This window comes from Mesorhizobium sp. M0898 (genome assembly GCF_040319695.1).
Taxonomy (GTDB): Bacteria; Pseudomonadota; Alphaproteobacteria; order Rhizobiales; family Rhizobiaceae; genus Mesorhizobium.
In genome coordinates this window covers 1-55,759 of sequence record NZ_JAMYOE010000008.1, presented here as the reverse complement: position 1 = coordinate 55,759, position 55,759 = coordinate 1, and the positions used below count along the sequence as shown (strand labels likewise).

General features: G+C 63.1%; 56 protein-coding genes (1 of these 56 cut by a window edge). 38 read left to right on the top strand and 18 right to left on the bottom strand.

The window, feature by feature from the left end:
- Window positions 1-1,164 carry the 3' portion of an NAD(P)/FAD-dependent oxidoreductase gene (locus NKH90_RS12190; RefSeq protein WP_352819629.1) on the top strand. Its footprint begins 66 nt before the window's first position, so only the last 1,164 of its 1,230 coding nucleotides appear in the window; its start codon lies beyond the left edge, outside the window; the stop codon is at window positions 1,162-1,164.
- 34 nt (window positions 1,165-1,198) lie between these two features.
- Here the strand turns inward: NKH90_RS12190 and NKH90_RS12185 are convergent, their stop codons facing one another.
- The 5 genes from NKH90_RS12185 to hslV all read right to left on the bottom strand — a co-directional run bounded on the left by NKH90_RS12185 (window position 1,199) and on the right by hslV (window position 5,343).
- Window positions 1,199-2,158 carry a DUF1402 family protein gene (locus tag NKH90_RS12185; protein ID WP_023677526.1) on the bottom strand — a complete coding sequence of 320 codons (960 nt, stop codon included), beginning with the start codon at window positions 2,156-2,158 and terminating at the stop codon, window positions 1,199-1,201.
- A gap of 182 nt (window positions 2,159-2,340) precedes the next feature.
- Entirely contained in the window at window positions 2,341-3,654 is a 1,314-nt protein-coding gene (gene hslU, locus NKH90_RS12180; RefSeq protein ID WP_254815924.1) for an ATP-dependent protease ATPase subunit HslU, read from the bottom strand.
- A 4-nt stretch (window positions 3,655-3,658) separates the two neighbouring features.
- On the bottom strand, window positions 3,659-4,255 hold the full coding sequence (locus NKH90_RS12175) for a DUF2585 domain-containing protein (protein ID WP_254815925.1): 597 nt from the start codon (window positions 4,253-4,255) through the stop codon (window positions 3,659-3,661).
- A gap of 4 nt (window positions 4,256-4,259) precedes the next feature.
- The gene (locus tag NKH90_RS12170; RefSeq protein ID WP_352472585.1) at window positions 4,260-4,802 is read right to left on the bottom strand and encodes a GNAT family N-acetyltransferase; all 543 of its coding nucleotides are present in this window, start codon (window positions 4,800-4,802) and stop codon (window positions 4,260-4,262) included.
- Window positions 4,792-5,343 carry an ATP-dependent protease subunit HslV gene (gene hslV / locus NKH90_RS12165; protein WP_352472584.1) on the bottom strand — a complete coding sequence of 184 codons (552 nt, stop codon included), beginning with the start codon at window positions 5,341-5,343 and terminating at the stop codon, window positions 4,792-4,794. The genes NKH90_RS12170 and hslV overlap by 11 nt, the downstream gene beginning before the upstream one ends.
- Window positions 5,344-5,569: 226 nt before the next feature.
- On the opposite strand from hslV, the gene hisB reads away from it, so the two are divergent.
- The 14 genes from hisB to NKH90_RS12095 all read left to right on the top strand — a co-directional run bounded on the left by hisB (window position 5,570) and on the right by NKH90_RS12095 (window position 16,837).
- On the top strand, window positions 5,570-6,169 hold the full coding sequence (hisB, locus tag NKH90_RS12160) for an imidazoleglycerol-phosphate dehydratase HisB (RefSeq protein WP_352769582.1): 600 nt from the start codon (window positions 5,570-5,572) through the stop codon (window positions 6,167-6,169).
- 4 nt (window positions 6,170-6,173) lie between these two features.
- The gene (locus tag NKH90_RS12155; protein ID WP_352451667.1) at window positions 6,174-6,647 is read left to right on the top strand and encodes a DUF2628 domain-containing protein; all 474 of its coding nucleotides are present in this window, start codon (window positions 6,174-6,176) and stop codon (window positions 6,645-6,647) included.
- A gap of 1 nt (window position 6,648) precedes the next feature.
- Entirely contained in the window at window positions 6,649-7,299 is a 651-nt protein-coding gene (hisH, locus tag NKH90_RS12150; protein ID WP_023677533.1) for an imidazole glycerol phosphate synthase subunit HisH, read from the top strand.
- A gap of 3 nt (window positions 7,300-7,302) precedes the next feature.
- A complete protein-coding gene (locus tag NKH90_RS12145; RefSeq protein WP_352819547.1) occupies window positions 7,303-7,593 on the top strand; it encodes a DUF1330 domain-containing protein in 291 nt (96 codons plus the stop codon).
- Between the two features lie 2 nt (window positions 7,594-7,595).
- Window positions 7,596-8,345, top strand: coding sequence for a 1-(5-phosphoribosyl)-5-[(5-phosphoribosylamino)methylideneamino]imidazole-4-carboxamide isomerase (gene hisA / locus NKH90_RS12140; protein WP_352451665.1), 750 nt, complete (start codon window positions 7,596-7,598; stop codon window positions 8,343-8,345).
- Window positions 8,342-9,178 (top strand): arginase family protein, encoded by an 837-nt coding sequence (locus tag NKH90_RS12135; protein WP_352819544.1) that lies wholly within the window; start codon window positions 8,342-8,344, stop codon window positions 9,176-9,178. The genes hisA and NKH90_RS12135 overlap by 4 nt, the downstream gene beginning before the upstream one ends.
- The gene (hisF, locus tag NKH90_RS12130; protein ID WP_023677537.1) at window positions 9,175-9,969 is read left to right on the top strand and encodes an imidazole glycerol phosphate synthase subunit HisF; all 795 of its coding nucleotides are present in this window, start codon (window positions 9,175-9,177) and stop codon (window positions 9,967-9,969) included. The genes NKH90_RS12135 and hisF overlap by 4 nt, the downstream gene beginning before the upstream one ends.
- A gap of 36 nt (window positions 9,970-10,005) precedes the next feature.
- Window positions 10,006-10,332, top strand: coding sequence for a phosphoribosyl-ATP diphosphatase (locus tag NKH90_RS12125; protein WP_352451663.1), 327 nt, complete (start codon window positions 10,006-10,008; stop codon window positions 10,330-10,332).
- Between the two features lie 18 nt (window positions 10,333-10,350).
- On the top strand, window positions 10,351-11,310 hold the full coding sequence (gene coaA / locus NKH90_RS12120; protein WP_352819542.1) for a type I pantothenate kinase: 960 nt from the start codon (window positions 10,351-10,353) through the stop codon (window positions 11,308-11,310).
- Between the two features lie 77 nt (window positions 11,311-11,387).
- Window positions 11,388-12,395 (top strand): glycosyltransferase family 2 protein, encoded by a 1,008-nt coding sequence (locus NKH90_RS12115; RefSeq protein WP_352454814.1) that lies wholly within the window; start codon window positions 11,388-11,390, stop codon window positions 12,393-12,395.
- Window positions 12,395-13,165: a class I SAM-dependent methyltransferase gene (locus NKH90_RS12110; protein ID WP_352819540.1), complete on the top strand. Its 771-nt coding sequence runs from the start codon at window positions 12,395-12,397 to the stop codon at window positions 13,163-13,165. Before NKH90_RS12115 ends, NKH90_RS12110 begins: the two co-directional genes overlap by 1 nt.
- Before the next feature lie 7 nt (window positions 13,166-13,172).
- On the top strand, window positions 13,173-13,568 hold the full coding sequence (locus NKH90_RS12105) for a GtrA family protein (protein ID WP_352451659.1): 396 nt from the start codon (window positions 13,173-13,175) through the stop codon (window positions 13,566-13,568).
- Entirely contained in the window at window positions 13,558-15,132 is a 1,575-nt protein-coding gene (locus NKH90_RS12100) for a hypothetical protein (protein WP_352819538.1), read from the top strand. The genes NKH90_RS12105 and NKH90_RS12100 overlap by 11 nt, the downstream gene beginning before the upstream one ends.
- 91 nt (window positions 15,133-15,223) lie before the next feature.
- Entirely contained in the window at window positions 15,224-16,837 is a 1,614-nt protein-coding gene (locus NKH90_RS12095) for a hypothetical protein (RefSeq protein ID WP_352819536.1), read from the top strand.
- Here the strand turns inward: NKH90_RS12095 and NKH90_RS12090 are convergent.
- The 3 genes from NKH90_RS12090 to NKH90_RS12080 all read right to left on the bottom strand — a co-directional run bounded on the left by NKH90_RS12090 (window position 16,800) and on the right by NKH90_RS12080 (window position 19,676).
- A complete protein-coding gene (locus NKH90_RS12090; RefSeq protein WP_352472574.1) occupies window positions 16,800-17,417 on the bottom strand; it encodes an alpha-ketoglutarate-dependent dioxygenase AlkB family protein in 618 nt (205 codons plus the stop codon). The two genes, NKH90_RS12095 and NKH90_RS12090, sit on opposite strands and share 38 nt — an antisense overlap.
- 131 nt (window positions 17,418-17,548) lie before the next feature.
- Entirely contained in the window at window positions 17,549-17,986 is a 438-nt protein-coding gene (gene arfB / locus NKH90_RS12085) for an alternative ribosome rescue aminoacyl-tRNA hydrolase ArfB (protein WP_023677545.1), read from the bottom strand.
- A gap of 79 nt (window positions 17,987-18,065) precedes the next feature.
- On the bottom strand, window positions 18,066-19,676 hold the full coding sequence (locus NKH90_RS12080; protein WP_352539988.1) for a phosphoenolpyruvate carboxykinase: 1,611 nt from the start codon (window positions 19,674-19,676) through the stop codon (window positions 18,066-18,068).
- 342 nt (window positions 19,677-20,018) lie between these two features.
- Between NKH90_RS12080 and NKH90_RS12075 the strand changes: the two genes are divergently transcribed.
- The 13 genes from NKH90_RS12075 (at window position 20,019) to NKH90_RS12015 (ending at window position 38,200) form a co-directional block, all read left to right on the top strand.
- A complete protein-coding gene (locus tag NKH90_RS12075; RefSeq protein WP_023677547.1) occupies window positions 20,019-20,720 on the top strand; it encodes a response regulator transcription factor in 702 nt (233 codons plus the stop codon).
- A gap of 22 nt (window positions 20,721-20,742) precedes the next feature.
- Window positions 20,743-22,527 carry a sensor histidine kinase gene (locus NKH90_RS12070; RefSeq protein WP_023677548.1) on the top strand — a complete coding sequence of 595 codons (1,785 nt, stop codon included), beginning with the start codon at window positions 20,743-20,745 and terminating at the stop codon, window positions 22,525-22,527.
- A gap of 31 nt (window positions 22,528-22,558) precedes the next feature.
- Complete coding sequence (locus tag NKH90_RS12065) at window positions 22,559-23,005, top strand: HPr kinase/phosphorylase (protein WP_352819533.1); 447 nt, start codon at window positions 22,559-22,561, stop codon at window positions 23,003-23,005.
- A 164-nt stretch (window positions 23,006-23,169) separates the two neighbouring features.
- Window positions 23,170-23,571, top strand: coding sequence for a PTS sugar transporter subunit IIA (locus tag NKH90_RS12060; RefSeq protein ID WP_023677550.1), 402 nt, complete (start codon window positions 23,170-23,172; stop codon window positions 23,569-23,571).
- A complete protein-coding gene (locus tag NKH90_RS12055) occupies window positions 23,568-23,864 on the top strand; it encodes an HPr family phosphocarrier protein (protein WP_023677551.1) in 297 nt (98 codons plus the stop codon). The genes NKH90_RS12060 and NKH90_RS12055 overlap by 4 nt, the downstream gene beginning before the upstream one ends.
- 411 nt (window positions 23,865-24,275) lie before the next feature.
- Window positions 24,276-25,676, top strand: a complete 1,401-nt coding sequence (ahcY, locus tag NKH90_RS12050) for an adenosylhomocysteinase (protein ID WP_023677552.1) — start codon at window positions 24,276-24,278, stop codon at window positions 25,674-25,676.
- A 188-nt stretch (window positions 25,677-25,864) separates the two neighbouring features.
- Window positions 25,865-28,426, top strand: a complete 2,562-nt coding sequence (locus NKH90_RS12045) for a sensor histidine kinase (RefSeq protein WP_352472571.1) — start codon at window positions 25,865-25,867, stop codon at window positions 28,424-28,426.
- A gap of 8 nt (window positions 28,427-28,434) precedes the next feature.
- A complete protein-coding gene (gene tsaE / locus NKH90_RS12040) occupies window positions 28,435-29,946 on the top strand; it encodes a tRNA (adenosine(37)-N6)-threonylcarbamoyltransferase complex ATPase subunit type 1 TsaE (RefSeq protein WP_352819531.1) in 1,512 nt (503 codons plus the stop codon).
- Window positions 29,947-30,002: 56 nt separating this feature from the next.
- Window positions 30,003-30,746 carry a nucleotidyltransferase family protein gene (locus tag NKH90_RS12035; RefSeq protein WP_352540039.1) on the top strand — a complete coding sequence of 248 codons (744 nt, stop codon included), beginning with the start codon at window positions 30,003-30,005 and terminating at the stop codon, window positions 30,744-30,746.
- Window positions 30,743-33,880, top strand: a complete 3,138-nt coding sequence (gene addB, locus NKH90_RS12030; RefSeq protein ID WP_352819529.1) for a double-strand break repair protein AddB — start codon at window positions 30,743-30,745, stop codon at window positions 33,878-33,880. Before NKH90_RS12035 ends, addB begins: the two co-directional genes overlap by 4 nt.
- A complete protein-coding gene (gene addA / locus NKH90_RS12025; protein WP_352819528.1) occupies window positions 33,877-37,389 on the top strand; it encodes a double-strand break repair helicase AddA in 3,513 nt (1,170 codons plus the stop codon). The genes addB and addA overlap by 4 nt, the downstream gene beginning before the upstream one ends.
- Before the next feature lie 73 nt (window positions 37,390-37,462).
- Window positions 37,463-37,786 carry a thioredoxin gene (gene trxA, locus NKH90_RS12020; RefSeq protein ID WP_023677558.1) on the top strand — a complete coding sequence of 108 codons (324 nt, stop codon included), beginning with the start codon at window positions 37,463-37,465 and terminating at the stop codon, window positions 37,784-37,786.
- Between the two features lie 132 nt (window positions 37,787-37,918).
- The gene (locus NKH90_RS12015) at window positions 37,919-38,200 is read left to right on the top strand and encodes a cupin domain-containing protein (protein ID WP_023718287.1); all 282 of its coding nucleotides are present in this window, start codon (window positions 37,919-37,921) and stop codon (window positions 38,198-38,200) included.
- Between the two features lie 48 nt (window positions 38,201-38,248).
- Here NKH90_RS12015 and NKH90_RS12010 read toward each other — a convergent pair whose 3' ends face one another.
- The 6 genes from NKH90_RS12010 to NKH90_RS11985 form a co-directional block, all read right to left on the bottom strand.
- Entirely contained in the window at window positions 38,249-38,668 is a 420-nt protein-coding gene (locus NKH90_RS12010) for a VOC family protein (protein ID WP_352819526.1), read from the bottom strand.
- Between the two features lie 61 nt (window positions 38,669-38,729).
- Window positions 38,730-40,055 (bottom strand): bifunctional folylpolyglutamate synthase/dihydrofolate synthase, encoded by a 1,326-nt coding sequence (locus NKH90_RS12005; protein WP_352472565.1) that lies wholly within the window; start codon window positions 40,053-40,055, stop codon window positions 38,730-38,732.
- A gap of 55 nt (window positions 40,056-40,110) precedes the next feature.
- Window positions 40,111-41,037 (bottom strand): acetyl-CoA carboxylase, carboxyltransferase subunit beta, encoded by a 927-nt coding sequence (gene accD, locus NKH90_RS12000; protein WP_352819525.1) that lies wholly within the window; start codon window positions 41,035-41,037, stop codon window positions 40,111-40,113.
- Between the two features lie 95 nt (window positions 41,038-41,132).
- Complete coding sequence (trpA, locus tag NKH90_RS11995; protein WP_352819524.1) at window positions 41,133-41,972, bottom strand: tryptophan synthase subunit alpha; 840 nt, start codon at window positions 41,970-41,972, stop codon at window positions 41,133-41,135.
- 2 nt (window positions 41,973-41,974) lie between these two features.
- Entirely contained in the window at window positions 41,975-43,225 is a 1,251-nt protein-coding gene (gene trpB / locus NKH90_RS11990; protein ID WP_352505958.1) for a tryptophan synthase subunit beta, read from the bottom strand.
- A 33-nt stretch (window positions 43,226-43,258) separates the two neighbouring features.
- The gene (locus NKH90_RS11985; RefSeq protein ID WP_352616834.1) at window positions 43,259-43,918 is read right to left on the bottom strand and encodes a phosphoribosylanthranilate isomerase; all 660 of its coding nucleotides are present in this window, start codon (window positions 43,916-43,918) and stop codon (window positions 43,259-43,261) included.
- A gap of 162 nt (window positions 43,919-44,080) precedes the next feature.
- Between NKH90_RS11985 and NKH90_RS11980 the strand changes: the two genes are divergently transcribed.
- Window positions 44,081-44,299 carry a hypothetical protein gene (locus tag NKH90_RS11980; protein WP_352819523.1) on the top strand — a complete coding sequence of 73 codons (219 nt, stop codon included), beginning with the start codon at window positions 44,081-44,083 and terminating at the stop codon, window positions 44,297-44,299.
- A gap of 73 nt (window positions 44,300-44,372) precedes the next feature.
- On the opposite strand, the gene NKH90_RS11975 is transcribed toward NKH90_RS11980, so the two are convergent.
- From NKH90_RS11975 to NKH90_RS11960, 4 genes are all read right to left on the bottom strand, one after another.
- A complete protein-coding gene (locus NKH90_RS11975) occupies window positions 44,373-45,131 on the bottom strand; it encodes a M48 family metallopeptidase (protein ID WP_352451640.1) in 759 nt (252 codons plus the stop codon).
- Between the two features lie 97 nt (window positions 45,132-45,228).
- On the bottom strand, window positions 45,229-45,717 hold the full coding sequence (locus NKH90_RS11970) for a DUF2852 domain-containing protein (RefSeq protein ID WP_352616779.1): 489 nt from the start codon (window positions 45,715-45,717) through the stop codon (window positions 45,229-45,231).
- A 116-nt stretch (window positions 45,718-45,833) separates the two neighbouring features.
- Window positions 45,834-46,976: a benzoate/H(+) symporter BenE family transporter gene (locus NKH90_RS11965; protein WP_352819521.1), complete on the bottom strand. Its 1,143-nt coding sequence runs from the start codon at window positions 46,974-46,976 to the stop codon at window positions 45,834-45,836.
- A gap of 4 nt (window positions 46,977-46,980) precedes the next feature.
- Window positions 46,981-47,748, bottom strand: a complete 768-nt coding sequence (locus tag NKH90_RS11960) for an alpha/beta hydrolase (RefSeq protein ID WP_352819519.1) — start codon at window positions 47,746-47,748, stop codon at window positions 46,981-46,983.
- A 215-nt stretch (window positions 47,749-47,963) separates the two neighbouring features.
- Between NKH90_RS11960 and infC the strand changes: the two genes are divergently transcribed.
- The 9 genes from infC to NKH90_RS11915 all read left to right on the top strand — a co-directional run bounded on the left by infC (window position 47,964) and on the right by NKH90_RS11915 (window position 55,580).
- Window positions 47,964-48,500 (top strand): translation initiation factor IF-3, encoded by a 537-nt coding sequence (gene infC, locus NKH90_RS11955; RefSeq protein ID WP_023677573.1) that lies wholly within the window; start codon window positions 47,964-47,966, stop codon window positions 48,498-48,500.
- Between the two features lie 202 nt (window positions 48,501-48,702).
- Window positions 48,703-49,344, top strand: coding sequence for a methyltransferase family protein (locus tag NKH90_RS11950; protein WP_352451636.1), 642 nt, complete (start codon window positions 48,703-48,705; stop codon window positions 49,342-49,344).
- A gap of 191 nt (window positions 49,345-49,535) precedes the next feature.
- The gene (gene rpmI, locus NKH90_RS11945) at window positions 49,536-49,739 is read left to right on the top strand and encodes a 50S ribosomal protein L35 (protein WP_006201248.1); all 204 of its coding nucleotides are present in this window, start codon (window positions 49,536-49,538) and stop codon (window positions 49,737-49,739) included.
- Window positions 49,740-49,774: 35 nt separating this feature from the next.
- Window positions 49,775-50,176, top strand: a complete 402-nt coding sequence (gene rplT, locus NKH90_RS11940) for a 50S ribosomal protein L20 (protein ID WP_006201247.1) — start codon at window positions 49,775-49,777, stop codon at window positions 50,174-50,176.
- A 96-nt stretch (window positions 50,177-50,272) separates the two neighbouring features.
- Window positions 50,273-51,358: a phenylalanine--tRNA ligase subunit alpha gene (pheS, locus tag NKH90_RS11935; protein ID WP_352451635.1), complete on the top strand. Its 1,086-nt coding sequence runs from the start codon at window positions 50,273-50,275 to the stop codon at window positions 51,356-51,358.
- A gap of 106 nt (window positions 51,359-51,464) precedes the next feature.
- Window positions 51,465-53,873, top strand: a complete 2,409-nt coding sequence (gene pheT, locus NKH90_RS11930) for a phenylalanine--tRNA ligase subunit beta (RefSeq protein WP_352819518.1) — start codon at window positions 51,465-51,467, stop codon at window positions 53,871-53,873.
- A gap of 12 nt (window positions 53,874-53,885) precedes the next feature.
- Window positions 53,886-54,470: a prolyl hydroxylase family protein gene (locus tag NKH90_RS11925; RefSeq protein WP_352819516.1), complete on the top strand. Its 585-nt coding sequence runs from the start codon at window positions 53,886-53,888 to the stop codon at window positions 54,468-54,470.
- Between the two features lie 28 nt (window positions 54,471-54,498).
- The gene (locus NKH90_RS11920; protein ID WP_352819514.1) at window positions 54,499-54,762 is read left to right on the top strand and encodes a hypothetical protein; all 264 of its coding nucleotides are present in this window, start codon (window positions 54,499-54,501) and stop codon (window positions 54,760-54,762) included.
- 215 nt (window positions 54,763-54,977) lie between these two features.
- The gene (locus tag NKH90_RS11915) at window positions 54,978-55,580 is read left to right on the top strand and encodes a nucleotidyltransferase family protein (protein ID WP_352819512.1); all 603 of its coding nucleotides are present in this window, start codon (window positions 54,978-54,980) and stop codon (window positions 55,578-55,580) included.
- Window positions 55,581-55,759: the final 179 nt, after the last annotated feature.

The following is a 55,759-nucleotide window of genomic DNA, read 5'->3' as shown; positions in this document are numbered from 1 at the left end:
GAGCTCGGGTATGATGGCCCGGTGACGCTGGTCGGCGACGAGCCGCATCTTCCCTATGAGCGCCCGCCGCTGTCGAAAGACGCGATGGTTGCCGACGCGCCCCTGATCAAGGCGATCGCCAGCGACGCGATCCTGGCCGAGCGCTCTATCCGGCATATCCATTCGGTTTTGGCTGTGGCGATCGACCGCACGGCGCATGTCGTGCGCCTGTCCGACGGTTCCGCCCTGGCCTACGACAAGCTCCTGCTGGCGACCGGTTCGGTGCCGCGCAAGCTGCCGATGCCGGGCCTTGGCGGGCGCTGCGTCTACCTCCGGACCTTCAACGACGCGCTGGCCATTCGCGCCCATCTCAGCGCCGGAAATCGCATCGCCATAGTCGGCGGCGGCTTCATCGGGCTTGAGCTTGCCGCGGCGGCGCGCAGGCTGGGTGCGGCGGTCACCATCATTGAGGCGCAGCCGCGCATCTTGATGCGCGGCGTGCCAGCCGAGATCGCGGAGGTCATCCATCAGGCGCATGAAGCGGAAGGCGTGAAAATCCTGTGCGGCGAGGGCATCGCCGCCATTGCCGATGATGGCGCCGAAGTGCGCATCGCGCTCGCCGGTGGACACGACATTGTCGCCGATCTTGCCGTGATCGGCATCGGCGCCGTGCCGGTGACCGGACTTGCCGCGGAGGCGGGGCTGACCGTCGACAATGGTGTCGCCGTCGACGCCGAGCTTCGCACCAGCGACCCGGATATCTTTGCCGCCGGCGACTGCTGTTCGTTTCCGCTCGCCCTCTATGGCGGCCGGCGCGTGCGGCTCGAAGCCTGGCGCAACGCACAGGAGCAGGGCGCGCTCGCCGCAAGGAATATGCTTGGCGCCGGCGAGGCCCACGCCGCAGTGCCGTGGTTCTGGTCGGATCAGTACGGCCTGACCTTGCAGATCGCCGGCCTGTCGGACGAAGGCCGCAGCATCGTGCGCCGCGACCTCGGCGACGGCGCCTTCATCCTGTTCCACCTCGCCGAGGACGGCAGGCTGGTTGCGGCAAGCGGCATCGGCGCCGGCAACGCGGTCGCCCGCGACATAAGGCTGGCCGAGATGCTGATTGCGAAGCAGGCAAGGCCGGCGCCGGAAGCGCTAGGCTCGCAGACCATCAAGTTAAAGTCGCTGCTGGCGGCTTGATCCGCCGCGTGGATAATTGGCCGAGCGCGTTCGGCTAAAACAGCGCCTTCAGCTCCGGCAGCTTGTCGTTGACCAGCCAGCCATAGTAATTTTCCTCGGGCAGTTTTTCCGGCTCGCCCGCAGCGCGGCGCTTGTCGTTCTCGGCCTTCAGCGCATAGGCGCGCTGTTCGGGGTTGCCGACATTGTAGAGCGTCGACGTGATGCCGGGATTGCCTGAGATGTCAAAGCCGGCAATGCTTCTATAGGCGTCGATCGATTTCCGGATTGTTGCTGCGACATAAGGCAGTGTCAGGTCAGGATCCATGATGGTCTTGTAGACCGCGTTGGGATCGCCGACGTCGAGTTCCGGCAGGCCGGAAACCTTGTGCACGAGGTCGCTCATTTGCAGTGCCGTCAGCGGATTGAGTTGGCCAAGGCCAAAAGTCTGGCCGGCATAATAAGGCTGGAAGAAAGTGGCGCCTAAGCGGTCGTTGGGAAAGCTCTCGCCGTCGACGGTCTTGCCGCGGAACGACCGGTTCCACACCTGTTCGCGGCACTCCCACAGATCGTAGCTGTCGGACTTCCCTGCGCATTTCGCAAATTGCGGCCGCTGCACGAAATCGGAGATATCCTCGCCATCATAGGCAAAGGAGAGCTTGCTCGACAGATACGAAATCGCCTTGACGTAGTAGGTCTGCAGCCGGTCGTAGGCATCGACATTGTAGGTGTGCTCGCCGACGATGGCGCCGACGATATGCATTGGGTCGATGCCATAGGCCGCGGCTGCCTGCTTGATCTTGCCGCGCAACTCGGCATCGTTCTGGAGCAGCGCAAAGACTTTGCGGTATTTCGCCTGGAAGGTGGTGTTGGTCGCCTGGGTGCGCCGGCTCGAAGCGCCCGGTATGTCGGGCTGCTCGGTGTTGCGGTTGCCCGGCGGCACCATCGTTGCCGCTTGCGCGGCGAACATGGCTGCCGCCAGCGTCAGCCCCAAAATGACGAGGATCAGTTTTTTCATGCGCCGCCGCCCAAATAGTCGCCGGCAAACTAGGTAATGCTCCACCGGGAGTCGAGAGACGCCTGCACCCGACGGGACGAAAGCTTGCCGGATGCTTCCATTTGGCCACACATCGGGAATGCTGGGCCAAATTGGGGAGGCCGGGAGCAATTCCCCGACCCTCTTCGAGAATGAAGCGTCTCCTACAAGATGAAACGCGACAAGTCCGTGTTTCTGGAGAGGTCGCCGACATGCTTCTCGACATAGGCGGCATCGATGGTCACCGAGGTGCCGTTGCGGTCCGGCGCGTCATAGGAGATATCGTCCAGCACCCGTTCCATCACCGTCTGCAGCCGCCTGGCGCCGATATTCTCGACGCTGGCGTTAAGGTCCACGGCGATGCCGGCCAACGAATCGATCGCGTCATCGGTGAAGACCAGGTCGACGCCTTCGGTCTTCATCAGCGCGATATACTGCTTGATCAGGCTGGCTTCGGTCTCGGTGAGGATGCGGACGAAATCGTCCTTCTCCAGCGCCCGCAGCTCGACGCGGATCGGCAGGCGGCCCTGCAATTCCGGCAGCAGGTCGGAGGGCTTGGCGACGTGGAACGCACCCGAGGCGATGAACAGGATGTGGTCGGTCTTCACCGGTCCATATTTGGTCGCAACCGTGGTGCCTTCGACCAGCGGCAGCAGGTCGCGCTGCACACCTTCACGCGAAACACCGGCACCGATGCCGCCTTCGCGCGAGGCGATCTTGTCAATCTCGTCAAGGAAGACGATGCCGTCATTCTCGGTCGATTCGAGTGCCCTGCGCACCACTTCGTCCTGATCGAGCAGCTTGTCGGACTCGTCGCTGATCAACAGCCCGTAGGATTCCTTGACGGTCGTCTTGCGCAACTTGGTCTTCTTGCCGCCCATCGCCTTCGACAGCATGTCGTTGATGTTGAGCACGCCGATATTGGCGCCCGGCATGCCGGGAATCTCGAAGCCAGGCATGCCGCCATTGCCGGTATCGGCCACTTCGATCTCGATCTCCTTGTCGTCGAGTTCGCCGTCGCGCAGCTTCTTGCGGAAACTGTCGCGGGTGGCCGGGCTCGCCGTCTTGCCGACGAGCGCTTCGAGCACCCGTTCCTCGGCGTTGATGTGGGCACGCGCCTTGACGTCCTCGCGCATCTTCTCGCGCACCAGCCCGATGGCGATCTCGACCAGATCGCGGATGATCTGCTCGACATCGCGGCCGACATAACCGACCTCGGTGAACTTGGTGGCTTCGACCTTGACGAAAGGCGCACCGGCAAGGCGTGCCAGGCGGCGTGAAATCTCGGTCTTGCCGACACCGGTCGGGCCGATCATCAGGATATTCTTCGGCATCACCTCTTCGCGCATCTGGCCCTCGAGCTGCTGGCGGCGCCAACGGTTGCGCAAGGCAATCGCCACGGCACGCTTGGCGTCTTTCTGGCCGATGATGAAGCGGTCGAGTTCCGAAACGATTTCGCGGGGAGAGAAGGTGCTCATGTCACTAAATTCCACTTTGCCACTGCCGAATGGACTCGAACGGATGCAGCAGCATGATCACGTTGAGTGTCAGATTGTCCCGGATGAGATAGCCGACACCGAATTCGAAGATGAGGGCGAGGGTCACGATCACCCATATAGGAAGCCTTCGCGCCATGACAAACCCCAGCACCATGGCCAGCGTGTCGGACACCGAATTGATGATGCTGTCGCCATAATAGTCGAGCGAGATTGTGCCGGCGCGGTAGCGGTCGATGATGAAAGGGCTGTTCTCGAGCAACTCCCAGCCGCCCTCTATAACCACCGCAAAGGCCAGCCTGAGCCCGATCGGCGAGCGCGGGAAAAGGAACCACGCCAGCGCATAGAACAGGAAGCCGTGAATGATGTGCGAGAAGCTGTACCAGTCGGAAATATGCTGGGAATTCTCGGAGCTCTGCACAATGCCGTGCCACAGCTTGACATAGCCGCAGGTACAGATCGGCGTCCGCCCCATGCCGTAGAGGACCCCGGCCTGGAAGATGACCAGGCCGAGAACCAGCAGAAGCCCCATTCGCCAGCTGTCTTCGTAGGCCGAGACGGTTTTGTCGCTGGATACGCTCATGCTGCTATTGCCCCTCTTTTGCCTCACCCTGTCCGGCGTCGCCCTCTGGGGCATCAATCGCCATCAGCACGGCATCGCCATATTCCGACTTCCTGCGATCGATAGCCCTGAAACCGGCCTTTTCATAGGCACGGATAGCCCGTGCATTGGCGGGGTCCGGGTCGATGATGACGCGCGGCGTACCTTCCTCGAAAAGCTGCTCGACGAACTGCCGGACGATCGCCGAGCCGTGGCCGACCCCGACAAGCCCCGGCACGCCGATCGACAGATCGATGCCGAGCGTGCCGAACGGCTGGTCGCTATAGGGATGGCCGTCCTCCAGATGCGGATCGTAGCTCTGCAAATAGCCGATGGGCTTTCCGTCGAGCTCGATAATCAGCGGCTCGACCGAAATGCTGTCGATATGCTCGCGGATCTCCGCAATCTCGGTCTCTGGGTCGTTCCACCATTCGGCGACATGCGGCTCGGCAAGCCAGCCGGCGATCATCGGCAGGTCCCTCTGGATCACCGGCCGAAAACCATAGCGGAGGCTCCGCTCAGGCGGCATCGAGGGTTTCGACGACGAAGTTGTTGTTGGTGTAGACGCAAATGTCTGACGCGATCTGCATCGCCTTGCGGGCGATCTCCTCTGCGCCCTTGTCGCTGTCCATCAGGGCGCGGGCCGCCGCCAGCGCGTAATTGCCGCCGGAGCCGATGGCCATGACGCCAAATTCGGGCTCCAGCACGTCGCCGGTGCCGGTCAGCGCCAGCGACACCGACTTGTCGGCCACCAGCATCATTGCTTCCAGCCGGCGCAAATAACGGTCGGTGCGCCAGTCCTTGGCGAGCTCGACGCAGGCACGTGTCAGCTGGTCGGGATATTGTTCGAGCTTGGCTTCGAGCCGCTCAAGCAGCGTGAAAGCATCGGCGGTGGCGCCGGCAAAACCGGCGATGACGTTGCCGCTTTTGCCGATGCGGCGCACCTTCTTGGCGTTGCCCTTCATGATGGTCTGGCCGAGGCTGACCTGGCCGTCGCCGGCGATCACCACCTTGCCGCCCTTGCGCACGGTCAGGATGGTCGTGGCATGCATGGTCAGTTCATTCGACATTTTCTGCTCCGTTCAGCACCGATCCCATTAAGGCGATCGGCGCGTTACGAGTGATTTGATCGGCCATATGTATGTATAGGCCGGATGATTGCAAACCGGCCATCCACCGGGTCGGATCGGGCTCCGCAGCGGTAACTGGCAATCGCCGGATCATGCTGCTAGAAGGCTTTCGTTTTCAGGCATGTGAAAGCCTGAATCGTGCAAAATCTGAGACAAGGATGAGGTCATGGCGCCCCGATCGGCCGAGATAAGCCGCAAGACCAGGGAAACCGACATCGCCGTGTCGGTTCAGGTCGACGGCTCGGGCAAATCCGACATTTCGACGGGCGTCGGCTTCTTCGACCATATGCTGGACCAGTTGTCGCGCCATTCGCTGATCGACATGACCGTGAAGGCCAAGGGCGACCTGCACATAGACGACCACCATACGGTCGAGGATACGGGCATCGCGCTCGGCCAGGCGCTGGCCAAGGCGTTGGGCGAGCGGCGCGGCATCATGCGCTACGCCTCGATCGATCTCGCCATGGACGAGACACTGACGCGGGCGGCAATCGATGTCTCCGGCCGGCCTTTTCTGGTCTGGAATGTTTCGTTCTCGTCGCCGAAGATCGGTACGTTCGATACCGAGCTGGTGCGCGAATTCTTCCACGCGCTGGCGCAGAATGCCGGCATCACGCTTCATGTCACCAATCATTACGGCGCCAACAACCACCACATCGCCGAGACCTGCTTCAAGGCCGTGGCGCGTGTGTTGCGTTCGGCGCTTGAGCGCGACCCGCGCCAGCCGGACGCGGTTCCCTCCACCAAGGGATCCCTGAAAGGATAGCGTCATGGCCATCTATGTCGTGATGAAGCCGCCAGGCCGCAGCGAAAGCGTGGACACTACCTTTATCCGTGACGGCTTTGCCTGGCTCGGCTTCCTGGTGCCGCCGCTGTGGCTGGCCTGGCACCGGCTGTGGGTCGAGGCGGCATTGGCGTTTGTCGCCATGGGCCTGCTCTCGATGCTAGGCGAAAGGCTGGACCTGGAAACAACCGGCTCGCTTTTATCCCTGCTTGTCATGCTCTTTGTCGGACTGGAAGGGCAGGGCTTGCGGATCGCAGCCCTGCGCCGTCGCGGCTGGCATGAATGGGGCGTGGTCGAGGCCGACAGGCTCGACGACGCAGACCTCCGCTATGCATTGGAAGCCGATGCTCAGTCGGATGAACAACCGACGGTGCAACGCATCGTCCCAGACGCAGCACATGCCCGGTCGGCGCAGATGGGCCTGGCGCTGGGGCTGAACCATATTCCGGGAAAGCCCTGAGATGAGGGTAGCGATCATCGATTACGGGTCGGGCAATCTGCGCTCGGCCACCAAGGCCTTCGAGCGTGCCGCGCATGAAGCCGGTATTGCCGCCGCGATCGAACTCACCGCCGATGCCGAGCGGGTCAGGACCGCCGACCGCATCGTCCTGCCCGGCGTCGGTGCCTATGCCGATTGCGCCGCTGGACTGCGTGCGGTCGCCGGCATGTGGGAAGCGGTCGAGGAGGTGGCGATCGCCAAGGCTCGGCCGTTCCTCGGCATCTGCGTCGGCATGCAGCTGATGTCGGAACGAGGCCTGGAAAAGACCGTCACAAAGGGCTTTGGCTGGGTCGCCGGCGACGTCAAGGAGATCACGCCGGCCGATCCGACACTGAAGATCCCGCAGATCGGCTGGAACACGATTGACCTGAAGCGCAAGCATCCGCTGTTTTCCGGCATTGCGACGGGTGGCAAGGGACTGCACGCCTATTTCGTCCACTCCTACCATCTCGATGCACGGAAGGAGGATGAGGTGCTGGCGGTTGCCGACTATGGCGGCCCGGTAACGGCCGCTGTCGCCCGCGACAACCTCGCCGGAACGCAATTCCACCCCGAGAAGAGCCAGGCGCTGGGCCTGGCGCTGATCACCAATTTCCTAGGCTGGAGGCCCTGAACCATGAGCAAGAAGGGCTATTGGATGGCAATGGTCGATGTCCGCGATCCCGAGATCTACAAGCAGTACATCGAGGCCAATGCCGCGGCTTTCGCGAAATACGGCGCGAAGTTCCCGGTGCGCGCCGGGCGGTACACCAGCCCGGAAAGACCGGCAGGCAATCGCCACGTGCTGGTGGAATTCGAATCCTATGAAAAGGCGCTGGAATGCTACGGCTCGCCTGAATACCAGGAAGCCTTGAAGTACAGGCTCGCCGGCTCGACCGGCCACTTTGTCATCGTCGAAGGCGCCTGAAGGTGGTTCTGTTTCCGGCGATAGACCTCAAGGACGGCAAATGCGTGCGCCTCCGGCACGGCGACATGGCGACCGCCACCATCTACAATGAAGATCCCGCCGCTCAGGCGCGCGCCTTCGAAGAGCAGGGCTTCGAATGGCTGCACGTCGTCGACCTCAACGGCGCCTTCAAGGGCCAGAGCGTCAACAGTGCCGCGGTCGGCGCCATCCTGAAGGCGACGAGCAATCCGGTGCAGCTCGGCGGCGGCATCCGCACCCTGGCGCAGATCGAGGACTGGCTCGACCGTGGGCTGGCCCGCGTCATTCTTGGCACCGTGGCGGTCCGCGATCCGGATCTGGTCAGGCAGGCCTGCAAGGCATTCCCGGGCAAGATCGCTGTCGGCATCGACGCCAAGGGCGGTAAGGTCGCGGTCGAAGGCTGGGCTGAGGCCTCGAGCCTCGGCGTCATTGAACTGGCGAGGAAATTCGAAGGTGCCGGCGTCGCCGCCATCATCTACACCGATATCGACCGCGACGGTGTGCTGACTGGCATCAACTGGGACGCCACCATCGATCTCGCCGACGCGGTGTCGATCCCGGTTATCGCCTCGGGCGGGCTCGCCTCGATCGCCGACATCGTGCGCATGACCATGCCCGATGCCCGCAAGCTCGAAGGCGCGATCTCCGGCCGCGCCCTCTACGACGGCCGCATCGACCCGGCCGAGGCATTGGCGATCCTGCGTGGCAAACCGATGGCAGGGTGTGAAACGTGAAGGTCTCGATTATCGTTGCTCCCTACGACAGCGGGCACTATCACGAAGGGTGCGGCCAGGGGCCGGACGCCATCGTCGGCGGTGGGCTGGTCGAAGCCCTGACCGTGGCTGGCCATGACGTCGCCGTCGAAGATATCGGCAAGGTCGGAGACGAGCAGGGGCGCGAAATTGCAACCGGCTTCGCCGTCTGCAACGCCGTCGCGACCAAGGTTAACCTCGCCCGCGATGGAGGACGCTTCCCCATTATCCTTGCTGGAAATTGCCTGACCGCCGCCGGTGCGGTTGCCGGCGAAGCGGCGGATTCGATCATCTGGATCGACCAGCATGGCGATCTCAACACGCCGGAGACGTCGGCCTACGGCTTTCTCGACGGCATGGCGCTGGCGGCGACGCTCGGGCTCTGCTGGCATCCGATGGCGGCAGCAATTCCGGGGTTCCGGCCGATAGACCCGGCGCGCTGCATGCTGGTCGATGCCCGCGACCTCGATCCCGACGAAAAGCGACTGCTGGAAACTTTGCCGATCGTGCGCACCGAATGTGCCGGTGCACTCGATATGATCGGAAAGCTCACGGCGACAGGGACTGTGCGGGCGCATCTGCATCTCGACCTGGATGTCCTCGATCCGGATGTGTTGCAGGTGAACCGCTACGCGCACCCGGGCGGCCCGAGTCCGGAACAGCTACGGCAGCTTGCCTGCGGACTGGCCAGGTCAATCCCGATCGTCGGCGTGACGCTCTCGGCCTACGACCCGGCCTTTGATTCCCAGTCCGAAGTTCCGGCCGTCGTCGGCCAGCTGCTTGTCGACGTTCTTGCGGCGATCGAGAGGATCTGATGCTGAAAGCCCGCGTCATCCCCTGTCTCGACGTCAAGAACGGCCGTGTCGTCAAGGGCGTCAATTTCGTCGACCTGGTCGATGCCGGCGATCCCGTCGAAGCGGCAAAAGCCTATGACGCGGCCGGCGCCGACGAGCTCTGCTTTCTCGACATCACCGCCTCGTCGGAAAACCGCGAGACCATTTTCGATGTCATCGCCCGCACCGCCGAACAATGTTTCATGCCGCTGACCGTTGGCGGTGGCGTCCGTCAGGTCGCCGACATCAGGAAGCTGCTACTGGCCGGCGCCGACAAGGTGTCGATCAACACGGCGGCGGTGAAGACCCCAAATTTTGTCGCCGAGGCTGCCGACAAATTCGGCAACCAGTGCATCGTCGTCGCCATCGATGCCAAGAAAGTGTCCGCTGCGAGCGAGGCTGATCGCTGGGAGATATTCACCCATGGCGGCCGCGAGAAGACCGGCATCGACGCCGTCGAGTTCGCTCGGCGAGTGGTCGATCTCGGCGCCGGCGAGATCCTGCTGACATCGATGGACCGCGACGGCACCAAGGCCGGCTACGACATAGCCCTTACCCGCGCGGTCGCCGATGCCGTACGCGTGCCGGTCATCGCTTCCGGTGGCGTCGGCACGCTCGACCACCTTGTCGAAGGCATTCGCGACGGCCATGCCGGCGCGGTGCTGGCGGCGTCGATCTTCCATTTCGGCACCTACAGCATCGCCGAAGCCAAGCTGCACATGGCTCAGGCCGGACTGCCGATGCGGCTGGACTCGCCGGGTAATCGGTCCTAGAGCCTTTCCGGCTAAGAAGAGGCTGTAAACGCCGTCATGACCGAGTTCTCACTCTCCGATCTGGAGAAGATTATTGGCGAACGCGCACGTTCCGGCGATCCGGATTCGTGGACGGCCAAGCTCTTTCAGCGTGGCATGAGCAAGGCAGCGCAGAAACTCGGCGAAGAGGCAGTCGAAACGGTGATCGCAGCCGTCAGCGCCGACCGGGACGCGCTTGTTTCGGAAAGCGCCGATCTCATCTATCATTGGCTTGTCGTTCTTGGCGTAGCGGGCATTCCGCTGAGCGATGTGCTCAACGAGCTTGAACGCCGCACCGGTCGTTCGGGCATCGCCGAAAAGGCGTCTCGGCTGGACCGGGGCTGATCGCTGCGGAGGAACTCGATGGACCAGCTCGCTCCTACCGAGAAGTATTCACCCTATCGTTTCTTCTCGGCCGAGCAATGGTCGCGGTTCCGCGCCGATACGCCGATGACGCTGACCGCAGACGAGATCCGTCGTCTGCGGTCGCTGAACGATCCGGTCGATCTCCACGAGGTCGAGCGCATCTATCTTTCGATGTCGCGGCTGTTGTCGGCTCATGTCGAAGCCAGTCAACTCCTGTTCAGGCAGCGCCAGGCCTTCTTCAACGCGCTGGACGCGGCCAAGACACCGTTCATCATCGGCATTGCCGGTTCCGTCGCGGTCGGCAAATCGACCACGGCGCGCGTGCTGAAGGAGCTGCTGGCGCGCTGGCCGTCGAGTCCCAAGGTCGACCTGGTCACCACCGATGGTTTCCTGCTGCCGAACGAAGTCCTGCGCCGCAACAACCTGATGGAGCGCAAGGGCTTTCCCGACAGCTACGACGTCGGCGCGCTGCTGCGCTTCCTGTCCGGCATCAAATCGGCGCAGCGCAACGTCCGCGCGCCGGTCTATTCGCACCTGACCTATGACGTCGTTCCGGGCGAGTTCCAGACCATCGACCGGCCCGACATCCTGATCTTCGAAGGCATTAATGTCCTGCAGCCGGGCAAGCTGCCGAAGGACGGCAAGATCGTGCCTTTCCTGTCGGATTTCTTCGACTTTGCCATCTACATCGATGCCGAGGAGGCGCTGATCCATCACTGGTATATCGCCCGCTTCATGCGGTTGCGCGAAACCGCCTTCCGCGACCCGGCCTCCTTCTTTCACCGCTATTCGCAACTTTCCGAGGATGCGGCCCGCGCCATCGCCGAGGGCCTGTGGACCAACATCAACCTGAAGAATCTGCGCGAGAATATATTGCCGACCCGCGCCCGAGCCGATCTCATCCTGCGCAAGGGCGCCAACCATCTGGTCGAGGAAGTGGCGCTCAGGAAACTGTGAAATCCCGGGACATTCCTTAAAGTCATCTTAACCCAGTCTTTCTATTGTCGGGCCTGATCTGCGGGCTCGGCAAACAAATGAATGCGCCATTCCTAAACATCGATCGGCCGGCAGCTGACCGCATCGCACGTCCGGGCAGCGGCGGCGCAACGATTGCCCTGATCGTGCCTGTCCACAATGAGGAAGGCGCAATTGCTCCATTCCTGAAGGCGGTATGCGAAAGCACCGCGCCGCTGAAGGACAAAGGCGTTGCCCTCGAGTTCATCTTCGTCAACGACGGCAGCAGCGATACGACGCTCGAAAAGCTGATCGAAGCCCAACAAACCGATCCACGCATCCACGTAATCGACCTTTCACGCAATTTCGGCAAGGAAGCCGCGATGACCGCGGGGCTCGACAGCTGCGATGCCGATGCAGCGATCCCGATGGATGTCGATATGCAGGATCCGCCGCATGTCATTCCGCTGCTTGTGGAAAAGTGGCGCGAGGGTTTTGAGGTTGTTCTGGCCAAGCGAGCCAATCGGTCGAGCGACAGCTTTCTCAAGCAGCGCTCCGCCTCGATGTTCTACCGCGTTCACAACTGGATCGCGCAGCAGAAGATCCCGCACGATGTCGGCGACTTCCGTTTGATCGACCGCCAGGTCATCCAGGCGCTGCGGTCTTTGCCCGAACGCCGTCGTTTCATGAAGGGCCTGTTCGCCTGGGTCGGGTTCCGCACCGCAAGCGTCGAATATGTCCGCGATCAGCGCATCGCCGGCCAGTCGAAATTCTCCGGCTGGAAGCTGTGGAACTTCGCGCTCGAAGGCATCACCAGCTTCTCCACCGCTCCGCTTGAAATCTGGACCTATGTCGGCGCGACGATTTCCGCGCTGTCGTTCCTCTACGGCCTGCTGATCGTCGCCAAGACAATGATCTTTGGCGTTGATGTGCCCGGCTACGCCTCCCTGCTGGTCAGTGTTCTTTTCCTTGGCGGCATCCAGTTACTCGGCATCGGCATCATCGGACAATACCTCGGCAGGGTCTACGCCGAGATCAAGCAGCGTCCGATCTACATCGTGCGCCGCAAATATGAGGGAATGAGCTGATGGAGATCGACGCCTACCGACAGATGGCCGCCACCGAAGACGAGCATTGGTGGTTCTGCGGGCGTCGCGCCATCGCCGAGGCGGTCATTCGCAGCATCGGCCTGCCTGAAAACGCGCGCATCGTCGAGATCGGCGCCGGCACCGGCGGCAACATCCGGATGCTGGAGCAGTTCGGCGCAGTGACGGCAGTCGAGATGAGCGATCTCGCGCGCAGGATTGCCTGGGAAAAGACCGGCCGCGACTTCCTCGCCGGACATCTGCCGGACAACATTCCTGTCGCGCCGCAAAGCTGCGACCTCGTCTGCCTGTTCGACGTGCTGGAACATGTCGCCGAAGACGAGGCGTCGCTTGCCGCGATCCGCCAGATGCTGAAGCCGGGCGGCGGCGTCGTCCTCACGGTGCCAGCACACCAATGGTTGTGGAGCAAGCATGATGTTGGGCTGCATCACATGCGGCGCTATTCACGCAATCTGCTGCGTGAACGAATTGAAAAGGCTGGTTTCGCGATCGACCGGCTGAGCTACACAAATGCCGCGCTCTTCCCGGTAGCGGCGCTGGCACGACTGGTGGACAGGTTGCGCAGGCCGGCCTTGCCAGCCGGTCATGCCACGCCGCCGAAACCACTGAATGCGGCGATGAAGGCAGTGTTTTCGGCGGAAGGCCGCATCATACCAAATGCAAACCTGCCCTTCGGCGTTTCGCTGCTGGCGGTGTTCCGCAGGGACAGCGCCGTCGAAACCGCTCGCCTCGACGAGAAATTGGCAGCTTGACCGCGTTATGGGCACCGGCTCGTATCGTCGACTATCGCGCTTTGCGCTGATTGGCATTGCGTCGACGCTGATCTACGCCGTTTGCGCTTTCCTGCTGTCGCGTGGACAGGCGACGGCGGCCCTGCCGGCGGCGCTCACATCGTTTGCGGCCTACGCCGTCGCCGCGCTGTTCTCCTACACCGGCCATAAATATTTCACCTTCACCTCGGGCGGCAGCCACGCGATGGAACTGCCCCGCTTCCTCCTGCTCACCGCTTCCGGCCTCGCCGTCGCGATCGCCCTGCCGGCGCTTTTGACCCAGATGCTCGGCATCCCCGCCGCAGTCCCGATCCTGCTTACCTGCATTGCCGTGCCGGTCATCAACTATGTCGTCCTCGGGCGGTGGGTGTTTCGTGGTCTCTAGCGCGCGACCCCTCAATGAACTGCTGCCCGGCGCCAACCGCTTCTCGCCCTTTGCGGGCGTAGCGGGTGCTCCGTTGCTGCTGGCCTGCCTGGTCGTCACATACGCCGTCTGGCTATCCACCGTTGCAATCCCGACCAATGTCGACGTGTCATGGCTTCTGGTCGTCTGCGACCGCCTGCTTGGCGGAGAGCGGCTCAACACGGACATCGTGGAGACGAACCCACCTTTCTCGATCTGGCTCTACATGCCATTCATGCTCCTGGAAAAGCTCACCGGCATACGTGCGGAATTCTGGCTGACGCTTGGCGTCGTTTGCCTGAGCCTGGCCAGTCTTTTCGGTTCCGTCCGTATTCTCGCGCGCGATGAACCGGTCTACCGGCAGCCCCATGCGCTGTGGGCGGCAGCGGCGGCCCTGTTTTTGATCCTGTGTTTCATGCCGGATCAATTCGGCCAACGCGAGCACTTCGCATTGATTGCCATTCTGCCTTGGGTGGCGTTGCAATGCACACGTCAGCGGAACCTGGATTTCAGCGCGGGCTCGCGCCTGGAGCACATGGTCGCGGGTTTCGGCGCGGCGGTCGTGGTCATGGTCAAGCCGCCCTATTTTGTGCTGGCCTTCATGTTGCCGTCGCTCTGTCTTGCGCTTGAAAGGCGGTCGCTGAGACCGCTCTTCGTCGCAGAGAACCTGGTGGGCGCTGCGATCGTGGCCGCCTATATAGCGTCCATCGCGCTCTTCGACCGCGCTTACGTCAGCGACGTCCTGCCCTTGGTCAGGGAGGTCTATCTTCCGTTGAGGGCCTCTGCCGCCGATATGCTGGCAAACTGGCCGAAAGTGGTGCTGCTTCTGGCCGCCGCCACCGTGCTTGCGGCCGGCGGCCTGAGAAAGACGAACTGGGACGTCAGGATTCCGCTCCTGACCGCCCTGGGGTTCATTCCGGCCTTCATTGTCATGGGCAAGGGTTGGCCCAATCACGCGCTGCCGATGGTCGTTGTTGCGACACTTGCATTTGGCATGCAGCTTGTGCGGTTCGGCACATTCGGCAGTGCAGGCTTCGTTCGCAAGGCCGCCCTGATCTTCGGCTGCGTGCTGGTGCTGCAAATAGCGGTCAGGGCACAGTACGCGGCGCTGACGACGGATAACGGCCCGATCGCCCGGTCTGTCGCCGCGATCCGCGCAACGGTCGAAACCCCGGCCATCATGTCGATTGCCGACCAGATGCAGGTTGCCCATCCCCTCGCCAGGCTGGTCGGCGGCAGGTTCATATCACGCCATCCGAGCGCCTGGGCGGTCTCCAACGCGGACACGCTCGCCCGCGTCACCGGCGATCTCGAACGGAGACCGGAACTTGAAAGCATCCGCGATCGGGTGATCGGCGAAAACGCCGCCGAGATATCAGCGAAGAAGCCCGATATCGTGCTGTCAGGCTCGCCGGCGTGGACTGCCCTGATGCTGCAGGACAAGCGGATCCAGGTCGCCTTGGCCGGCTATCGTCTGCTGCACGCCGAGCCGGAAATCACTGTCTATCTGCGTTACACGGCGCCTGCGCCGCTCCAAACCGATTGAGCAGGAGCCCCCGGAAACCCATGACACGGCTGGATCCAATCGCTCCACTGGACGACATATGGCTCGATCTCGAGAGCCTCGGTGCAACAGCATGAGCGTCTCGAACGACATTGGCGGCTTGAGCCGCTGGCGTGACCGGGATATTGCGGCGTCGCTGCTTCCTAGCCGCAATGTCCTGGCCATTGCCGCAGTCACCGTCTTCTCGATCTTCTGGCAGCGACGTTGGGGGACTGTTCCCGACACTAGCTGGCTGATCACGGTCTGCGAGCGTATGCTGTCCGGTGAGCGGCTCTACTCGCAAATCTACGAGACCAATCCCCCATTCAGCGTCTGGCTCTATCTGCCGCCAGTGGCTGCGGCCAGATTGCTGGGCACCGCCCCGGAAATCCTGGTTGAGGCCTGGACATACCTTGCCGTGCTTATCGGACTTTCGCTCTCGGGCGTGATCGTCAAGCGTGCGGGTTTCACCGAAACTGCATCATTGTTTGCACTGGGGCCAGCGTTTTGCGCAATGTTGGTGGTCTTCCCCGGAAATGCCTTCAGCGAGCGGGAGCATATCGGCATGGCACTTTTCATGCCGCTGCTTGCGCTTCATGCCTGGCGCGCGCGCAGAGATGCAGCTGCCCAACCAGACCCCGGGCTCGCCGTACTCGCCGGCCTGTCGGGCAGCATTCTGCTGCTGGTCAAGCCCTACTATGCGATCATGGTGTTGGCGCCGGCGCTGGTCGTTGCAGTGCGCCGGCGCAGTCTGAAATCGATCTTCGCCCTGGAACACTGGGTCATTGGCGGCATCTGCGTTGTCTATCTCGGCACGGTCACGCTGATCCATCCGGAATTCGTGCGCGACATCTATCCCCTCTTGGCGGACGTTTATGCAAAGATCGGCATCTTTTGGCCGATTGTGATCGGCTACGGTTTCTCGTGGTGTTTCCTTGTCTTCCTGATCTGGTGGCTGTGGCCTGCCAGACAGTTTCCAGAGCTGGCGGCGGTAGCGTTGGCGGCATCGATCGCTGGCATGTTTCCCCTGTTCTACCAAGCCAAAGGCTGGTCTTATCATGCCTATCCCGCGATCCTTTGCGCTGTGGCAGCCATTTTCTGCCTGTTGGCACTGCCCAGGATCGTGCAGCGGCCGTCGAAGCTGTTGACGTTCGTGACGGCTCCTTCGCGAGCTTGGGCATTGGCGGCGGTGGCAATCGCTTTCTTGCCGTACTGGAGTACCCAGAAACCAGGGCCGGCGCTGGTTGCCGCAATTCGCGCCGCCACCGATCGGCCGACCGTAGCGTTGGTCAGTTCGGATATTTCCTCGGGACATCCGTTGAACCGTATGATCGATGGGCAGTTCGTTTCGACCCACGTCAGCGATTGGCTTGGAGCGTTCGCACTTTCCCTGTCCCGGCAGGCAGCTCTCTCGGGTGACACCGCCGAAGCCATGCGTTACCAAGCCATCATGGCGCGCTACGTCGAAAGCAAACGCGAAGAGTTCGTGCGTCTGCGCCCGGATATCGTCGTCTTCAAGAAAAACAACACGATGTGGACAAGCCAACTGATGGGGCATTTTGGCTTTGACGCCATCCTGGCGCACTACCGCATTCTTATCGAGGACGAGACCGAGCGCATCTATCTGCGCGACGATTATGTCCGCCCGGGCCGCCGGCCACCCGAACAGCCTATTTCGGCATCGTCACCCGTCGCAGCGTCAGATTGATGCGGCCGCCACTCCTGAGCAATGCCGAGGTCGACGGGTAGATACGGTCGACGCCGTGAAAGCAGAGCCGCCCTTCGCCGCCAAGCACGACGACGTCGCCGCTCCTCAGCCTGAACGATTTGGTAGCGCCGTCGCGCGTCGTCTGGCCGACCCGGAACAGGCAATCGTCGCCGAGCGACACCGAGACGACAGGCGCGGAGAAATCGCTCTCGTCGCGATCCTGGTGAAGACCCATCTTGGCATCCTGCGAATAGAAATTGACCAGGCAGGCTTCCGGCAGGTGCGCATAGGCAGATACATCCCGCCACAGTTCGAGCAGCATCTCCGGGATCGGCGGCCAAGGCCTTCCGGTCACCGGGTGGGTCGGCTGGTAGCGATAGCCGTGCTCCTTGTCGGTAACCCAGCCCAGCGGACCGCAATTGGTCATGCGCACGCTCATCTCCTTGCCGGTACGCGGCATCGCCGGCACGAACAGCGGCGCCTTCTGCACGACCTGCCTGATATCTTCCACCAGCACTTCCTGCATGGCGCGCGACAGGTAGCCGGGCATATGGCGGACGCCTTTGGGCAGTACGAGCATCGCGTCGGTTAATCCGTTGGTCTGGAGAAATCAGAATGCCACCGTCAAATGAAAACGGCGACCCGAAAGCCGCCTCCGACGGTGGCGGCGCGCTTTAACCGGCGATCTGAGATCCGAAGCCGCTTCGGCTGTCACTCATCCCCGACCCGGCCGCGCAGTTTCTTGATCGAGCCGCGCCCGGCCTTGCTCTTGAGCCGTCTTTCGACCGCGCCTTTGGACGGCCTGGTCTTCTTGCGCGGCGGTGGTGGTGGTTCGGCGGCCTTGGCGACCAGTGCCGTCAGCCGCGCCCGGGCGTCCGCCCGGTTCTGCTCCTGGGTGCGGAAGCGTCCGGCTTCAATGACGATGACGCCGTCCTTGGTGGCGCGCTGGCCGGCAAGCTTGATGGTCCGTTCGCGCACCCGCTCCGACAGGCCAGCCGCATTGGCGGCATCGAAGCGCAATTGCACTGCCGTCGCCACCTTGTTGACGTTCTGGCCGCCCGGGCCGGACGAACGGATGAAGTCCTCGTGCAGGTCGCCCGGATTAATCACCGCATCGTCGGTAATGATGATCTTGTCGTCGGCGTTCATGCCGCACTCATGGCGCGGCAGGCGAAAAAAGAAAAGGCCCGATTGAAGCCGGGCCTTGAAGCATCACCAGGGGCGACGGCTATTCAGCCGCTACCTGCATGCGTGGTGCGGCGCCGAGCACGGTGGCGTCGACATGGGCTTCGAATTTTTCGAAATTGTCGACGAACATGCCGACCAGCCTTGCCGCCTGCCGGTCGTAGGCGGGCTTGTCGATCCAGGTCGATCTAGGGTCGAGAATGGCGCGGTCGACGCCGGCAACCGTCACCGGTACGTCGAAACCGAAATTGGCGTCGGTGCGGAAGTCGGCCGCTTTCAGCGAGCCGTCGAGCGCCGCCGCAAGCAGCGCCCGCGTTGCTTTGATCGGCATTCGCTTGCCGGTGCCGTAGGCGCCGCCGGTCCAGCCGGTGTTGACCAGCCAGCAATCGACGCCGTGGCGGGCGATGAGCTCGCGCAGCAGATTGCCGTATTCCGACGGATGCCGCGGCATGAACGGTGCGCCGAAGCATGTCGAAAATGTCGCTTCGGGTTCCGTAACGCCCTTCTCGGTCCCCGCCACCTTGGCGGTATAGCCGGAGAGGAAATGGTACATGGCCTGCGCCGGGGTCAGCCGCGCGATCGGCGGCATCACACCGAATGCGTCGGCGGTCAGCATGATGATGTTCTTCGGGTGGCTGGCGCGCCCCGTCTTGCTGGCGTTGGGGATGAAGTGGAGCGGGTAGGCGCAGCGTGTGTTTTCGGTCAGCCCGCCATCGTCGAAATCCGGCACGCGGCCTGCGTCGAGCGCCACATTCTCCAGCACCGTGCCGAAGCGCTGGGTGGTGGCGAAGATCTCCGGCTCGGCTTCGGCCGAAAGCTTGATCGTCTTGGCATAGCAGCCGCCCTCGAAATTGAAGATGCCGTGCGGTCCCCAGCCATGCTCGTCGTCGCCGACCAGCGTGCGCGACGGGTCGGCCGACAACGTCGTCTTGCCGGTCCCGGAAAGGCCGAAGAAAACGGCCGCGTCGCCGACGGGCCCTTCATTGGCCGAGCAGTGCATCGGCATCACACCCTTTGCCGGGAGCAGATAGTTGAGCACGGTGAACACCGACTTCTTCATCTCACCGGCATACGAGGTACCGCCGATCAACACGATCATGTGCGAAAGATCGACGGCAATCACCGTTTCGCCGCGCGTGCCGTGGCGGGCGGGATCGGCGCGAAACGACGGCAGGTCGATGATCGTCAAATCGGGCATGAAATGCTCGAGTTCGGCGGCGGCCGGTCGGATGAGCAGATTGCGGATGAACAAGGAGTGCCAGGCAAGCTCCGTGATCACCCTGGTCGGCAGCTTCAGTTCCTCGTCGGCGCCGCCGACCAGGTCCTGCACATAAAGGTCCTTTCCGGCCGCGTGGGCGCGAAAATCGGCAAGCAGCGTATCGAACTGGATCGGCGAAATCGCTTTGTTGTTGTCCCACCATATATGCGGCGCGGTGCTTTCGTCGCGCACCACGAATTTGTCCCTGGGCGAGCGGCCGGTGTGCTGCCCGGTCTCGGCGGCAAGCGCGCCATGCGCGGTGAGTCGGGCCTCGCCACGGCGGATTGCCTCCTCGTAGAGCGCGGCCGCGCCGAAATTATAGCGCACCACGCCCGTGGTTCTCAGGTCGATGCGATCGATTGCACATGCAGGATTGCGTTTGCCGGCTTCCGACATGGGGGTCCCTTCTTCGATTTACCGCGTCTTTACCGGCGAATTCCGGAACCCCCATTGCAGGAGCTAAAAACGTCAAAACCAGAAAAGGCGAATGATATCAAATCATTAATCGATTTAAATATTTTGAAAGTTGTTTAAATCGTTTATATGTGCAAAAACACTGATGGTTGCCCAAAGGATTGGCGATGTTCATTCGTCCAATCCATATCGAGGTACAATTGTAGCCGTCGACATGCCGCGCGTGACAGCGGATACAGCCTGTGCCACATTTTGTACCTAATTTGTCCTGCAAAAGCCCCTTCTCGACGAAAGAAGGGACAGCTCATGAGGGAGCCGCTTGAAATGGCAACAATCGCGCTTGTCGACGACGATCGCAACATTCTGACTTCGGTTTCGATCGCCCTCGAATCCGAGGGTTATCGGGTCGAAACCTACACGGATGGGGCATCGGCGCTGGAGGGACTGGCGGCGCGCCCGCCGAACCTCGCCATCCTTGACATCAAGATGCCGCGCATGGACGGCATGGAGTTGCTGCGCCGGATGCGTCAGAAATCCGACCTGCCAGTAATCTTCCTGACCTCCAAGGACGATGAGATCGATGAACTGTTCGGCCTCAAGATGGGCGCCGACGACTTCATCCGCAAACCCTTCTCGCAGCGTCTTCTGGTGGAGCGCGTCCGCGCCGTGCTGCGCCGCGCCAGCACCCGCGAGGCGGCGGCCAAGGCGCCCAACCAGCAGGCCCGGTCGCTTGAGCGCGGCCAGCTTGTCATGGACCAGGAGCGCCACACCTGCACCTGGAAGGGCGAGCCGGTGACGCTTACCGTCACCGAGTTCCTCATCCTGCATTCGCTGGCACAGCGTCCGGGGGTCGTAAAAAGCCGTGATGCGCTGATGGATTCGGCTTATGATGAGCAGGTCTATGTCGATGACCGCACCATCGACAGTCACATCAAGCGGCTGCGCAAAAAGTTCAAGGCCGTTGATGATGACTTCGAAATGATCGAAACCCTTTACGGAGTCGGATATCGGTTCCGCGAAGCTTGAGTCGAGCGGGAGCTGCTATTCGATGGCAGTGCAAGTAGAGCGAGTGAGACGGTCGGGCGCCGCCAGGCGCCCGCCGCGGATTCTGCCCGCCTTCGTGTCGAAAATTACGGTGCCGATGCGCCGGTTTCTCGGCCATCACATCTTTTCCAGCCTGACGCGGCGTATCCTCTTTCTCAACCTTGCCGGCCTTGCCGTCCTGGTCACCGGCATTCTCTATCTCAATACCTTTCGCGACGGGCTGATCGACGCCCGTGTCGAGAGCCTGATGACTCAAGGCGAGATCATCGCCGGCGCGATCGCCGCCTCGGCGACGGTCGAGACCGATTCGATCAGCATCGATCCGGAGAAGCTGCTCGAGTTGCAGGCCGGCGAAAGCCTCGGCCCGGGCTCCGATCAGCTCGACAACCTCGATTTCCCGATCAATCCGGAGCGCGTGGCGCCGGTGCTCAGGCGGTTGATCTCGCCGACGCGCACACGCGCCCGCATTTACGACCGCGACGCCAACCTGCTGCTCGATTCCCGCCATCTCTATTCGCGCGGCCAGATCCTTCGCTACGACCTGCCGCCGGTCGAAGAGGAGCAGCCGGACCTTCTGGAGCGCATCCAGAAATTCGTCTTTGATTTCTTTCGCAACAAGCAGCTGCCTGTCTATCGCGAGCAGCCAGGTGGCAACGGCGCCGCGTTTCCGGAAGTGGTCAAGGCGCTTACCGGCAGTCCGTCGACGATCGTACGGATCTCGGAGCAGGGCGAGCAGATCGTTTCAGTGGCGGTACCGATCCAGCGCTTCCGTGCCGTTCTCGGCGTGTTGATGCTGTCGACCGAAGGCGGCGACATCGACAAGATCGTCGCGGCCGAGCGCAAGGCGATCCTGCGCGTATTCGGCATTGCCGCCCTGGTTACCGCCATCCTGTCGATGCTGCTGGCCTCCACCATCGCCAACCCGCTGCGCCGGCTTTCCGCGGCGGCGGTCAGGGTTCGCCGCGGCGTCAAGAACCGCGAGGAAATCCCCGACTTCTCCGACCGCCAGGACGAGATCGGCAATCTGTCGATCGCCGTGCGCGACATGACCAATGCGCTCTACGCCCGCATCGAGGCGATCGAAAGTTTTGCCGCGGATGTCTCGCACGAGTTGAAGAACCCGCTTACCTCGCTGCGCAGCGCGGTGGAGACATTGCCGCTGGCCAGGAACGACAATTCGCGCAGCCGGCTGATGGATATCATCCAGCACGATGTGAGGCGGCTTGACCGTCTCATCACCGATATTTCCGATGCCTCCCGTCTCGATGCCGAGCTGGCGCGGGAAGATGCAGGAACCGTCGACCTCAAGAAGTTCATCACCGATCTGGTCGCCGTCTCGCGCGAGGCCACGCGCAACAAGAAGGCGGTCGAGATCGAATTCAAGGTCGCCAAACTGCCGCAGGGCGTGAAAGGCTACTTCGTCGTCGGTCATGATCTGAGGATCGGCCAGGTGATCACCAACCTGATCGAGAATGCCCGCTCGTTCGTTCCCGAGGAACGTGGCCACATCACCATATCGCTGGCGCGCGCCGGCAAGTTCAACATCGTCACCATCGACGACAATGGACCCGGTATCCGTGCCGATAACATCGACCGCATTTTCGAGCGGTTCTATACCGATCGGCCGGCCGGCGAGGCGTTCGGTCAGAACTCGGGCCTTGGCCTGTCGATATCCAGGCAGATCGTTGAAGCCCATGGCGGCACGCTGAGCGCCGAGAACATCCCGGGCACCAAGCCTGGCGAGATCAAGGGCGCGCGCTTCGTGGTGACGCTGCCGGCGGAAGGCTGACGGATGAATTCCAATCACGCCTGGTCCTATTGTGCAGCCTGAAAACATTCACGGCACCGCGATCCTGATAGGTGATCGCGGCATTCTCATCACCGGACCGTCCGGTTTGGGCAAGACGACGCTGGCGCTCGCCCTGATCGATCATTGCAGCCAGCGTGGGCTGTTTTCCCGGCTGATCGGCGATGACCAGCTCTATGCTGCAGATTGCGACGGGCGGCTGGTCTGCCGCGCACCAGCCAGCATAGCCGGCCTCGTCGAGGTCCCGGGATTCGGCCCCAAACCGATACGGTTCGAGCCAAGCTGCGTGATCGACCTCATTATCCGGCTGGTGCGAGCCGGCAAAATGGCCCGCTTCCAGGAAGACTGCTGCGAACTCGTTGTCGGCGTACCAGTGCCGCGCATCGATCTTGCCGGGCGCAATGTAGCGGCGGCCTTGCCGGCAGTGATGTCGCGCCTGTCGATTGCGCCTTTCCTGTGATCCGATTTCGATTTTTTGCTGCAATGCGTCAAATTGGCTTGGGCCGGCGCAATTTTGGGCTTGTCAACGGGCCTTGCGTCGACAAGATAGCGCTCCCGCCACCTGGAACGGTCGGCGAGCATAAAATGCGCCTGTGAAGCGGCGATGACGGGAGCCACCAAAGAATGATCGGACTCGTGCTTGTAACGCACGGTCAACTGGCCGCCGAGTTCCGCAATGCCGTGGAACATGTCGTTGGGCCACAAGACAATTTCGAGACCGTGGCGATCGGTGCCGACGACGATATGGAACAGCGCCGCCGCGACATTATCGAGGCAGTCGGCCGCGTCGATACGGGATCAGGCGTCATCGTTTTGACCGACATGTTCGGCGGCACGCCCTCTAACCTCGCCATTTCCGTGATGGAATCCGGGCGTATCGAGGTCATTGCCGGCATGAACCTGCCGATGCTGATCAAGCTGTCCAGCGTTCGCAAGGGCGACAACATGACGGCCGCGCTGGATGAGGCGCAGGCTGCCGGCCGCAAATACATCAATGTCGCCAGTCAACTCCTGAGCAGCAAATGAGCGCGCTGTTGCCGGAAAAGGACAAGATCGTTCGCGACTTTCCAATCGTCAACCAGCGCGGCCTGCACGCACGCGCCTCGGCCAAGTTCGTTCAAATCGCCAGCGGCTTCAACGCCACGGTCCAGGTCGAGAAGGACGGCGTCAAGGTCGGCGGCACCTCGATCATGGGCCTGATGATGCTGGCGGCGAGCCCCGGTTATTCGATACGCGTCACCGCCACCGGCCCGGAGGCCGAAGAGGTCATCGATGCGCTGGAGCAACTGGTTGCTTCCCGTTTCGGCGAGGAGTGCTGACGGCTTCGCCGACGGCACCTGCTACGGCATGTTCGGGCGCAACCTTGCGGCGGTGAAGGAAATCGCATTTTTGCGCGACCGTCGCGTATTTTGTTCTTGCTTTGTGCCGGCAGCTATGCTACTAATTTCACTATAGTGCCAATTGGCCCCGAAGACCCGCCCGCCGAGGCGGGTTTTTGTTTCCGGCTTTGAAAGTGTTGCCGATCTGAGGTCTGAGGGACGGCCACCTTGGACAGCACCCCTTCTGCGCGCTCTCATGGCCGCCGCCGCTGAAGACATGCACGGATAAAGATTTCTTTATATCCCATTGTCGTCCCACTCCCGATCTGCTAGTCAGGCCGGCAACTCGCGCCCTCCGAAATGCCTTCGGGGCGGGCGCGTCCCGCAATCAATTCGCATCGGAGCACTGCCATGACGGGTAGCAAGGACTATGTGGTCGCTGACATCGCGCTTGCCGGCTGGGGCCGCAAGGAGATCGAGATCGCCGAAACCGAAATGCCCGGCCTGATGGCCTGCCGCGAGGAATTCGGCGACAAGAAGCCGCTCAAGGGCGCGCGCATCACCGGTTCGCTGCACATGACCATCCAGACGGCGGTGCTGATCGAAACGCTGAAAGCACTCGGCGCCGACATCCGCTGGGCTTCCTGCAATATCTTCTCGACCCAGGACCACGCTGCCGCGGCCATTGCCGAGGCCGGAATTCCGGTGTTTGCCGTCAAGGGCGAGACGCTGGAGGATTATTGGGTCTACACCGACAAGATCTTCCAGTGGGCCGATGGCGGCACCTCCAACATGATCCTCGATGACGGTGGCGATGCCACCATGTACATCCTGATCGGCGCCCGCGCCGAGGCCGGCGAGGATGTGCTGTCCAATCCGGGCAGCGAAGAGGAAGAGATCCTGTTTGCCCAGATCAAGAAGCGCATGCAGGCATCGCCCGGCTTCTTCACCAAGCAGAAGGAAGCGATCCGCGGCGTCACCGAAGAGACGACGACCGGCGTCAACCGGCTCTATCAGTTGCAGAAAAAAGGCCTGCTGCCGTTCCCGGCGATCAACGTCAATGATTCCGTCACCAAGTCGAAATTCGACAACAAATATGGCTGCAAGGAATCGCTTGTCGACGGCATTCGCCGCGGCACCGACACGATGATGGCCGGCAAGGTCGCGGTTGTCTGCGGCTATGGCGACGTCGGCAAGGGCTCTTCGGCTTCGCTCAAGGGCGCCGGCGCCCGCGTCAAGGTCACCGAGGTCGATCCGATCTGCGCGCTGCAGGCGGCGATGGACGGTTTCGAGGTGGTCACGCTCGAAGACGCGGCGCCGACGGCCGACATCGTCATCACCACCACCGGCAACAAGGACGTCGTTACCCTCGACCACATGCGCCTGATGAAGGACATGGTGATCGTCGGCAACATCGGTCACTTCGACAACGAGATCCAGGTGGCCTCGCTGCGCAACCTGAAATGGACCAACATCAAGCCTCAGGTGGATATGATCACCTTCCCGGACGGCAAGCGGATGATCCTTTTGTCGGAAGGCCGCCTGCTCAACCTCGGCAACGCTACCGGCCACCCGAGCTTCGTCATGTCGGCGTCCTTCACCAACCAGGTGTTGGCCCAGATCGAGCTGTACACCAAGCCCGGCCAGTACGAGAACCAGGTCTATGTCCTGCCGAAGCATCTCGACGAAAAGGTCGCGCGCCTGCATCTCGACAAGCTCGGTGCCCGCCTGACCGAACTGTCCGGCGAACAGGCCGCCTATATCGGCGTCACTCCGCAGGGACCGTTCAAGCCGGAACACTACCGCTATTAACCACGGCGAAACTTGCCACTAGATATTGAAGCCGGGCGATTGACTTTTCGCCCGGCTTTATTTTTGCGCTGATTGATTCTTCACGCCGATTCGCGCAAGCGCTATGGTGCTGATTCGCGGTCCGGGGACGAGGCCCGGGCGCACGCATCAGGGCGGTCTTGCATTCAGGCGGCGAAGAGGACCAAGACATGCCGGGGGATAACCCGCCTTGCGCGGGACAGGCCGTTTCCGGCGGCCATAACGATTCGATCACGGGCTCCGCTGCCAGAGGCGGCAGCCTTCTATGGCGCGCCGGCAGCCGTGTCGGGGTGCTGCTTGCTTCTTCCGCGCTGGTTGGTCCGCTGCTTGGCTTTACTGCACATGCCCAAACCCGCGTGGCGCAAAAGGCCGGGCTGTCGGTCAGCACGGTCGAGGTCATGCAACTCGCCATGTTCGTCGGCGTCATGGGGGCGGCATTGCTGTCGGCCATCTTTCTGATCCGCGAACGGGCGCGCACCGCGGCGGAAAATGCCGAGCTCAGGACCCGTATCGCCGACGTCAATGCCGCGCTGCAGCGCTCGGAGGCGCTGCTCCATTCCCGCGATCAGCGCGTGGTGGTATGGGCGGCCGAGAACAAGAAGCCCGAGCTTGTCGGGACATTGCCGATCGAGAGCGGCGCGCCGGAGGACCGGGCGGCCTTCCTGGCTTTCGGCCGCTGGCTGATGCCGCGTTCGGCGGCCGCACTCGAACATGCCGTCGCGGCACTGCGGGACAAGGCAAAGCCGTTCGATCTGGTCATCGAATCGCAGGCCGGCCAGCCGCTCGAGGTTCACGGCCGCAAGAGTGCGGCGCATGTGCTGGTTCGCTTCGTCTCGCTTTCGGAGACACAGCGAAGCCAGGCCAGGCTGAAGATCGAGAACCAGCGCTTAGCCGCCGACCATGAGACGCTGATCGGTCTTCTGGATGCGCTCAAGATGCCGTCATGGCTGCGTACTGTCGACGGGCGGCTGAAATGGGTCAACCGCGCCTATGCCGAAGCGGTTGAGGCCGAGAATGCCGAAGCGGCGGTCCGCGATGGCAAGGAATTCCTCGGTGGCCAGGCGCGCGACACGATCGCTGCGCAGCACAAGTCGCGCGCGGTCTTTGAACAGACGCTCTCCACGGTCATCGAAGGCGACCGCCGTATGTTTGCCGTGACCGATTTTGCCGGGGCGGATGGTTCGGCTGGTCTTGCCTGCGACATCAGCGCTATCGAGGCCATTCGCGCCGAATATGAGCGGACCATGCAGAGCCACGCCGACACGCTCGATCAGCTCAACACCGCCGTGGCGATTTTCGACACCGACGAGAAATTGCGGTTTTTCAATCAGGCGTTCCAGAAACTATGGGGCCTCGACAGCGGCTTCCTGCACAGCGCGCCGGACAACGCCTTGCTGCTCGACCGCCTGCGCAGCGAAGGCAAGATCGCCGAGCAGCCCGAATGGCGGCGCTGGAAAGAGAGCCTGCTCGGCGCTTACCGCGCGGTTGAATCGCAGGAGCATTGGTGGCATCTGCCGGACGGCAAGACCATTCGCGTCGTCGCCAATCCGCAGCCCAAGGGCGGCGTCACCTGGGTGTTCGAGAACCTGACCGAGAAGATGGACCTTGAAAGCCGCTACCAGACCGCCGTCCGGGTCCAGGGCGAGACGCTCGACAACCTCGCCGAAGGCGTCGCTGTGTTCGGCCCCGACGGCAGGCTGAGACTGTCGAACCCGGCGTTCGCGGCATTGTGGGGGCTGGATGCCGATGCCTCAAAACCCAACGTCCATGTCTCGACGATCCGCGACCTTTGCGACCGCCGTGCCGTCGACAGTCCGTGGGGCGGGTTCGTTGCCGCCATCACCGGCTTCGACGACGAGCGCCGCGACCGCCACGGCCAAACCGAATTGAACAACGGCACCGTTTTGCGCTACGCCGTCATCCCTTTGCCCAACGGCCAGGTGATGATGACCTTCGTCGACGTTACCGACAGCGTCAATGTCGAGCGGGCGCTGAAGGACAAGAATGAGGCGCTGCAAAAGTCCGACCAGATCAAGAACGAATTCGTGCAGCACGTCTCCTATGAGCTGCGCTCGCCACTCACCAACATCATCGGCTTTACCGAGCTTCTTTCACTGCCGTCGACTGGTCCGCTGAACCAGAAGCAACGCGAATATATCGGGCATGTCGGCTCGTCCTCCTCGGTCCTGCTCACCATCGTCAACGACATCCTCGACCTGGCGACGGTGGATGCCGGCATCATGGAACTCGACATTTCCGAAGTTCACATCGATCGAACCATTACGGCTGCCGCCGAACTGGTCGCCGACCGGCTGGAGGAACATGCGATCAAGCTCAGGATCGACGCGGCGGCCGCGCCGAAAACCTTCCACGGCGACGAGATCCGCGTCCGCCAGATCCTCTTCAATCTGCTCAGCAATGCCGCCAATTACGCGCCGGAGGCGAGCACCATAACGCTCGCCTGCCGCCAACTTGCCGACGGCGTGGAATTTTCCGTTCACGATGACGGCCCCGGCATGCCGCCGGACCTGCTTGACTCAGTGTTCCGGCGCTTCGAGCCGCGCACCAATGGCGGCCGCCGCCGTGGCGCCGGGCTCGGCCTGTCGATCGTCAAGAGCTTTGTCGAACTGCATGGCGGCAGCGTCCGCATCGAGACCGGCAGGGATAAGGGCACCACGGTTGTTTGCGCCTTTCCCGACACGCCGTCCGGCATCCGCGCGGCGGCCGAGTAGCGCGTTCGATGGCGGTATTGGTGCTGGAGCGTTTTCTCGCCGACGAGGCTGCGACGGCAAGGTTCGGCGAGGATCTCGCCATGTCGCTGCGCGTTGGCGACGTGCTCGCCCTCAAGGGCGATCTCGGCGCCGGCAAATCGACCTTGGCACGGGCGCTGATCAGGGCACTGGCCGACGATGCCGGGCTCGACGTGCCGAGCCCGACCTTCACGCTGGTCCAGAGCTACGACGCGCGTGTGCCGGTTCATCATTTCGATCTCTACCGCTTGGGCACCGCATCCGAGCTGGACGAGCTGGGCTTCGAAGAGGCGCTGACGCAAGGCGCCGCGCTGGTCGAATGGCCGGAGCGGGCAGAGGCATATCTGCCGAAAACCTCGGTGCTGGTCGAACTTCTCCAGCAGGGCGACGGCCGACTGGCGAGACTATCGGGAGAGGGCGCCGCCTTCGAGCGCGCGGCGCGATCGCTGGCAATGCGCGATTTTCTCGGGCAGGCCGGTTGGGGCGAAGCGCAACGACGATATTTCATCGGTGATGCCTCGGCTCGCTCCTACGAGATCGTCACGCTCGCCGGATTTCCGCCGCGCGTGCTGATGAACTCGCCAAGGCTGGTGCTCGGACCGCCAGTCCGCGACGGCAAACCCTATGCCGAGATCGCTCACACCGCGCAATCCGTTTCGGCGTTCGTCGCCATCGACCGGGCCTTGCGGGCCGGCGGCGTCAGCGTCCCGGAAATCCATGCCCAGGATCTCGAGCAGGGTTTTCTTCTGCTGGAGCATCTCGGTTCCCAAGGCTTCCTCGACAAGCGCGGCCAGCCGGTGGCCGCGCGTTATGCGGCGGCGGCCGAACTGCTTGCCATGATGCACGGCAAAACATGGCCGGCCCGCATGCAGGCCGGCCCCGGCGTCTTCCACGACGTGCCGCCTTTCGACCGCGACGCCATAATGATCGAGGCCGAATTGCTGGTCGATTGGTATGTCCCGGCGATATCAGGCGCTCCGCCTAGAGAGGCGCTGCGCGCCGGTTACCGCAGCGAATGGAGTGCGGTGCTCGATCGGCTGGAGGGGCGCGAGTACACGCTGATGCTGCGCGACTTTCATTCGCCCAACCTGATCTGGCGCGCTGACCGTTCCGGTCACGACCGCCTCGGCGTCGTCGATGTCCAGGATGCGCTGATCGGTCCGTCAGCCTACGACGTCGCCTCGCTCGCCATGGACGCGCGCGTCACCATCTCACCTGAAATCGAAAAGCACACGCTCGCCGCCTACATCGCCGCGCGACGTGCTGCCGGTGCCTTCGATGAGAACGAATTCCGCGAAAGCTATGCAATCATGGCCGCACAGCGCAATTCCAAGATCCTCGGCATCTTCGTGCGGCTCGAAAAACGCGACGGCAAGCCTTATTATCTGAAGCATCTGCCGCGCATCCGCGACTATCTTCGCCGGGCACTGGCGCATCCGGCGCTGGCCGGGCTGCAGGATTTCTACATCGCCCACGGCTTGCTGGAGGAACGCTCGATTTGACGGCTAAGGATTTGGGCCTGAAGGCGGCGGATGAGCAGCCGATGCCGACGACCGCCATGGTGCTCGCCGCCGGGCTCGGCAAGCGCATGCGGCCGATCACCGACACCATGCCGAAGCCGCTGGTCAAGGTCGCCGGCAAGACATTGCTCGACTGGGGGCTGGACTGCCTAGCCGGAGCCGGCGTCGCCAAGGCCGTCGTCAACGTCCATTACCTCCCGCAACAGATCGTGGACCATGTAGCCCGCCGCAGTGCGCCGAGAATCGTCATCTCGGATGAGAGTAGGGGCTTGCTTGACTCCGCCGGTGGTATCGTCAAGGCATTGCCCAGATTAGGCGCGCCCTTCTATGTGCTCAACGCCGACACCTTCTGGATCGACAGCGGCGTTTCCAATCTCAGGCGACTTGCCCTTGCATGGGAGGGCGCGACAATGGACATTCTGCTGATGCTTGCGGATCTCCAGTCGGCAACCGGACATAGCGGCGGCACCGATTTCCTGATGGCGCCGGACGGCGCCTTGCGGCGTGCGAACAACGATCCGGCCGGCCTGATCTATGCCGGCGCCGCAATCGTCCATCCGCGCATCTTCAAGGATGCGCCAGCCGGCCCGCTGTCGCTCAACGCCTATTTCGATGCGGCAATCGCCGCCGGCCGCCTGTTCGGCATGAAAATGCAGGGTCACTGGATTACTGTCGGCACACCTGACGCGATCCCGCGGGCGGAAGCAGCGGTCGCCGCCGCGCTTGCCGGCACGCCCAATGCTGTCGGTGAGGCACCCGGCGCTCTTACCGAGTCGAAATGAGCGGCTCCCGCCGCGTTTTCTCGATCCCGCCCGGAGCGCCGTTCCTGCCGACGCTGGCCGAGGCGCTGCTTGCGGGGCGCTTGGTTCCCGGCTTCGCCTATGACGGCGATCCGCTGGCGCTGGCCGATCTCACCATCTATGTGCCGACGCGCCGTGCGGCGCGGGCGCTTCGCGGCGTCTTCGTCGATGCTCTCTCGCGCTCGGGAAGCCGCTCGGCGATCCTGCCGGTCATCCGCCCGCTTGGTGAGTTCGATGAGGATGAAGCCGCCTTCGAGGCAGGAGGTTCGGCCGCCATCGACCTTGCGCCGCCGATCGCCGCGGTCGAGCGTCTTCTGCTGCTTGCGCCGCTGGTGCGGGCGTGGAAACGCCGCCTGCCGGCACATGTCGCGGCATTGTTCGACGAGGAGATCGTCATACCGGCCTCCGCCGCCGACGCCGTCTGGCTGGCGCGCGACCTTGCACGCCTGATGGATGAGATCGACACCGAAGGCACGGATTGGGCAAGGCTCGCCGACCTTGTAACCGGCAATCTTGCAGGCTGGTGGCAGGTGACACTCGACTTCCTGACCATCGTGACGGAGAACTGGCCGAACCTGCTCGAGGAACACCATCGTTCCAATCCGGCCGCGCATCGTAATGCCCTGATAAGGCTGGAGGCGGCGCGGCTGAAGCGTAATCCGCCAGCCGGACCGGTGATCGCCGCCGGTTCCACCGGCTCCATTCCCGCCACGGCCGAGCTGCTTGCCGTGATCGCCGGCCTGCCCAATGGCGCCGTTGTGCTGCCCGGGCTCGACCTGGCGTTGGATGAGCCGTCCTTTGCCGCGATCACCGCACCGGGCGCGCGCCCAGCCGTGCTTGGCCACCCGCAATATGGCCTGGCAAAGTTGATCGGCAAGATCGGCGTGCCGCGCGCCGATGTCGAGGAGATTGCTGTTGCGCCGCGACCGCTTGCGCTGCGCGCCGCACTTGTCGGCGAAGCGCTGCGCCCGGCGGAGACCACCGAGCTCTGGGCCGAGACGCGCGCCCGCTTTAGGGCCGGCGATATTGCCGAGGCCTTCGCCGAGGTGACGCTTCTCGAAGCCGCCAGCGAACGCGACGAAGCCGTGGCGATCGCCGTCGCGCTCAAACAGGCTGTCGAACGGCCCGGCCAGCGCGCCGCACTCGTCACCGGCGACCGCGCTCTGGCGCGGCGCGTCTCAGTCGAGCTGCTGCGCTTCGGCGTTGCCGCCGACGATTCCGGCGGCACGCCGCTGATCAACACACCAGCCGCCAGCCTGCTCAGGTTGGCGCTTCAGGCAGCCTTCCGCCCGGGCGACCCCGTCGCCCTGCTGTCGCTGCTCAAGCATCCCCTGCTTGGCCTCGGCCTGGAGCGGGCAAGCGTGCGCCATGCGGCCGAAATCGTCGAACTTGTGGCGCTGCGCGGTGGCACAGGGCGTCCGGACGTGGCGTCGCTGCCGCAGCTCTTCGACACCCGGCTCCTCGAATTCGACGGCAGCGGCAATCGCCGCCCACCCTTCTGGTGGCCGCGGCTTTCGGTCAGGCGCATCGAACAGGCGCGCGACCTGCTGATCCGGCTAACGGCCGCGCTGGCGCCGCTGGTTGCTCTTCGCGGCGACGAGAATGCCGATCTTGCCACTCTTGTGCGCGCCAGCGTCGTTGCGCTCGAAAGCCTCGGCCGCGCCGCTGACGGCAGCCCGAGCGAACTCTATGCGGGCGATGCCGGCGAAAAGCTCGCCGAGCTCTTGCGCGGGCTGGTCGCGGCCTCGGTGTCGTTCTCCTTCGCCGCTGACGAATGGCCTGACGTGATGGAGGCGCTGATCGCGCCCGAGACGGTCAAGCCGGCGCAGGGCACCGACAGGAACATCGCCATCTGGGGTGTGCTGGAAGCGCGGCTTCAGGATGTCGACACGCTGGTCGTCGGCGGCCTCAACGAAGGCGTGTGGCCGCGCAAGCCGGAGAGCGACCGCTTCATGTCGCGGCTGATGAAGACCGGCATCGATCTTGAACCGCCCGAGCGGCGCATCGGCCTTGCCGCCCATGATTTCCAGATGGCCATGGGCGTCAAAAAAGTGGTGCTGGCTCGCTCCGGCCGCTCCGGCGATGCACCGTCGGTACCTTCGCGCTGGCTGCAGCGCATCCTTACATTCGTCGGCGAGGACCACGCTGCTGCACTTCGCCGACGCGGCGACGAACTGCTTGCCTGGGCGCGTGTGCTCGATGCCGGCGAAAAGCAGGACTTTGCGCCGCGGCCGCAGCCGAAACCGCCGCTCGCCGCGCGGCCGCACCACTTCTCGGTCACCGAGATCGAAACGCTGCGCCGCGATCCCTATGCGGTCTATGCCAGAAGGATACTCGGCCTGATGCCGCTCGATCCGGTCATTCGCGATCCGGGCGCTGCCGAGCGTGGCACGCTGTTTCACGCCATTCTGCACCTTTTCGCAACGACGGTGGCCGACCCGCGCGCGCCGGAGGCGCTGGACGGGCTCATCGCCGCAGGCCGCTCCTGCTTTGCCGAGGCGGCGCTGCCGGCCGATGTCGAGGCGGTGTGGTGGCCACGCTTCGAAAAGCTTGCCGCCGGCATCATCGAATGGGAGCGCGGCCGGGCCGCAGCCGTGGCACGGCGGCACGCCGAGGAACGCGCCGAAAAGACCGGTGTGGGCCGATCCGGTGTGACCCTGTCCGGCTATGCCGATCGCATCGATCTGCTGGCCGGCGGCATGGCCGACATCCTCGATTACAAGACCGGCTCCTCGCCATCCAAAGCACAGGCGCACACGCTGCTCGCGCCGCAACTGGCACTCGAGGGCGCGCTGCTCAGGCGCGGCGCTTTCAAGGAGCTTGGCGCATGCGAGCCGTCGCAACTGGCCTTCGTGCGGCTGAGGCCGAATGGCGAAGTGTTCGAGGAATCCATCCTCGAATACAACCGCAAGCCGCGAACCGCCGCCGATCTCGCCGAAGAAGCGTGGGCGCGGCTGGAAAAACTGCTGATCCACTACGCCGACCCGGCGACCGGCTATCTGTCGCGGGCGCTGCCGTTCCGCGAGGGCGAGACCGACGGCGACTACGACCATCTCGCCCGCGTGCTCGAATGGTCCGCCGGCGGCGACGCCGATGACGAGGGAGGGGAGGCATGAAAAAGGCCTACCCCATTCCAAGCGACACTGCCGCGAGCCAGGCAAGCGCGTCCGACCCGCGCAATTCCGCCTGGGTGTCGGCCAATGCCGGATCGGGCAAGACCCATGTACTCGCCCAGCGCGTTATCCGGCTGTTGCTGCGCGGCACCGATCCGTCCAAGATCCTGTGCCTGACCTATACGCGTGCCGCCGCCGCCAACATGTCGAACCGGGTGTTTTCGACGCTGTCGCAATGGACGGCCCTGGGCGATGCCGAGCTCTCGACACGGATAGAGGCGCTGGACGGCCGCCAGCCCGACCGCGAAACCATGCGCCGGGCGCGGCGGTTGTTTGCCGGGGCGCTGGAAACACCGGGCGGGCTGAAGATCCAGACCATCCACGCCTTCTGCGAATCGGTGCTGCATCAGTTCCCGCTGGAAGCCAATATCCCTGCGCATTTCGAAATGCTCGATCCGCAAATGGAGGCTTCGCTGTTTGCCGCCGCCCGCCGCGACATGATTTCGGGCGGCGTTGCAGGCGATGCGGCATTGTCCGAGGCCTTCGCCACCGTGCTGGAGCGCGGCGGCGAGCATGGGCTCGACGCACTGCTGGCCGAGATCGTGCGCAAGCGCGATAGTTTGCGTGCGTTCATCGCCGCGGCCGGCGGCGATGGTTTTCAGGCGCTGTTCGACGAGTTCCATTTCCGCGCCGGCCAGACGGCCGAAGGTATAGCCGCCTCGGTCTGGCCGCTGCCCGGCTTCCTGCCGGATTATCTCGTCACCTTTTCACGGGCAGCCGAGGCCGCCGATGCGCGCATCGTGCTGAACAATCTGCTGCCATACGCCCGCCTTGCCTTTGCCGAGGAGGATCCGGTACGTCGCCTGAATTTGCTCTCCAAGGCTTTCCTGAGGGCCGACGGCGAGCCTTACGATCCGGCAAAGACGTTTAAGAGGGCATTGCTGGACCGGTTGCCCGATCTTGCCGAACGATATCTGGCGGCGGTCGACGCCATTCTCGAAATCTCCGACCGGCTGGCCTTGTTCAGGATGCTGGAAGGCACGCGTGCGGCGCTGACCATCGCCGACTGGCTGATCGCCCGCTACGAGCAATTGAAGCGCGCCCGGGGCTTCCTCGACTTCAACGACCTGATCACCCGCACGGTCCATCTACTGGCGCGGCCCGACGCCGGTCCATGGGTGCAGTACAAGCTCGACCAGGGCATCGACCACATCCTCCTCGACGAGGCGCAGGACACCAGTCCCGACCAGTGGGAGGTAGTCAAGCGGCTGGCGGAGGAGTTCTTTGCCGGGCTCGGCGCACGCGACGCCGTCCGCCGCACCATCTTTGCGGTCGGCGACGAAAAGCAGTCGATCTATTCCTTCCAGGGAGCCGCCCCGGACTCCTTTGCCGACAGCCGGCTTTTGTTTGCCGGCAAAGTCAGATCCGCCGCCGCCGCCTTCGCCGATCTCAAGCTAACCTGGTCGTTTCGCTCGACCGACGACGTGCTTGCGGCGGTGGATCGTGTCTTTGCTGACCCGAACGTGCGGCGCGGCATCAGCCACGATCCCGATCCGCTCGACCACAAGGCGATCCGCAACGATGCGCCGGGCTATGTCGACGTCTGGCCCTCGCTCGGCGCCGACATCGTCGACGAACCGGACGACTGGACGCAAGCGGTGGATCACGCCCACGCACCGGCGGTGCGCGTTGCCGAAAACGTTGCAGCGACCATTGCCGGCTGGATCGGCGGCGGCGAGGTCATCGAAGGGCGTGGCAAGAAACTCCGGCCCGGCGACGTGCTGGTGCTGGTGCGCAAGCGCGACCGCTTCGTCCATGCGCTGACACGGGCGTTGAAGCGCCGCGACATCCCGGTGGCCGGCGCCGACCGGCTCAGCCTGCCTGGCCATATCGCGGTGAAGGACCTGATCGCACTCGGTCATTTTCTCATCCAGCCCGAGGACGATCTGTCGCTGGCCGCCGTGCTGCGCAGCCCGATCTTCGATGTCTCGGAAGAGCAGCTTTTCGCGCTTGCTGCGGAGAGGCCATCGGGCGTCTCGCTGATCGCCTCGCTGCGCCGGCATGCCGGCGAAAGCGAGGCGTTGGCCGCCGTCGTCAGCCGGCTCGGCACATGGTCGAACGAGGCCGCATTCAAGCCGGTGTTCGAATTCTATGCTGCAGCTCTCGCCCGCGACGGCCTGCGCAAGAAGATGATCGCGCGGCTCGGGCCGGAGGCCGGCGACGTCCTCGACGAATTCCTGAATTTCTGCCTGGCCGAGGAGCGGACCGGCCTGCCGGGACTGGAATCCTTCCTGTCGACGTTGGAAAACGCCGGCCCCGAGATCAAGCGCGAAATGGACCAGACCCGCGACGAGGTTCGCGTCATGACCGTGCATGCCGCCAAAGGCCTGGAGGCGCCGGTGGTATTCCTTGTCGATGGCGGCTCCGCGCCGTTCAGTGACCAGCATCTGCCGAGATTGATGCCGTTCGAAGGCTCGGGCGACTGCTGGGAGGACAAGGGCTATCTCTGGCGTTCGGCCAGCGATGTCGCAAATGGGTTTTCACGCGCCGCATCGGCCCGCGCCCGCGAGCTCGCCGACGACGAATACCGCCGGCTGCTCTATGTCGGCATGACCCGCGCCGAGGATCGGCTGATCGTCTGCGGCTACCACGGCAAGCGGGCGCCGAATATCGGTACCTGGCATTCGATCGTCAGCCGCGCACTGGTCGGTGCCGCAGAGAGCGAAGAACGCCGGCATCCCGCCACTGGCGAGACCGTGCATCGTTTCCAGGTGACGAAACTGCCGCCCATGCCACCGGCGTCAGTGGATGAGGCACGACAGACTGAACGCTTTGCGCCATTGCCGGAAACCCTGTTCCGGCCTCTGCCGCCCTTCGAGGAATTGCCGCGGCCGCTCTCGCCGTCCGGCGCCTCGGTGCTGATCGACGAGGCGCGGCAAGCGGTGGCCGACACGCGTTCGCCGGTACTGGATGCCGACGCCGAACCCGGCTTGGCCGTCGTGCGCGGGCTGGCGCTGCACAAATTGCTGCAGATGCTGCCCGGCATCGCCGAGGGAACACGCCGGGATGCCGCCGAACGCTATCTGGCAAGAGCCGGCGCGGCATGGCCCGACGACGAGCGCGACAAGGCCCTGGCTGGCGTTTTCAGAATTCTTGCCGACAGCCGCTTCGCGCCGCTGTTTGCGCCAAACTCGCGCGCCGAAGTCGCCATCATGGGCAGCCTGGAGGTGAGGGGCAAACTGCGCTCGATTTCCGGCAAGATCGACCGGTTGGCAGTAACGCCGGACAAGGTTTCGATCGTCGACTACAAGACCAATCGGCCAGCGCCAGCTACGCTCGCCGAAGTGCCGCAAGCCTATGTTCTGCAGCTCGCACTTTATCGCGCGCTGCTTCAGCCGCTCTATCCGGGACGCGAGGTCTCGGCGGCGCTGCTGTTCACCGAAGCGCCGCGGCTGATCGAGCTGCCGGCAGCGGCCATGGACGACGCGCTTGCTAGACTCACGGGAGCGTGACACAACACTTGCTTGAAGACGGACACGATCACCACCACATTTGGTGGGACGAATAAATCGAAAGGATCTCAGCATGGCCACCGTCAAGGTCGACAAGAGCAATTTCCAGGCCGACGTGCTCAACGCCAAGGAGCCGGTCGTGGTCGATTTCTGGGCGGAATGGTGCGGCCCGTGCAAGATGATCGCCCCGGCGCTCGAGGACATCGCCATCGAACTCGGCAGCAAGATAAAGATCGCCAAGCTCAACATCGACGAGAATCCTGAGCTGGCCGCGCAGTTCGGCGTGCGCTCGATCCCGACGCTGATGATCTTCAAGGGCGGCGAAGTCGCCGACATGAAGGTCGGTGCTGCGCCGAAAACGGCATTGTCGCACTGGATCAACGGCAGCCTCGCCTGATCCGATCAAAATTTTGCAGAAAAGCCCGGCCTCGCGCCGGGCCTTCTTTTGCTGGCGTCATTGGTGGGCCGCTCTGGCACTCGCGGCTTGCCGCCCGGTATTCTTCTCTTCTGAATTCAAAGGAGAAGCGATATGACCGGATCCGCCAAGGCCACCGTCTTCATCGACAATGAGCGCGTCATCGTCACCGAATACCGCTTCGCCCCGGGCGACAACACCGGCTGGCACCGCCATGGCCACGACTATGTGATCGTGCCGTTGACCGACGGCAAGGTGAAGCTCCTGACCAAGGATGGCGAATCCTTTGCCGAGATGAAGAAGGGCGCCCCGTATTTCCGCAACGAGGGCGTCGAACATGACGTCATCAGTGCAAACGATGGCGAATTCGCCTTCATCGAGGTCGAGCTGAAGTAGTCCACCAATCATCGGCTGCGCCGCTACAATTGTCCCGGCGAGGCGCGATCACCAATCCGCGACACGATCGCCGCCGACGAATTGTGCGCTTTTTTCAGTGTATTCGAACAGTTCTATCCTCACGCCGTTGGGGTCGCGGATCCAAGCCTGGTAGGTGTCATCGCACGCGCGTTTCTTGGAAGTGACATCAACCCCCTTTGACCTCAGATGGGCGATCGCGGCGTCGATGTTTTCCACTTCGAGGCAGAAGTGGTTGATCTGGTTCAAGTCGCCATAGCTGGCGTCGTCTTTCTGGAACACCTCGACATGGCTACGGCTGCCGCAATTGAGGTAGAAGCCAAAAATCTTCCCGTCGCGCAGGAAATTGAACTGGGTGTCCATGCCGAGGACGTCCCGATAGAAGCTTCGCGTCATCTCCAGGTCATTCGCGAAAATGCAAACGTGTGCGAGCTGCTTTACCTTGATCATGATTGGCTCCTCGCGGTGGTCTGACAAGTTTGGCGTCACCGTGGCCCGGCTGAAGCACGCCTCAAACCGGCGGCGTGCCGTTTTCGGCCAACACCGCGCCGGCCAGGTAAAGTGACCCGCCGATCAGGATGCGCGGCGGCGGTCCGTCCCACGTGTCGCGCAGCAGCATCAGCGCATTGGCGACGGAACTGACCGGTTCGGCCGACAGGCCGGCCTCGATGGCGCGGGTCGCCAGCTCGTCGTTCGGCACGCCCGCGTCGCTCAGGCTCACCGGCACGGTGTAGACATGCCGGACCAGCCCTTTGAAGGCGCGGAAATAGCCGCTCTGGTCCTTGGTGTTGATCATACCCGAGATCAGGAACAGCGGACGCGGGTTCTTTTCCTCCTGCTCGGCCAGCGCCTCGGCGACGACCACGCCAGCGCCGGGATTGTGGCCGCCGTCGAGCCAGATGTCGGCGCCCTTCGGCGCCAGTTCGCTCAGCCGTCCTTGCGGCAGCTTTTGCATGCGGCCCGGCCAGGCAACATTCGCCATCGCCTTCTCGGCAGCGCGGTGGCTGATCTCGAAGCCCGCCGCCTTGACCGCCGCGATCGCCGCCGCCGCATTGGCGAATTGATGGCGCCCCGGCAGGCGCGGCGGCGGCAGGTCCATCAATCCGTCTTCGTCCTGATAGACCATGCGCCCGTTTTCCTCATAGGCAAGGAAATCCTGGCCATAGACGAAGGCGGGGCAGTCGAGCCGCTCGGCGGTTTCGATGAGCACCTGCTGGGCCGTCTCGCTTTCCTGCGCGCCGATGACGACCGGGCATCCGCGCTTGATGATACCGGCCTTTTCGGCGGCGATCAGCTCGACGCGGTCGCCGAGATAGGCTTCGTGGTCGAGCGACACCGGCATGATCACCGACACGGCCGGCTCGGCGATGACATTGGTGGCGTCGAAGCGGCCGCCAAGGCCAACCTCGAGGATGACGGCATCGGCCGGATGTTCGGAAAACAGCAGGAAGGTGACGGCGGTGAGGATTTCGAAGACGGTGATCTTCTGGCCTTGATTGGCTTTGGCGACGCGGGCGATGGCTTCGGCGAAGACCTTGTCGTCCACCAGCCTGCCGCCGCCATCCGCGGCCAGCCGGTAGCGCTCGTGCCAGTTCACCAGATGTGGCGAGGTGTGGACGTGGACGCGGTAGCCGGCGGCTTCGAGCAGCGCCCGTGAAAAAGCAGCACAGGAGCCCTTGCCGTTGGTGCCGGCGATGTGGATGACCGGCGGCAGCTGGTCCTGCGGATTGCCGAGCCGCTCGAGCAGCCGCGAAATGCGGTCGAGCGAAAGGTCGAAGCCCTTCGGATGAAGCGCCATCAGGCTTTCGATTTCGCGGTCGGCGGCAAGCGTGGTCATGGCGAATCCTAGGCGCGCCACGGACGGCGCGCAATCGCAGTTCGTGGCGAATGCGTCAGGCGTGCGGCCGGGCTTCGGCCGGAATCACCGACGGCGGCAAGATTTCCGGTTCCTGAGATTTTTGCTCCTCCGGCAGCTTGAGCAGCATTCTCAGTAGCCGTGCAATGGTCTGGCGCATCTCCAGCCGTGACACCACCATGTCGACCATGCCGTGTTCCATCAGATATTCGGCGCGCTGGAAGCCGTCAGGCAGCTTTTCCCTGATGGTCTGCTCGATGACGCGCGGGCCGGCAAAGCCGATCAGGGCGCCGGGCTCGGCAATATGCACGTCGCCCAGCATGGCATAGGAGGCGGTGACGCCGCCGGTCGTCGGGTTGGTCAGGACGACGATGTAGGGCAGGCCGGCCTCCTTCAGCCTGTCGACGCCGACCGTGGTCCGTGGCAACTGCATCAGCGACAGGATGCCTTCCTGCATACGGGCGCCGCCGGAGGCCGCAAACAGGATCAGCGGCCGCTTGCGCTGCAAGGCGACCTCGAAACCATGCACGATGGCGTCACCTGCCGCCATGCCGAGCGAGCCGCCCATGAAGGCAAAATCCTGCACCGTCACCATCACCGGCACGCCCTCGACCGTGCCCAGCGCATTGATGATGGCGTCTTCCATGCCGGTCTTGGCCTTGGCATCCCTCAGCCGGTCTGCGTAGCGCTTCTCGTCGCGGAACTTGAGCGGATCCTGAACGACCTTGGGGTTTTCCAGCGTCTCGTATTTGCCGTCGTCGAGGAAGAATTTCAGCCGTTCCTTGGCTGATATCTTCATATGGTGGCCGGAGGACGGGATGACGAACTGGTTCTGCTCCAGATCCTTATGGAACACCATTTCGCCGGTCTCGGGATCCTTGATCCACAGGTTTTCCGGCATGTCGGTGCGGCGGCCGAGCATCGAATTGATCTTCGGACGGACGTAATTGGTGATCCAGTTCATCGCTTCGGCTCCTGTCCTTACGAAGAGTTAGACCATGATCCCGAAAAGTGGAAATCGGTTTTCGCTGGAGATCATGGCCAACCAGAAGATCAAGATTATTCGGCGGCAGCAAGGCGAGCCGCCCGAACCCCTTGCGAAAGCCCGCTGACCAGCGTGGCGACGGCCTCGGCCGGATCGGCGGTCTTTTCGCCCTTCGGCCCCAGCACGTTGGCGACTGCATTGACAATCGCGGTGCCTACAACGACGCCGTCGGCCGACGCGCCGATGGTGCGCGCCTGCTCGGCGGTCTTGACGCCGAAGCCGACACAGACCGGCAGGTCGGTATGGCTCTTGATGCGCTTGACCGCTGCCGCCACCTTGCCGGTGTCGGCCAGCGCCGAACCGGTGATGCCGGTCATCGAGACGTAGTAGACGAAACCCGACGTGTTCTGCAGCACCTTGGGCAGGCGCTTGTCGTCGGTGGTCGGCGTCGCCAGCCGGATGAAATTGATGCCGGCCTTGAGTGCCGGGATGCAAAGCTCCTCGTCCATCTCAGGCGGCAGGTCGACGACGATCAGCCCGTCTATGCCGCTGGCCAGCGCGTCGCTCAGGAAGCGCTCGACGCCGTAGATGTAGATCGGATTGTAATAGCCCATCAAGACGATCGGCGTTTCACTGTCGCCGGCGCGGAATTCCGAGGCCATCTTCAGCGTCTTGACCAAGGTCTGGCCGCCCTTCAGCGCCCGCAGGCCGGCCGCCTGGATCGCCGGGCCGTCGGCCATTGGATCGGAAAACGGCATGCCTAACTCGATGATGTCGCTGCCGGCGCGGGGCAGCGCCTTCATGATCGACAGGGACGTGTCGTAGTCCGGATCGCCGCCCATGAAATAGGTGACGAGTGCCGGTCGCCCCTCGGCCTTCAGCTTTGCCATGCGGCGGTCGATACGGGTGGCCATGATCAGATCTCCATGCCCAGCATATTGGCCACCGTATGCACGTCCTTGTCGCCGCGGCCGGACAGGTTGACGATGACGATCTGGTCCTTGTCCATGTCAGGCACGATCTTCACCGCCTGTGCGATGGCATGGGCCGATTCAAGCGCCGGAATGATGCCCTCGACGCGTGTCGTCAACTGGAACGCCTCCAGCGCCTCGCTGTCGAGGATCGGCACATAGTCGACGCGGCCGGAATCGCGCAGCCATGAGTGCTCGGGACCGACGCCCGGATAGTCGAGGCCCGCCGAGATCGAGTGACCGTCCATGATCTGGCCGTCGGCGTTCTGCAGAAGGTAGGTACGGTTGCCATGCAGCACGCCGGGCGCGCCGGCACTCATCGAGGCGCAATGCTCGATGCCGTCGAGCCCGCGGCCGCCGGCTTCGACGCCGATGATGCGCACCTCACTGTCGTCGAGGAAGGGATGGAACAGGCCGATAGCGTTGGAACCGCCGCCGACACAAGCGATGATGGTGTCCGGCAGCCGGCCTTCCTGCTCGAGGATCTGGGCGCGCGCCTCGGTGCCGATCACCGACTGGAAGTCGCGCACCAGCTCCGGATAGGGGTGCGGGCCGGCGGCGGTGCCGATCAGATAATAGGTATCCTCGACATTGGTCACCCAGTCGCGCAGGGCCTCGTTCATGGCGTCCTTCAGCGTCCCGTGGCCGGCCGTCACCGGCCGCACCTCGGCGCCCAGAAGCTTCATGCGAAATACGTTGGGGCTTTGCCGGGCGACATCGGTCGCGCCCATATAGACGATACAAGGAAGCCCGAAGCGCGCCGCGACCGTGGCGGAAGCGACGCCATGCTGGCCGGCACCGGTCTCTGCGATGATCCTCGTCTTGCCCATGCGCTTGGCGAGCAGGATCTGGCCGAGGCAGTTGTTGATCTTGTGCGAGCCGGTGTGGTTCAGGTCCTCGCGCTTGAAATAGACCTTTGCGCCGCCGCCTAGGCCCTTCGCCGAGGACACCTCACGAAGATGCCTGGTCAGGCCTTCGGCGAAATAGAGCTTCGACGGCCGCCCGGCGTAATGCGTCGAGAGATCGGTCAGTTCGGCCTTGAAATCCGGGTCGTTCTTGACCTCGTTCCAGTGCCGCTCCAGCTCAAGGATCAGCGGCATCAGCGTTTCGGCAACGAAACGACCGCCAAAAATGCCGAACATGCCCTGCTCGTCGGGGCCGGTGCGGAAGGAATTCGGTATCGCCGGCTTGTCCATCGCCGATCTCCTGGTCTGTGGTTTGAAGCGTGGTCAGGCGGCGCGGTTGTCGCGTGCTGCCCCGACGGCGCGGAAAAATTGTTCGATCAGCGCCGGTTCCTTGACGCCCGGCGCGCTCTCCACGCCCGAGGAAACATCTATTCCGGGCGGGTTCGCCAGCCGAAAGGCGTCGCCGATATTGCCGGCATTGAGCCCTCCGGAAAGCATGTAATCGACGCCGGCGTCAAGGCCAGCCAGAATGCGCCAGTCGAAGGCAAGACCGTTGCCGCCCGGCAATTCCGAACCCTTAGGCGGCTTGGCATCGAACAGGAAGCGGTCGGCAATGCCGATGAAGGGCTTGACTCGCCCGAGATCGGCGGCCTCGCTGACCGGCAGCGCCTTCATCACCGGCAAGCCGTAGCGGGCCTTCACCTCGGCCACCCGCTCGGGAGGCTCGGCGCCGTGAAGCTGCAGCATATCGGGCTGCATCTTTTCGACGATGTCATCCAGGAACGCATCGCTGGCGTCGACCGTCACGGCAACCGCCTTGGCCTTGCCGCGCGCCGCTTCGCGCAGGCGGCCGGCTTCCGCCGGCTCGACATAGCGCGGGCTTTTGGCAAAGAAAATGAAGCCGACATGGCTGGCGCCGCCGGCCAATGCCGCAGCCAGTGCCTTGTCGGTCTTCAACCCGCATATCTTGATGTCCAGCGCCATGGCGCGGGATTGGCATGAAACGGCCAAAGAGTCGAGAAAAAGCATCCTGTTTGCCGCCAGCGCGGAACGCGCTACCTTGCTAATGTAAGAGCGGAACGCGCTACCTTGCTAATATAAGCGCAACGCTACTTGCTCAGGCACAGAGGCGGGAGAACAAAGATCATGTCGGAAAAGACCGTCGCGGAACTCAGGCAAAAGCTGGCGCAGGCCCATGAGGTCATCGCTCATTTGATGGACAAGGCAGCCTTCAACGGCGCCGAGGCGCACCGGGCGCTGGCTTATTTCAGCAACGAGACCTTCGAGAAGGATTTCCTGCCCTGGCCGCGCCATGTCGATGAGGGGTTGCGGCCGGAGGAGTTGAACGCGGCCAATGACGATTGATCGGCAGTGCAGAATCTATTGAGGCCGGCGCGAAGGATCGCTACAGTTTCCATTTCGTTCCCCTACAAGCATCCTACTCGAACGCGATCGCCTGCAGCGCGCCGCCATTGCGCTTGAGCCAGTCCTTGCAGCGCTCGGTATCCGGGCAAAGCTGCTCGCATAGTTTCCAGAATTTCGGGCCGTGGTTCATCTCCTTGAGATGCGCCACCTCATGCGCGACGAGGTAGTTTATCACCGGCCGCGGCGCCATCATGATGCGCCAGGAAAACGACAGATTGCCGTCCGACGTGCACGATCCCCAGCGGCTCGACGTATCCTTGAAGCGGATCGCCTTGGCGCGCTTGCCGACCGCAGCACTGTGCTTGGTCACCAGCGCTTCGATCTCGCGCTTGGCTTCGCGCTTCAGGAAATCGGCGATGCGGCGCGGCAGATGCACGCGTTCGCCATGCACGATCATCAGCGGCCCGCGCTCGTCGCGCGACAGCGTGACGGTGCCGCGTTTCGACGGTTCATGGACGATGCGATGCGGCACGCCGCGCACCGGCACCTTGATGCCGGGACGCACCTGCGGCCGGTTGGGCACTTTGGCCAGCCTTTGCTCCAGCCAGTCCTGATGGCGGTCGAGAAATTTTTCCACCTCGCCGCGGCGCAGCCCCGGCGGCACGGTGATGCGCAGACCACGGCCGCCGGAATCGATGCGCAGCGTCAGGCGCCGCGCCCGGTCGTTCTCGACGATCTTGAGCGGCAGCGTGCGGCCGGCAACGCAATGCTCGCGCTCCACGACGGGCGTGGGCTTGGGTTTCGTCGGGGTGCGGAAGAAGCCGAAGGACATTCCGGGACGATACGTGATTCGAGGGAAACGACTAGAACAAAAAAGAAACGGCGCCGCTGACGCGACGCCGTTGGATTATCTATCTGGGCACGGGACCTTACTCGTCGAGCAGGCCTGGCGTGGAGTTGCCGCCGCGTTTGTTATTCGTCGTCGAGCCAGTTGACCCACCTGTCGTGGGCGACGTCGACTTGTTGCGGTTGGCCATGAAGCGATCGAACTCTTCCTGGTCCTTGGCGCGGCGCAATTCGCGGGCATATTCATCGAACTCGCTCAGCATCTCGTCGAGCTTGCGGCGTTCCTCGGCAAGCCGCTCGAGTTCCTTTTCGCGCCAGTCGTCGAAAGCGACGTTGCCGGTGCGTGCGGAGCCATGGCCCCAGCGCGCGGCCCTGTCGGAGCCGCGGCGGCAGCCGGCGAAGATGCCGTCGGTGGCGCGGTTGACGTCGCGCTTGAAGCCCTCGAGCCGATCGCCCCAGATGATGTAGGCGAGCATGGCGAAGCCGAGCGGCCAGAACACCATGAACCCGATCACCATCAACGCGATGGTCGCCGGCGTCCAGGCCGGACGGATCAATGCAGATGTGTTCATTTCTTCCAATCCTTCAGTTGGAGACAGCCAAATCCGGCTGCGTGGAATCGAAATGGGATGAAGAAAACGGCGATTCAAGACAGCAACCGCCAAAACCGGACAAGCGGCTGAAATGATTATCGCTTTTTGAGCATTTCAAGAAAAAGCACGACCAATCCGGCGATCAGGCCCCAGAACGCCGCACCGACGCCGAACAGCGTCAGCCCCGATGCGGTGACGGCGAAGGTGACGGTGGCGGCCATCCGCTCGTCCTCGTCTTTCAAGGCGATCGACAGTGCATTGGCGAGCGGCGCCATCAGCGCCAGGCCGGCGACCAGCGCGATCAGGCTCTGCGGCAATACGGCGAAGATCGCCACCAGCGAGGCGCCGAACAGGGCAAAGACGAGATAGGCCAACGCATAGAACGGCCCGGTCTTCCAGCGCTCGGCCGGATCGGGATGCACGTCGGGCCCGGTGCAGATCGCCGCCGAGATTGCCGCCAGATTGGTGGTCGAAGCGCCGAACGGCGCCGTCAGCAGCGAAAACAGGCCGGTGACGCCGATCAGCGGCCCGGGTTCGGGATGATAGCCGGCTGCCCTCAGCACGGCGAGGCCGGACAGGTTCTGCGAGGCCATGGTGACGAGGTAGAGCGGCAAGGCGAGGCCGATGATCGCAGTGGCGGTGAACTGCGGCATCACCAGCGTCAAGCTCGAGAGTTCCGGTGCCGGCAGACCGCCGACCCGGCCGGTGAGGAAGGCGGCGAGACCGCCGCCGATCAGCACCAGCAGCACCGACAGGGCCGGGTTGAACAGGCGGATGACGAAGAACGCCGCAACCAGCGGCAGGATCAGCCAGGGGTCGACGGGAACGGTTTTCACCGCATTGATGGCGAAGGTGACGACGATGCCGGCCAGCATTCCGGACGCGACGGACGCCGGTATTCTGGCGATCAGCTTGGTCAAGGGCCCGAACAGGCCTGTGGTGATCAGCAGGACCGCGGTGACGACGAAGGCACCAACCGCCTCACCCATCGAAAAGCCGGTCGACGCGGCGATCAGCGCCAAGCCTGGCGTCGACCAGGCGGTGATGACCGGCATTTTCGTACGCCAGGACAGCCACAGGCTCTCGATCGCCATCGCCAGGCAAAGCGCCGTCACCCAGCTTGCGGTCTCGACCTGCGTTGCGCCGACCGCCTTGGCGGCGGCAATGACGATGGCCAGCGTACCGCCGAAGCCGACGATCGCCGCCACGAAGGCGGACACCGGAATGGAAATGCGCATGTCTCTATCCCGCCTGCCGCACCATCGCGTCCACCGCCCGCACCAGCATGTCGAGATCCTGCGGCCGCGACAGGCGGTGGTCGCCGTCGGGAATGAGCGACAGCGTGACGTCGTCGGCCGGCAGCAGGCTGACCAGCTTCAGCGCATGGCTCGACGGCACGTCGGGATCGGCCAGCCCTTGCAGGATATGGACCGGACAGTGCGTGTCGATCGGCCCGGTCATCACCCGGTTGTTGCGGCCGTCCTCGATCAGTGCGCGCGTGTAGATGTACGGTTCGGCTGAATAGTCCGACGGCTCCTCGAAAAAGCCCTTTTTCCTGAGGTTGCGCTTCTGCGCCCCGGTCAGCACCGGCTCCACCAGTTCGAATGTGAAATCGGGCGCCGGCGCCAGCAGCACAAGGCCGGCGACGCTGTTCTCGCCCGCCTTGCGCAACTCCTGCACTATGCGCAGCGCGATCCAGGCGCCCATCGACGAACCGACCAGGATTTGCCTGCCCTGGGTGAAACGGCGGAAAACCGCCAGGCTCTCGCCCAGCCATTTCGAGATGGTGCCGTCGGCAAAGGCGCCGCCCGATTCGCCGTGACCGGAATAATCGTGGCGCAGGAAGGCGCGGCCTTCCCCGAGCGCCCATTCCGACAAGGTTTCGGCCTTGGTGCCCAGCATGTCGGATTTGTAGCCGCCAAGCCAGACGATGCCGGGCTCGGCACCTGCCGCATGCCTGACGGCGATGCTCGTCCCGTCGACGTCCAGGAAGATCGGGGTGGTGCTCATGGTGTATTCCCTCACGCCGGTCTTTTGGCACAGCAAGGCATTCAACGAAAAGTGCTCCGCCACTTTCTTCGCTTGGTGCAGAGGAGCATTCCATCGAGCAGGTGATTTCCTGAGAATGCTGTGCTATTGACTCCGACCGCGCGCTCACCACATTGCGCGTTCGCAATTCTGAACCGAAGAACCCCTTAACGAAACGGCTCAAGGAGACCACGACCATTCGCAGACCTTTCAAAGCAGCGGCGCCCACCAAGGAAGGCCCGCGCTCCAACCGTGACATCCGGGTTCCCCGGGTCCAGCTAATCGACGCCGAAGGCCAGAACCGCGGCGATGTCTCCATCAACGACGCATTGCTGCTCGCCGAAGAGGCTGGGCTCGATCTGGTCGAGATATCGCCCAATGCAGTGCCGCCCGTCGTAAAGATCCTCGATCTCGGCAAGCTGAAATACGCCAACCAGAAGAAGGCGGCCGAGGCGCGCAAGAACCAGAAGGTCATCGAGATCAAGGAGATCAAGATGCGCCCGAACATCGACAGCCACGACTACGAGACCAAGATGAAGGCCGTCCGGCGCTTTTTCGAGGAAGGCGACAAGGTCAAGCTGACATTGCGCTTCCGCGGTCGCGAGATGGCGCATATGGAACTCGGCATGCAGCTTCTGAACAAGGTTCGCGAGGAAGTGGCGCCCATCGCCAAGGTCGAAGCCGAACCGAAGCTCGAAGGCCGCCAGATGATGATGGTGCTGGCGCCCCGCTAAAGCGCGTTGTGCGCTTTAGTTCTGTTTGTGCATGTCGTTGTCGCAAAACCGCTGCGCACTTTTGGGCGACGTGCATTAAATCCGCCTGAATCATGTTGCAAGGCGTCCCGGCGATCGGCGGGGCGCCTGTTTCTTGGCCAGACGCTGCGATCGCCGGCGAGAGCAAAGACGCTCTGGTTCCCTCGACGATCGGATTCCCGACATGGTCAATGACGTCAAGCATTCGGAAGCCAAATATGGGCTGGGCAGCTACCAGCACACGCGCAGGATGGTGCTTGCCGTCGTCGTCGTCGTCCTTTTCGCGATGCTTTTGTTCGGGCAGTCGGTTTTTCCGCCCGATACGCCTGTGCATGAAACGATCGAAATGGTCGGCGTCCTGCTGATCTTTCTCGGCGTTGTCGGACGCTTGTGGTCGACGCTCTATATTGGTGGACGCAAATCCTCCGAAGTGGTGACCGGCGGACCCTATTCGATCACCCGCAACCCGCTCTATGTCTTCTCTACTTTAGCTGCCGCCGGTGTCGGCGCACAGATCGGCTCCATCACCGCCACGATCGGCTTTGGAGCGCTCTGCGCGGGTGCATTTTACATCGTTATCCTGCGCGAGGAGAAATTCCTCAGGCAGGTTCTTGGCGCGCCATACCAGGCCTACCTGTTGAAAGTGCCGCGCTTCTTCCCGAAACTGTCGCTGTATCAGGAAGGCGACACCGGCGGCTTCAAGCCGCGCCTGCTGCGAACCACGCTGCTCGACGGTCTGGTCTTCCTGGTTGCCTTGCCGGCTTTCGAACTGATCGACGGCGCCCAGCAGTCCGGCATATTGCCGGTGCTGTTCCGTTTCCCCTGAGTACGGTGTTGCTGAGTACAGTGTTGCTGGGCACGGGGTGTTGCGCGCGCCCCCGCTTTGACGTATAGGACCGCCGTTCCCAAAAAACCGCCCGGCAGGGCATGCCGTGGCGGTTTCATTTGCTTTTCGGGCTTTGGTCGGCCTGAAGCGAACAAAAAGCGCATTGGTGCGCATATAAACGGAGTAGCAAAATGCCCAAGATGAAGACCAAATCGGCCGCCAAGAAGCGGTTCAAGATCACAGGTACGGGTAAAGTTCTGTCGGCTGCAGCCGGCAAGCGTCACGGCATGATCAAGCGGTCCAACAAGTTCATTCGAAATGCCCGCGGCACGATGGTTCTGGCTGAACCGGATGGCAAGAAGGTCATCAAGAATTTTCTGCCGAACGGCCTCTGAGCATTCGGTCTGGACAGCGTTAAGGAGATCATGACATGGCACGCGTAAAGAGAGGCGTCACCTCGCACGCCAAGCACAAGAAGGTCCTGAAAGCCGCCAAGGGTTTTTACGGCCGTCGCAAGAACACCATCCGCATCGCCAAGCAGGCGGTGGAAAAGTCGCTGCAGTACGCCTATCGCGACCGCAAGAACCGCAAGCGCTCGTTCCGCGCGCTGTGGATCCAGCGCATCAATGCGGCGACGCATGAGCATGGCCTGACCTATGGCCGTTTCATCGACGGTCTCAACAAGGCCGGAATCGAGATCGATCGCAAGATCCTGTCGGACATGGCCATCCACGAGCCGCAGGCCTTCGCCGCACTCGTGGCCAAGGCCAAGGTCGCGCTCGAATACCTGAAGAATACCACGCCGAATGCTTTTGAAAGCGCTGTCGCTTAAGACCAGCGCTTCCCAAGCTATTCGATACTTGATTTGGGAAACCCGCGCTGGCAGGGCTGGCGCGGGTTTTTCTTTGCTTCCAATCGGATCTGGAACATGAGTGACATGGAAACTCTCGAAAATTCCCTGATGGCCGAGATTGCCTCGGCCGCCGACGAGCAGGCGATCGAGGCGGTGCGTGTCTCTGCCCTTGGCAAGAAGGGCTCGGTTTCCGAGATGCTGAAGACACTCGGCTCGATGAGCGCCGAGGAGCGACAGGTCAAAGGCCCGGCAATCAACGGCCTCAAGAACCGCGTCACCGAGGCACTTTCGGCGCGCCGCGCCGAGCTGAAAGATGTGGCGATCACAGCACGGCTTGCCGCAGAGAAGGTCGACGTCAGCTTGCCGGTCAGGCAATCGCCGGCCGAGCGCGGCCGCATCCATCCGATCAGCCAGGTTATCGACGAGATCGCGGCGATTTTCGGCGATCTCGGCTTTGCCATCGCCGAAGGTCCGGACATCGAGACCGACTATTACAATTTCACCTCGCTGAACTTCCCGGAAGGCCACCCGGCGCGCGAGATGCACGACACGTTCTTCTTCCAGCCGGACGAGCAGGGGGAGCGCAAGCTTTTGCGCACCCACACCTCGCCGGTGCAGATCCGCACCATGGAGATGCAGAAGCCGCCGATCCGCATCGTCATCCCTGGCAAGACCTACCGGCAGGATTCCGATGCCACCCACTCGCCGATGTTCCATCAGGTCGAGGGGCTGGTGATCGACAAATCGGCCAACGTCGCCAATATGAAATGGGTGCTGGAGGAGTTCTGCAAGGCCTTCTTCGAGGTGCCGAGCGTCAAGATGCGCTTCCGGCCGTCTTTCTTCCCGTTTACCGAGCCCAGCCTCGAGGTAGACATCCAGTGCGACCGTTCGCGGCCCGGCGAGGTGCGCTTCGGCGAAGGCTCCGACTGGATGGAGATTCTCGGCTGCGGCATGGTGCACCCCAATGTGCTCCGTTACGGTGGCCTCGATCCTGACGAATACCAGGGCTTCGCCTGGGGCATGGGCATCGACCGTATCGCCATGCTGAAATACGGCATGCCGGATCTGCGCGCCTTCTTCGACGCCGATGTGCGCTGGCTGTCGCATTACGGTTTTAGGCCGCTTGACATGCCGACGCTGTTCGGGGGCTTGAGCGCGTGACGACTGGGCCGCAGCAAATCCGCGGGCAGCTTGCCTTCCTGCACATGTCCGACGCGCGGCCGCATAGCTTCAAGTGCAACGTGCCCAGACCAGACGGAACACATTCATGAAACTCACCCTCTCCTGGCTCAAGGATCATCTCGAGACAGACGCCTCGCTGGCGGAAATCGTCGAGCGTCTCACCTCGATCGGCCTCGAGGTCGAGCATGTCGACGACCGGGCGAGCCTGGCTCCCTTCGTCATCGCCAAGGTGGTGACGGCGGTCCAGCATCCCGACGCCGACCGGCTTCGCGTGCTGACCGTCGACACCGGCGACGGCAAGCCGCCGGTGCAGGTCGTGTGTGGAGCGCCGAACGCCCGCGCGGGCCTGATCGGCGCCTTTGCAGCACCGGGCACCTATATTCCCGGCATCGACGTGACGCTGACCGTCGGCAAGATCCGCGGCGTTGAAAGCCATGGCATGATGTGCTCCGAGCGCGAGCTCGAATTGTCCGAGGAGCATGACGGCATCATCGACCTTCCGGCCGATGCGCCGGTCGGTACCAGCTTCGCCGCCTATGCCCATCTCGACGACCCGCTGATCGAGATCAATCTGACGCCGAACCGGCCGGATGCGACCAGTGTCCATGGCATCGCCCGCGATCTGGCGGCGAGCGGGCTCGGCACGCTGAAGAGCGCGCCGATAGAGCCGATCCCCGGCACGGGCGAGACGCCGGTCAAGGTGACGATCGAAGCGCCGGAGCTCTGTCCCGGCTTTGCGCTGCGCCTGGTGCGCGGCGTCAAGAACGGACCGTCGCCGAAATGGCTGCAGCAAAGGCTTCTCGCCATCGGCTTGAGGCCGATCAGCGCGCTCGTCGATATCACCAATTACGTCACCTTCGACCGCGGTCGGCCGCTGCATGTCTTCGACGCTGCGAAGGTCACCGGCAATCTCGCCGTGCGCCGGGCGCGTGATGGCGAAAAGGTGCTGGCGCTCGACGGCCGCGAATACACGCTGACGCCGGAGATGTGCGTCATCGCCGACCAGGACGGCATCGAATCGATTGCCGGCATCATGGGCGGCGAGCATTCCGGCTGCAACGAGAACACCACCGACGTGCTGATCGAGTCGGCGCTTTGGGATCCGATCGCGACTGCCCGCACCGGCCGCACGCTCGGCATCATCACCGACGCGCGCTATCGGTTTGAGCGCGGCGTCGACCCGGAAATGATGGTTCCCGGCCTGGAGCTGGCAACGAAGCTGGTGCTCGATTTCTGCGGCGGTACGCCGGCGCAAACCGAAGTCGTCGGCTATGCCGGCCATCAGCCGAAGATCGTCTCGTTCCCATTGTCGGAAGTGAAGCGGCTGACCGGCATCGAAGTGCCGCGCTCGACAAGCCTCGACATTCTTGCCCGCCTCGGCTTCAGGCCGGAGGGCACGGGCGATGTCGTCAATGTGGCGGTCCCGTCCTGGCGGCCGGATGTCGACGGCAAGGCCGACCTGGTCGAGGAGGTCATGCGCATCCACGGCGTCGACAACATCGCGCCGCAGCCGCTCGGTTCGCACGATGCGGTCAACGCCAGGATCCTGACTGTGCTGCAGATCCGCACCCGCGCCGCCAAGCGGGCACTTGCCGTGCGCGGCATGATGGAGGCCGTCACCTGGTCGTTCATTCCGGCAAAACACGCCGAATTGTTCGGCGGCGGCCAGCAGGCGCTGAAGCTTGCCAACCCGATCGCCGCCGATATGTCGGACATGCGGCCGTCGCTGCTGCCGGGGCTGATCGCGGCAGCGCAACGCAATGCCGACAAGGGCATCGGCGATGTCGCGCTGTTCGAAGTTTCGGGCACCTATGAAGGCGACGGCGCCGACCAGCAGCGGCGTGTTGCCGCCGGTGTGCGGCGCGGCACCGCCAGGCTCGAAGGCTCCGGCCGCCATTGGGCCGGCAATGCCGGCGCCGTCGGCGTCTTCGATGCCAAGGCCGATGCGATCGCAGCACTCGAAGCCTGCGGCGCGCCGGTCGAGCGGCTGCAGATCGAGGCCGGCGGCCCGGCCTGGTATCATCCCGGCCGCTCCGGCACGATCAAGCTTGGGCCGAAGGTAATCCTTGGCACGTTTGGCGAGTTCCACCCGAAGACGCTGGAGGGGCTTGACGTCTCCGGCCCGCTTTGCGGCTTCGAAGTGTTCATCGATACCGTGCCCGAGCCGAAGGCCAAGCCGACGCGAACAAAGCCGAGACTGGATCTGTCCGCCTTCCAGGCGGTCAAGCGCGATTTCGCCTTCGTCGTCGACAAGGCGGTCGAAGCCGGCACACTCGTTCGCGCCGCCCTTGCCGCCGATCGAAAGCTGATTTCCGGCGTCTCGGTGTTCGATGTTTTCGAGGGTGCAGCGCTCGGCGCGGCGAAGAAATCGATCGCCATCGAAGTGTCGATCCAGCCGGTCGAAAAGACGCTGACCGACGAGGATTTCGAGGCGCTGGCCAAGCGCATCGTCGATAATGTCGGCAAGCAGACCGGCGGCGTGCTGCGGACGTAAGGGGATGCTCTGATGGACCACAAGCTCTCCATCAACTGGCTGGCAACGCATATCGGGACTGTCAATGGGTTCCTGGACGACCAGGAATGCGCCGATCTGATCGCCGACAGCGAACGGCGTGGTTTTGAGGCAGCCAAGGTAAACAGCGCCGGCGGCGCGAGCGTGATGACGGAACTCCGCAACAACGACCGCGTCGTTTTTGATGACGAGGATCTTGCCGACCTGCTTTTTGCGCGGGCGCGGCCTCTGCTCTATCGTGGTCTCGGCGACTGGCGCTTGACCGGGCTGAATGAGCGTTTCCGTTTCTATCGCTATGGGCCGGGCCAGAAGTTCGATTGGCATCATGACGGCTATTTCGAGCGCCACGCCTTGGAGCGCAGTCAGTTCACGTTCATGATTTATCTATCAGATGGATTTGAAGGGGGAGGAACCTCGTTTCGTGGCGAGATGCCGGGCTATGCCGGTAGCAGTCTTCTGGTGAAGCCGAAGAAAGGAATGGCTCTGGCATTCTACCATCCGATCGAGCATCGCGGCGACGAGGTGCTGTCGGGGCGCAAGTACGTCATCCGAACGGACGTGATGTACAAGCGCCAATGAAACGCTGTCCGTTCTGCCGCTGAGCTAAATGCACCTGACCCCGCTGGAAGTGTTTTTCGTCAAGGAGTTCTGCCGTTCCGCCGGCGTTTCTCCTGACATGATGCGTGCGCTGAAAGTCAAAGAACGCAGCCGCGATCCTGTAGGATTCATGACCAGAGTCACTCCCTCATCGGTTCCCCCGGAATTGCGCTTTGAGAGTCGAGTGTTCAGTTCGCTTCGGGTAGCGTGCGTTGGACCTGACCAGCTTCTTTGCGGCATGGTGCTGTTCTTCGATGAGTTGAAGGAAAGCTAGAGGCGATCGAGGGCTTTGTGTACGGCGAAGAATGGCCGTCAATCGAGGAGCCAGTCTTCTGGTCCGAGACCGACCGAACAATGAGCCTTGGGCGGGAGGGAAACTAGCCTGCAGAAATGGGCGTCACGACGCCCTTTCCGATAATTGCACAATGGATGGCGCGCTGAGGACCTAGAGGGGTTGCCGGCAGGTGGCGAATCGCCGTCCAAAGGGCGATGGACCATTTGCGCTATTCAGGGCTGCCCTTCGAGGAACAGCGTGCAGCCTTTCTCGATATCGTCTCGGCCGATCCGCTGGTCAGTGAGACGCTGTCGCGGGTACGGGTGCTAGGCCTGCCGGACTGGCTGGTCGTCTCCGGCGCGCTTTACAACAGCGTCTGGAATCATCTGACCGGAAAGCCCTCGGGGTACGGCATCCGGGATGTCGACCTGTTTTATTTCGATGAGAGCGATCTGTCCTATGAAGCCGAGGACACGGTCATCCGCCGGGCGGCGAAGCAGTTCGAAGGGCTGAAGCTGCCGGTCGAGGTTCGCAATCAGGCACGGGTGCATCTGTGGTTTGAGGCGCGCTTTGGCGGTTCCTATCCCAGACTGTCGTCGTCCGCCGAGGCGCTGTCCTATTTCGCTTCGAAAACCCATGCGGTCGGCGTTAGATTCGGCACCGATGGGCAACTCGCGCTCGTGGCGCCGTTCGGGCTCGACGACATCTTCTCGTTTCGCGTTACCCCGAACCGTGCACTGGATAATCGGCAGACGCACGAGATGAAGGGCGCGCGTGCCAGGGAGAACTGGCCGGAGATCAGTGTCATGCCTTGGTAGGAAATGTCGGCGCGAGGCACCCCCCTCTGCCCTGCCGGGCATCTCCCCCTCAAGGGCAGGGGAATCGCATATGGCGATTTTGGGGTTGAGTTTAGGCTGAGAAAGGATTCTTTGGAGAGGCAGTTGAGCGAAGGAGCGACTGCCATTTCCTGCCTTGAGAGCTACTTTGGCGCGGTGCC

Excerpts from the sequence above, each read along its gene's own strand:
- NKH90_RS12095 (WP_352819536.1), top strand. The coding sequence starts at position 15,224 with ATGAGCGTCTCGAACGACATTGGCGGCTTGAGCCGCTGGCGTGACCGG.
- NKH90_RS12055 (WP_023677551.1), top strand. The coding sequence starts at position 23,568 with ATGAGCGCGCTGTTGCCGGAAAAGGACAAGATCGTTCGCGACTTTCCA.
- NKH90_RS12060 (WP_023677550.1), top strand. The coding sequence starts at position 23,170 with ATGATCGGACTCGTGCTTGTAACGCACGGTCAACTGGCCGCCGAGTTC.
- addB (WP_352819529.1), top strand. The coding sequence starts at position 30,743 with ATGAGCGGCTCCCGCCGCGTTTTCTCGATCCCGCCCGGAGCGCCGTTC.
- NKH90_RS11960 (WP_352819519.1), bottom strand. The coding sequence starts at position 47,748 with ATGAGCACCACCCCGATCTTCCTGGACGTCGACGGGACGAGCATCGCC.
- NKH90_RS11965 (WP_352819521.1), bottom strand. The coding sequence starts at position 46,976 with ATGCGCATTTCCATTCCGGTGTCCGCCTTCGTGGCGGCGATCGTCGGC.
- NKH90_RS12125 (WP_352451663.1), top strand. The coding sequence starts at position 10,006 with ATGACCGAGTTCTCACTCTCCGATCTGGAGAAGATTATTGGCGAACGC.
- NKH90_RS12110 (WP_352819540.1), top strand. The coding sequence starts at position 12,395 with ATGGAGATCGACGCCTACCGACAGATGGCCGCCACCGAAGACGAGCAT.
- ahcY (WP_023677552.1), top strand. The coding sequence starts at position 24,276 with ATGACGGGTAGCAAGGACTATGTGGTCGCTGACATCGCGCTTGCCGGC.
- trpB (WP_352505958.1), bottom strand. The coding sequence starts at position 43,225 with ATGGACAAGCCGGCGATACCGAATTCCTTCCGCACCGGCCCCGACGAG.
- NKH90_RS12080 (WP_352539988.1), bottom strand. The coding sequence starts at position 19,676 with ATGTCGGAAGCCGGCAAACGCAATCCTGCATGTGCAATCGATCGCATC.
- pheT (WP_352819518.1), top strand. The coding sequence starts at position 51,465 with ATGAAACTCACCCTCTCCTGGCTCAAGGATCATCTCGAGACAGACGCC.
- NKH90_RS12175 (WP_254815925.1), bottom strand. The coding sequence starts at position 4,255 with ATGAGCGTATCCAGCGACAAAACCGTCTCGGCCTACGAAGACAGCTGG.
- NKH90_RS12015 (WP_023718287.1), top strand. The coding sequence starts at position 37,919 with ATGACCGGATCCGCCAAGGCCACCGTCTTCATCGACAATGAGCGCGTC.
- NKH90_RS11915 (WP_352819512.1), top strand. The coding sequence starts at position 54,978 with ATGGACCATTTGCGCTATTCAGGGCTGCCCTTCGAGGAACAGCGTGCA.
- rplT (WP_006201247.1), top strand. The coding sequence starts at position 49,775 with ATGGCACGCGTAAAGAGAGGCGTCACCTCGCACGCCAAGCACAAGAAG.
- NKH90_RS12045 (WP_352472571.1), top strand. The coding sequence starts at position 25,865 with ATGCCGGGGGATAACCCGCCTTGCGCGGGACAGGCCGTTTCCGGCGGC.
- NKH90_RS12005 (WP_352472565.1), bottom strand. The coding sequence starts at position 40,055 with ATGACCACGCTTGCCGCCGACCGCGAAATCGAAAGCCTGATGGCGCTT.
- NKH90_RS11925 (WP_352819516.1), top strand. The coding sequence starts at position 53,886 with ATGGACCACAAGCTCTCCATCAACTGGCTGGCAACGCATATCGGGACT.
- coaA (WP_352819542.1), top strand. The coding sequence starts at position 10,351 with ATGGACCAGCTCGCTCCTACCGAGAAGTATTCACCCTATCGTTTCTTC.
- pheS (WP_352451635.1), top strand. The coding sequence starts at position 50,273 with ATGAGTGACATGGAAACTCTCGAAAATTCCCTGATGGCCGAGATTGCC.
- NKH90_RS12115 (WP_352454814.1), top strand. The coding sequence starts at position 11,388 with ATGAATGCGCCATTCCTAAACATCGATCGGCCGGCAGCTGACCGCATC.
- trxA (WP_023677558.1), top strand. The coding sequence starts at position 37,463 with ATGGCCACCGTCAAGGTCGACAAGAGCAATTTCCAGGCCGACGTGCTC.
- NKH90_RS12035 (WP_352540039.1), top strand. The coding sequence starts at position 30,003 with ATGGTGCTCGCCGCCGGGCTCGGCAAGCGCATGCGGCCGATCACCGAC.
- NKH90_RS11975 (WP_352451640.1), bottom strand. The coding sequence starts at position 45,131 with ATGTCCTTCGGCTTCTTCCGCACCCCGACGAAACCCAAGCCCACGCCC.
- NKH90_RS12145 (WP_352819547.1), top strand. The coding sequence starts at position 7,303 with ATGAGCAAGAAGGGCTATTGGATGGCAATGGTCGATGTCCGCGATCCC.
- tsaE (WP_352819531.1), top strand. The coding sequence starts at position 28,435 with ATGGCGGTATTGGTGCTGGAGCGTTTTCTCGCCGACGAGGCTGCGACG.
- arfB (WP_023677545.1), bottom strand. The coding sequence starts at position 17,986 with ATGAACGCCGACGACAAGATCATCATTACCGACGATGCGGTGATTAAT.
- NKH90_RS12010 (WP_352819526.1), bottom strand. The coding sequence starts at position 38,668 with ATGATCAAGGTAAAGCAGCTCGCACACGTTTGCATTTTCGCGAATGAC.
- rpmI (WP_006201248.1), top strand. The coding sequence starts at position 49,536 with ATGCCCAAGATGAAGACCAAATCGGCCGCCAAGAAGCGGTTCAAGATC.
- NKH90_RS12075 (WP_023677547.1), top strand. The coding sequence starts at position 20,019 with ATGGCAACAATCGCGCTTGTCGACGACGATCGCAACATTCTGACTTCG.
- hisH (WP_023677533.1), top strand. The coding sequence starts at position 6,649 with ATGAGGGTAGCGATCATCGATTACGGGTCGGGCAATCTGCGCTCGGCC.
- addA (WP_352819528.1), top strand. The coding sequence starts at position 33,877 with ATGAAAAAGGCCTACCCCATTCCAAGCGACACTGCCGCGAGCCAGGCA.
- hslV (WP_352472584.1), bottom strand. The coding sequence starts at position 5,343 with ATGTCGAATGAACTGACCATGCATGCCACGACCATCCTGACCGTGCGC.
- NKH90_RS12105 (WP_352451659.1), top strand. The coding sequence starts at position 13,173 with ATGGGCACCGGCTCGTATCGTCGACTATCGCGCTTTGCGCTGATTGGC.
- NKH90_RS12155 (WP_352451667.1), top strand. The coding sequence starts at position 6,174 with ATGGCCATCTATGTCGTGATGAAGCCGCCAGGCCGCAGCGAAAGCGTG.
- trpA (WP_352819524.1), bottom strand. The coding sequence starts at position 41,972 with ATGGCCACCCGTATCGACCGCCGCATGGCAAAGCTGAAGGCCGAGGGG.
- NKH90_RS11950 (WP_352451636.1), top strand. The coding sequence starts at position 48,703 with ATGGTCAATGACGTCAAGCATTCGGAAGCCAAATATGGGCTGGGCAGC.
- NKH90_RS12170 (WP_352472585.1), bottom strand. The coding sequence starts at position 4,802 with ATGCCGCCTGAGCGGAGCCTCCGCTATGGTTTTCGGCCGGTGATCCAG.
- NKH90_RS11985 (WP_352616834.1), bottom strand. The coding sequence starts at position 43,918 with ATGGCGCTGGACATCAAGATATGCGGGTTGAAGACCGACAAGGCACTG.
- NKH90_RS12185 (WP_023677526.1), bottom strand. The coding sequence starts at position 2,158 with ATGAAAAAACTGATCCTCGTCATTTTGGGGCTGACGCTGGCGGCAGCC.
- NKH90_RS12070 (WP_023677548.1), top strand. The coding sequence starts at position 20,743 with ATGGCAGTGCAAGTAGAGCGAGTGAGACGGTCGGGCGCCGCCAGGCGC.
- hslU (WP_254815924.1), bottom strand. The coding sequence starts at position 3,654 with ATGAGCACCTTCTCTCCCCGCGAAATCGTTTCGGAACTCGACCGCTTC.
- NKH90_RS11920 (WP_352819514.1), top strand. The coding sequence starts at position 54,499 with ATGCACCTGACCCCGCTGGAAGTGTTTTTCGTCAAGGAGTTCTGCCGT.
- NKH90_RS12090 (WP_352472574.1), bottom strand. The coding sequence starts at position 17,417 with ATGCTCGTACTGCCCAAAGGCGTCCGCCATATGCCCGGCTACCTGTCG.
- NKH90_RS11970 (WP_352616779.1), bottom strand. The coding sequence starts at position 45,717 with ATGAACACATCTGCATTGATCCGTCCGGCCTGGACGCCGGCGACCATC.
- NKH90_RS11980 (WP_352819523.1), top strand. The coding sequence starts at position 44,081 with ATGTCGGAAAAGACCGTCGCGGAACTCAGGCAAAAGCTGGCGCAGGCC.
- hisB (WP_352769582.1), top strand. The coding sequence starts at position 5,570 with ATGGCGCCCCGATCGGCCGAGATAAGCCGCAAGACCAGGGAAACCGAC.
- accD (WP_352819525.1), bottom strand. The coding sequence starts at position 41,037 with ATGAACTGGATCACCAATTACGTCCGTCCGAAGATCAATTCGATGCTC.